At 55.5% G+C, this 57,671-nt stretch carries 50 protein-coding genes and 1 pseudogene (2 of these 51 only partly in view); 26 read left to right on the top strand and 25 right to left on the bottom strand.

Features of this window, described 5'->3' with window-relative positions; all coding sequences use genetic code 11:
* The 3 genes in view from B9K09_RS02275 to B9K09_RS02285 are tightly spaced (at most 38 nt apart) and all read right to left on the bottom strand, a layout consistent with a single transcriptional unit that may run on beyond the window.
* Positions 1–826, bottom strand: partial view of a choline ABC transporter substrate-binding protein gene (locus B9K09_RS02275; RefSeq protein WP_087515328.1) — the 5' portion only. Its footprint begins 119 nt before the window's first position; 826 of the gene's 945 nt are visible here — the first part of the coding sequence; it begins with the start codon at positions 824–826; its stop codon lies beyond the left edge, outside the window.
* Between the two features lie 38 nt (positions 827–864).
* Positions 865–1,749 carry a proline/glycine betaine ABC transporter permease gene (locus B9K09_RS02280; RefSeq protein ID WP_087515329.1) on the bottom strand — a complete coding sequence of 295 codons (885 nt, stop codon included), beginning with the start codon at positions 1,747–1,749 and terminating at the stop codon, positions 865–867.
* A 2-nt stretch (positions 1,750–1,751) separates the two neighbouring features.
* Positions 1,752–2,948, bottom strand: a complete 1,197-nt coding sequence (locus B9K09_RS02285; RefSeq protein WP_087515330.1) for a glycine betaine/L-proline ABC transporter ATP-binding protein — start codon at positions 2,946–2,948, stop codon at positions 1,752–1,754.
* Between the two features lie 1,044 nt (positions 2,949–3,992).
* On the opposite strand from B9K09_RS02285, the gene B9K09_RS02295 reads away from it, so the two are divergent.
* Both B9K09_RS02295 and B9K09_RS02300 read left to right on the top strand, forming a co-directional pair.
* Complete coding sequence (locus B9K09_RS02295) at positions 3,993–5,372, top strand: L-serine ammonia-lyase (protein ID WP_087515332.1); 1,380 nt, start codon at positions 3,993–3,995, stop codon at positions 5,370–5,372.
* 518 nt (positions 5,373–5,890) lie between these two features.
* The gene (locus B9K09_RS02300; protein WP_087515333.1) at positions 5,891–6,994 is read left to right on the top strand and encodes a GlxA family transcriptional regulator; all 1,104 of its coding nucleotides are present in this window, start codon (positions 5,891–5,893) and stop codon (positions 6,992–6,994) included.
* Positions 6,995–7,182: 188 nt separating this feature from the next.
* Here B9K09_RS02300 and B9K09_RS02305 read toward each other — a convergent pair whose 3' ends face one another.
* The 8 genes from B9K09_RS02305 to B9K09_RS02340 form a co-directional block, all read right to left on the bottom strand.
* On the bottom strand, positions 7,183–7,434 hold the full coding sequence (locus tag B9K09_RS02305; protein ID WP_087515334.1) for a hypothetical protein: 252 nt from the start codon (positions 7,432–7,434) through the stop codon (positions 7,183–7,185).
* 24 nt (positions 7,435–7,458) lie between these two features.
* Positions 7,459–8,253, bottom strand: coding sequence for an electron transfer flavoprotein subunit beta (locus B9K09_RS02310; RefSeq protein ID WP_087515335.1), 795 nt, complete (start codon positions 8,251–8,253; stop codon positions 7,459–7,461).
* Positions 8,243–9,466 (bottom strand): electron transfer flavoprotein subunit alpha/FixB family protein, encoded by a 1,224-nt coding sequence (locus B9K09_RS02315; protein WP_087515336.1) that lies wholly within the window; start codon positions 9,464–9,466, stop codon positions 8,243–8,245. The genes B9K09_RS02310 and B9K09_RS02315 overlap by 11 nt, the downstream gene beginning before the upstream one ends.
* Positions 9,463–11,412: a dimethylglycine demethylation protein DgcB gene (dgcB, locus tag B9K09_RS02320; RefSeq protein WP_087518950.1), complete on the bottom strand. Its 1,950-nt coding sequence runs from the start codon at positions 11,410–11,412 to the stop codon at positions 9,463–9,465. The genes B9K09_RS02315 and dgcB overlap by 4 nt, the downstream gene beginning before the upstream one ends.
* A gap of 233 nt (positions 11,413–11,645) precedes the next feature.
* Complete coding sequence (gene dgcA / locus B9K09_RS02325; RefSeq protein ID WP_087515337.1) at positions 11,646–13,706, bottom strand: dimethylglycine demethylation protein DgcA; 2,061 nt, start codon at positions 13,704–13,706, stop codon at positions 11,646–11,648.
* Positions 13,707–13,745: 39 nt separating this feature from the next.
* Positions 13,746–14,276: a 4-vinyl reductase gene (locus B9K09_RS02330; RefSeq protein WP_087515338.1), complete on the bottom strand. Its 531-nt coding sequence runs from the start codon at positions 14,274–14,276 to the stop codon at positions 13,746–13,748.
* 121 nt (positions 14,277–14,397) lie between these two features.
* Complete coding sequence (locus tag B9K09_RS02335) at positions 14,398–15,375, bottom strand: dipeptidase (RefSeq protein WP_087515339.1); 978 nt, start codon at positions 15,373–15,375, stop codon at positions 14,398–14,400.
* A gap of 245 nt (positions 15,376–15,620) precedes the next feature.
* Positions 15,621–16,562, bottom strand: coding sequence for a GlxA family transcriptional regulator (locus B9K09_RS02340; protein ID WP_087515340.1), 942 nt, complete (start codon positions 16,560–16,562; stop codon positions 15,621–15,623).
* 311 nt (positions 16,563–16,873) lie between these two features.
* Here B9K09_RS02340 and choX point away from each other — a divergent pair, with 311 nt between their 5' ends.
* The 6 genes and pseudogenes from choX to B9K09_RS22740 all read left to right on the top strand — a co-directional run bounded on the left by choX (position 16,874) and on the right by B9K09_RS22740 (position 21,137).
* Positions 16,874–17,809, top strand: a complete 936-nt coding sequence (gene choX / locus B9K09_RS02345; RefSeq protein ID WP_087515341.1) for a choline ABC transporter substrate-binding protein — start codon at positions 16,874–16,876, stop codon at positions 17,807–17,809.
* A 75-nt stretch (positions 17,810–17,884) separates the two neighbouring features.
* The gene (locus tag B9K09_RS02350; RefSeq protein WP_087515342.1) at positions 17,885–18,769 is read left to right on the top strand and encodes a 3-keto-5-aminohexanoate cleavage protein; all 885 of its coding nucleotides are present in this window, start codon (positions 17,885–17,887) and stop codon (positions 18,767–18,769) included.
* A gap of 50 nt (positions 18,770–18,819) precedes the next feature.
* On the top strand, positions 18,820–19,785 hold the full coding sequence (locus B9K09_RS02355) for an L-carnitine dehydrogenase (RefSeq protein WP_087515343.1): 966 nt from the start codon (positions 18,820–18,822) through the stop codon (positions 19,783–19,785).
* A gap of 52 nt (positions 19,786–19,837) precedes the next feature.
* A complete protein-coding gene (locus B9K09_RS02360; protein WP_087515344.1) occupies positions 19,838–20,311 on the top strand; it encodes a thioesterase family protein in 474 nt (157 codons plus the stop codon).
* Positions 20,312–20,370: 59 nt separating this feature from the next.
* Positions 20,371–20,811 (top strand): GNAT family acetyltransferase, encoded by a 441-nt coding sequence (locus B9K09_RS02365; protein ID WP_087515345.1) that lies wholly within the window; start codon positions 20,371–20,373, stop codon positions 20,809–20,811.
* Positions 20,812–20,935: 124 nt separating this feature from the next.
* A pseudogene (locus B9K09_RS22740) lies at positions 20,936–21,137 on the top strand (DUF3079 domain-containing protein).
* 121 nt (positions 21,138–21,258) lie between these two features.
* On the opposite strand, the gene gbcA reads toward B9K09_RS22740, so the two are convergent.
* Positions 21,259–22,551 carry a glycine-betaine demethylase subunit GbcA gene (gbcA, locus tag B9K09_RS02375; RefSeq protein WP_087515346.1) on the bottom strand — a complete coding sequence of 431 codons (1,293 nt, stop codon included), beginning with the start codon at positions 22,549–22,551 and terminating at the stop codon, positions 21,259–21,261.
* A gap of 364 nt (positions 22,552–22,915) precedes the next feature.
* Here gbcA and gbcB point away from each other — a divergent pair, with 364 nt between their 5' ends.
* A complete protein-coding gene (gbcB, locus tag B9K09_RS02385) occupies positions 22,916–24,019 on the top strand; it encodes a glycine-betaine demethylase subunit GbcB (RefSeq protein ID WP_087515347.1) in 1,104 nt (367 codons plus the stop codon).
* A gap of 94 nt (positions 24,020–24,113) precedes the next feature.
* Here gbcB and B9K09_RS02390 read toward each other — a convergent pair whose 3' ends face one another.
* The 3 genes from B9K09_RS02390 to B9K09_RS02400 form a co-directional block, all read right to left on the bottom strand.
* Complete coding sequence (locus B9K09_RS02390) at positions 24,114–24,515, bottom strand: GFA family protein (protein WP_087515348.1); 402 nt, start codon at positions 24,513–24,515, stop codon at positions 24,114–24,116.
* A gap of 28 nt (positions 24,516–24,543) precedes the next feature.
* Positions 24,544–25,587, bottom strand: a complete 1,044-nt coding sequence (locus B9K09_RS02395) for a low specificity L-threonine aldolase (RefSeq protein WP_087515349.1) — start codon at positions 25,585–25,587, stop codon at positions 24,544–24,546.
* Between the two features lie 170 nt (positions 25,588–25,757).
* On the bottom strand, positions 25,758–26,624 hold the full coding sequence (locus B9K09_RS02400; RefSeq protein ID WP_087515350.1) for a DMT family transporter: 867 nt from the start codon (positions 26,622–26,624) through the stop codon (positions 25,758–25,760).
* A 528-nt stretch (positions 26,625–27,152) separates the two neighbouring features.
* Here B9K09_RS02400 and glyA point away from each other — a divergent pair.
* The 7 genes from glyA (at position 27,153) to fdhA (ending at position 36,009) form a co-directional block, all read left to right on the top strand.
* Positions 27,153–28,406 (top strand): serine hydroxymethyltransferase, encoded by a 1,254-nt coding sequence (glyA, locus tag B9K09_RS02405; RefSeq protein ID WP_087515351.1) that lies wholly within the window; start codon positions 27,153–27,155, stop codon positions 28,404–28,406.
* A gap of 50 nt (positions 28,407–28,456) precedes the next feature.
* Complete coding sequence (locus B9K09_RS02410) at positions 28,457–29,707, top strand: sarcosine oxidase subunit beta (protein ID WP_087515352.1); 1,251 nt, start codon at positions 28,457–28,459, stop codon at positions 29,705–29,707.
* 14 nt (positions 29,708–29,721) lie between these two features.
* On the top strand, positions 29,722–30,048 hold the full coding sequence (locus tag B9K09_RS02415; RefSeq protein ID WP_087515353.1) for a sarcosine oxidase subunit delta: 327 nt from the start codon (positions 29,722–29,724) through the stop codon (positions 30,046–30,048).
* Entirely contained in the window at positions 30,045–33,062 is a 3,018-nt protein-coding gene (locus B9K09_RS02420) for a sarcosine oxidase subunit alpha (RefSeq protein WP_087515354.1), read from the top strand. Before B9K09_RS02415 ends, B9K09_RS02420 begins: the two co-directional genes overlap by 4 nt.
* Positions 33,055–33,684, top strand: coding sequence for a sarcosine oxidase subunit gamma (locus tag B9K09_RS02425; RefSeq protein ID WP_087515355.1), 630 nt, complete (start codon positions 33,055–33,057; stop codon positions 33,682–33,684). The genes B9K09_RS02420 and B9K09_RS02425 overlap by 8 nt, the downstream gene beginning before the upstream one ends.
* 80 nt (positions 33,685–33,764) lie before the next feature.
* On the top strand, positions 33,765–34,622 hold the full coding sequence (purU, locus tag B9K09_RS02430) for a formyltetrahydrofolate deformylase (RefSeq protein WP_087515356.1): 858 nt from the start codon (positions 33,765–33,767) through the stop codon (positions 34,620–34,622).
* A gap of 187 nt (positions 34,623–34,809) precedes the next feature.
* Positions 34,810–36,009, top strand: a complete 1,200-nt coding sequence (fdhA, locus tag B9K09_RS02435; RefSeq protein WP_087515357.1) for a formaldehyde dehydrogenase, glutathione-independent — start codon at positions 34,810–34,812, stop codon at positions 36,007–36,009.
* Between the two features lie 74 nt (positions 36,010–36,083).
* On the opposite strand, the gene B9K09_RS02440 is transcribed toward fdhA, so the two are convergent.
* Positions 36,084–36,980 carry an acyltransferase gene (locus B9K09_RS02440; RefSeq protein WP_087515358.1) on the bottom strand — a complete coding sequence of 299 codons (897 nt, stop codon included), beginning with the start codon at positions 36,978–36,980 and terminating at the stop codon, positions 36,084–36,086.
* A gap of 152 nt (positions 36,981–37,132) precedes the next feature.
* On the opposite strand from B9K09_RS02440, the gene B9K09_RS02445 reads away from it, so the two are divergent.
* From B9K09_RS02445 to B9K09_RS02480, 7 genes are all read left to right on the top strand, one after another.
* Positions 37,133–37,654, top strand: coding sequence for an ATP-dependent zinc protease (locus B9K09_RS02445; protein ID WP_087515359.1), 522 nt, complete (start codon positions 37,133–37,135; stop codon positions 37,652–37,654).
* A gap of 340 nt (positions 37,655–37,994) precedes the next feature.
* Positions 37,995–38,651 (top strand): hypothetical protein, encoded by a 657-nt coding sequence (locus B9K09_RS02450; protein ID WP_087515360.1) that lies wholly within the window; start codon positions 37,995–37,997, stop codon positions 38,649–38,651.
* Between the two features lie 295 nt (positions 38,652–38,946).
* On the top strand, positions 38,947–40,977 hold the full coding sequence (locus B9K09_RS02455) for a methyl-accepting chemotaxis protein (RefSeq protein ID WP_087515361.1): 2,031 nt from the start codon (positions 38,947–38,949) through the stop codon (positions 40,975–40,977).
* A 118-nt stretch (positions 40,978–41,095) separates the two neighbouring features.
* Entirely contained in the window at positions 41,096–41,785 is a 690-nt protein-coding gene (gene creB, locus B9K09_RS02460; protein ID WP_087515362.1) for a two-component system response regulator CreB, read from the top strand.
* Positions 41,786–41,807: 22 nt separating this feature from the next.
* Complete coding sequence (gene creC, locus B9K09_RS02465) at positions 41,808–43,235, top strand: two-component system sensor histidine kinase CreC (protein WP_087515363.1); 1,428 nt, start codon at positions 41,808–41,810, stop codon at positions 43,233–43,235.
* A gap of 101 nt (positions 43,236–43,336) precedes the next feature.
* A complete protein-coding gene (gene creD, locus B9K09_RS02470) occupies positions 43,337–44,689 on the top strand; it encodes a cell envelope integrity protein CreD (RefSeq protein WP_087515364.1) in 1,353 nt (450 codons plus the stop codon).
* 190 nt (positions 44,690–44,879) lie between these two features.
* A complete protein-coding gene (locus B9K09_RS02480; RefSeq protein WP_087515366.1) occupies positions 44,880–45,182 on the top strand; it encodes a hypothetical protein in 303 nt (100 codons plus the stop codon).
* Between the two features lie 150 nt (positions 45,183–45,332).
* On the opposite strand, the gene B9K09_RS02485 is transcribed toward B9K09_RS02480, so the two are convergent.
* Positions 45,333–45,962 carry a glutathione S-transferase family protein gene (locus B9K09_RS02485; protein ID WP_087515367.1) on the bottom strand — a complete coding sequence of 210 codons (630 nt, stop codon included), beginning with the start codon at positions 45,960–45,962 and terminating at the stop codon, positions 45,333–45,335.
* A gap of 244 nt (positions 45,963–46,206) precedes the next feature.
* Between B9K09_RS02485 and B9K09_RS02490 the strand changes: the two genes are divergently transcribed.
* A complete protein-coding gene (locus B9K09_RS02490; RefSeq protein ID WP_087515368.1) occupies positions 46,207–46,473 on the top strand; it encodes a DUF4212 domain-containing protein in 267 nt (88 codons plus the stop codon).
* A 10-nt stretch (positions 46,474–46,483) separates the two neighbouring features.
* Complete coding sequence (locus B9K09_RS02495; protein WP_087515369.1) at positions 46,484–48,250, top strand: sodium:solute symporter family protein; 1,767 nt, start codon at positions 46,484–46,486, stop codon at positions 48,248–48,250.
* Positions 48,251–48,357: 107 nt separating this feature from the next.
* On the opposite strand, the gene B9K09_RS22640 is transcribed toward B9K09_RS02495, so the two are convergent.
* The 5 genes from B9K09_RS22640 to B9K09_RS02515 form a co-directional block, all read right to left on the bottom strand.
* The gene (locus B9K09_RS22640) at positions 48,358–48,531 is read right to left on the bottom strand and encodes a hypothetical protein (protein WP_177408627.1); all 174 of its coding nucleotides are present in this window, start codon (positions 48,529–48,531) and stop codon (positions 48,358–48,360) included.
* On the bottom strand, positions 48,528–49,658 hold the full coding sequence (locus B9K09_RS02500; RefSeq protein WP_087515370.1) for a PepSY domain-containing protein: 1,131 nt from the start codon (positions 49,656–49,658) through the stop codon (positions 48,528–48,530). The genes B9K09_RS22640 and B9K09_RS02500 overlap by 4 nt, the downstream gene beginning before the upstream one ends.
* A 52-nt stretch (positions 49,659–49,710) precedes the next feature.
* Entirely contained in the window at positions 49,711–52,113 is a 2,403-nt protein-coding gene (locus B9K09_RS02505; protein WP_087515371.1) for a TonB-dependent receptor, read from the bottom strand.
* Positions 52,114–52,210: 97 nt separating this feature from the next.
* Positions 52,211–53,170 carry a FecR domain-containing protein gene (locus tag B9K09_RS02510; protein ID WP_087515372.1) on the bottom strand — a complete coding sequence of 320 codons (960 nt, stop codon included), beginning with the start codon at positions 53,168–53,170 and terminating at the stop codon, positions 52,211–52,213.
* Entirely contained in the window at positions 53,167–53,685 is a 519-nt protein-coding gene (locus B9K09_RS02515; RefSeq protein WP_087515373.1) for an RNA polymerase sigma factor, read from the bottom strand. Before B9K09_RS02515 ends, B9K09_RS02510 begins: the two co-directional genes overlap by 4 nt.
* A 266-nt stretch (positions 53,686–53,951) precedes the next feature.
* Between B9K09_RS02515 and B9K09_RS02520 the strand changes: the two genes are divergently transcribed.
* Positions 53,952–54,479 carry a U32 family peptidase gene (locus B9K09_RS02520; protein WP_087515374.1) on the top strand — a complete coding sequence of 176 codons (528 nt, stop codon included), beginning with the start codon at positions 53,952–53,954 and terminating at the stop codon, positions 54,477–54,479.
* Between the two features lie 113 nt (positions 54,480–54,592).
* On the opposite strand, the gene B9K09_RS02525 is transcribed toward B9K09_RS02520, so the two are convergent.
* The 3 genes from B9K09_RS02525 to pgaD all read right to left on the bottom strand — a co-directional run.
* The gene (locus tag B9K09_RS02525; protein WP_087515375.1) at positions 54,593–55,300 is read right to left on the bottom strand and encodes a PolC-type DNA polymerase III; all 708 of its coding nucleotides are present in this window, start codon (positions 55,298–55,300) and stop codon (positions 54,593–54,595) included.
* On the bottom strand, positions 55,297–57,225 hold the full coding sequence (locus B9K09_RS02530; protein ID WP_087518951.1) for a putative nucleotidyltransferase substrate binding domain-containing protein: 1,929 nt from the start codon (positions 57,223–57,225) through the stop codon (positions 55,297–55,299). The genes B9K09_RS02525 and B9K09_RS02530 overlap by 4 nt, the downstream gene beginning before the upstream one ends.
* Before the next feature lie 223 nt (positions 57,226–57,448).
* Positions 57,449–57,671: the final stretch of a poly-beta-1,6-N-acetyl-D-glucosamine biosynthesis protein PgaD gene (gene pgaD / locus B9K09_RS02535; RefSeq protein WP_087515376.1), read on the bottom strand. The gene runs 263 nt beyond the window's last position; only the last 223 of its 486 coding nucleotides appear in the window; its start codon lies beyond the right edge, outside the window; its stop codon occupies positions 57,449–57,451.

Here is a 57,671-nt window from a genome sequence, read left to right on the forward strand (position 1 = left end):
TGGTTGGGTTCTGCTTATCGAGAACTTTCTCCATCAACTGGCTTTCGATTTCGACTGTGAACTGCAGGTTATTGAGGAGCTTGCCAACGTTAGGGCACTGCTCTTCATAGCCTGGCGAAACCACGGTGTAGACCTTGGCTGCGCCGTAGTCTGGACCGAATACATCGTCACCGCCGGACAGGTAAGTCAGGTCAAACTGAGTGTTCATTGGGTGTGGTGCCCAACCGAGGAAAACTACCGGCTGCTTCTTTTTGACCGCCCGCTGAACCTGGACCAGCATGCCTGCTTCGCTGGACTCAACCATACGGAAGTCACCGAGGTCGTATTGGTCGCCTTTGATCATTTTTTCGATCAACAGGTTACCGTCGTTGCCTGGCTCAATACCGTAGATCTTGCCGCCTAGCTGGTCCTTGAACTTGGCGATGTCTTGAAAGCTTTTCAAGCCTGCTTCTGCGGCGTAGGTCGGTACAGCCAGTGTGTACTTGGCACCTTCGAGGTTGGCTTTAGGAAGAACCTTGACCCCGCCGTCCTTGAGGAACGGCTCAATCACCGCATCCATTGATGGCGCCCAGTAACCCAGGAATACATCAATTTGGTTCTTTTTCACGCCGGTGAACGCGATAGGCACTGATGCGAGGATTTTGCGGGGTTGATAGCCCAAACCTTCAGTCAAGGTCATGGCAACACCTGTGGTCGCAGCAATATCCGCCCAGCCAATCTCGGCAAATTTAACCTGCTTACAGCTCGCAGGTTCTGCAGCCCATGCGCCTTGCATCATCGTGCAAGTCAGCAGGCCTACCCCTGCAAGTGCTTTAATCGTGTTCATCGGCAACTCCCTAGTCTTTATTAAAATGAAAGGCTTATTTATTGACGTTGCAGTTTTGCGCTCAGCCAAGAGACAACGCTGCTGCGACTATTCTCTTGCTTAGGTGTGCCGAAGCTTTCTGTAATACGGTCAAGGATGATTGCCAGCAACACCACGGCCATGCCGCTTTCAAAGCCTAGACCGATATCCAGGCGTTGGATGCTCGCGAGTACGTCGTTACCCAAACCGCCAGCGCCGACCATCGAGGCAATAATCACCATCGACAGGGCCATCATGATGGTCTGGTTAACGCCCGCCATGATGGATGGCATCGCGTTGGGCAGCTGTACCTTGAACAGTAGTTGACGACCGTTACAGCCGAACGACTGGCCGGCCTCAACGATTTCCTTGTTGACCTGACGAATGCCCAGGCTGGTCAAACGCACGGCAGGTGGCATCGCGAAGATCACGGTTGCGATGATGCCGGGTACGCGACCGAGGCCGAAGAGCATGGCCGCCGGGATCAAGTAAACGAACGCTGGCATGGTCTGCATAAAGTCGAGGACGGGGCGGATAATCATTGCCACACGCTCGCTTTTAGCCGCCCATATGCCCAGCGGAATACCAAGGACCAGGCTGATAAGCGTTGCTGAGAAGGTCAGGCCGAGTGTGACCACCGTTTGTTCCCAGAAGCCGGTCATTACGATCAGCACGAAAGAAATGGCGGTGAAAATTGCGAAGCGTAAACCGATACGCCAAATACCGAGCGCAACAAAAATAGCGATCAAAAGCCACGCTGGCGGAAACATCAATATGGCTTCAATGGCTTCGGAAAAACCACTGACAACCTGACCAATGCTGTCGAATGCGCCGCTGTAGTTGTCCAGCAGATGTTGGACAACATCATTTACCCAGCTGCCGAGGTCGAGTTTTTTATCGCTCATGATTAGTCTCCCTGCATGCGGGTCAGAAGGCGGCCCTTGCTGATGGCACCGCTGTAACGGCCATTTTCATCCTTAACCGGAATCGGGCCCTCGTTATCAACCAAGCGCTCAATCACTTCGTTGAGCGGCATGTCTTCAGAGGCGCACTCAATTTTTTTGAGTACATCCGTATCCAATGCATGCGGTTGCCCGTCTTCGACCATCAGGGCAATTTTTTCGAGGCTGATAGAGCCCTGGAAAACGTTGTCCTGATCGACGATGAAGGCGTAGTGTTTGTCCATATCTTGCAACTGCTGGCAAACCGTTTGTGCATCTGGCGCCTTCCCGTTGTGGACGAAAAGCGGCACGCTGTCAGCCTTGAGTTGGCCAGCTGTCAGGTAGCGGTTGGTGTCAACGGTATCGAAGAAGTTACGCACATAATCATTGGCAGGGTTATCGACCAGCTCTTGCGGTGTACCGACCTGGATCAGTTTTCCGCCTTCCATGATGCCGATGCGATTACCGATGCGCATGGCTTCTTCAATATCGTGGGATACGAAGATAATGGTGCGTCGATGGGTTTTTTGCAGCTCTAGCAGCACGTCTTGCATTTCACGGCGCTTGAGTGGGTCGAGTGCCGAGAAGGCTTCATCCATGATGATCATCGACGGGTCTACTGCCAGTGCGCGGGCCAAGCCAACACGCTGCTGCATACCGCCGGATAACTCATGTGGATGCTTGTGTGCAAAGGTATCGAGGCCCACTTGGGTGAGGACCTTCATTGCTCGTTCTTCGCGTTCTTTACGGCTAATGCCGGCGACTTCAAGACCGAATGCTGCGTTATCCAGCACGGTGCGAGAAGGCATCAACGCGAAGGACTGAAAGACCATGCTCATGTCACGGCGACGCAGGTCAATCAACTGCGACTTAGGCAGCTTTGCAACGTTCTGTCCATCAATGAACACATCGCCAGCACTCGGTTCAACCAAACGATTGATCAGTCGAATAAGCGTTGATTTGCCCGAGCCAGACAGGCCCATCAACACAAATATTTCACCTTCTTCGACGCTAAACGATACATCGCTGACTCCGATTACGGAGCCTTTTTCAGCAAGGATTTTATCTTTGCTCCAACCTTCTTTAAGCAGGTCGATTGCTTCTTGTTCATTTTGGCCAAAAACCTTGTACAGGTTCTTTACGACGATTTTTCCAGACTGCATGGGATTTGTTCCCCTTCAGAAGACATCCAGATCAGTTACGCGGAGCTCTGCTTTAGGCAGAGTGATGCCGACTGTTCGTGTCTGTGTGGGTTTACGTGGTTCCAGGATATGGTTGGCCAATTGCTGCGCGGCGCTTCAGGTTTAATCGGGCACCACCAAAGCGTCGCCCCATGTGCCGTTAAGGCGGTGGACGATTGAGTATGGTGATTGTGATAAAACCTTGCTGTGCCGTGCTGCAAACTGCTTTCCAAACCCTCTGGCAGTGTTTTGAAGCCCAATCCATTGGGTGAACACATCTCAACCTGAGACGCGCGTACATCCGAATTTTCTTGTAGGGCTGGCGCCTGTTTGGTGGTTGGCCAGCACGTTTTTTTACTTCGGCCCAAGGCTATTTAAGCCTCGGTCTGTTTGCTTAGTTTCAAGCAACAGCGACGAAATCGGCTGACTCAACGATATAGGCTTCCAGTGGCGACAATTGTCGATTAGCGACCCTGACGTGTTGGGCGGCGACATTGCGCATACCTATTAAAACCATAACAGACTTTTTAGCCTCAAGGCCAAGGCTGGAAGCCGCGCCGTACGTGGTTTTCAGCGTTTCAGTCGGGTGCAGCCGCCGTAGGCCGGGGGCTGTGGCGGAATCAAAAAAAACTGAAAAAAAACTCATTTTTGCTGAAAAAACGCGCTCGAGTGTAGTTTTTATTGCACATTTTTAGCCGTGAAGATGCACCCTTTGTGTCGATTGTTTGTTGCGTTTTTAGCTTTAATGCAGCGAATTCAATAGCTGTTTTTCCAAGTATTTCATTGATTTGTATGGCTGTACGCGGGCTGCTTTTATTGCTTGGCGATGGATTAAATCGACGCTACCCATGTGCTTGATAAAAACAGCACCCAGTGGTGAGCGAGCATTCAGTTTTGAACCCGTGCCTCAGCCGTTACTCGTCAGCATTGACGGATTTGGATATGAGCAAGTCGGTGTTAGGCGTCAATCCTTCGTTGAAATCCTGATCATGGCCGCCATACAACAATTCCCTTGAGGAAACTGTCGTGGCTATTAGTGTATTTGACCTTTTTAAGATTGGTATTGGACCTTCCAGTTCGCATACGGTTGGCCCGATGCGCGCCGCCGGACTGTTTTTGGCTGCGCTACAAGAGCGGCAGTTGCTTGCGCGAACTGAACGTATAGAAGTGCGTCTTTATGGCTCGCTCTCGGCGACTGGGGTTGGTCATGGCAGTGACAATGCGGTGTTGATTGGTTTGATGGGCGAGTTGCCTGACAGTGTTGATCCACGCCAGGTACTTCCCCGGATCGAGACGCTTAAAGCTGATTCACAGCTGAAATTGGGCAGCGGTCCGATTATCCGTTTTGACTGGCAACGCGACATGTTGCTGCTCGAACAAAATCTGCCTTATCACCCCAACGCGCTGACCTTATGCGCCTTCGATGCTAAACACTGTGAGCTGTACAGCAATACCTACTATTCAGTGGGTGGCGGCTTTGTGGTTGATGAAGAGCAGGCCGCGACCGGTAAGTTGGATCAGGATCAAACCCTGTTGCCTTATGACTTTTCCAGTGCGGCACAGTTACTGGACCTGTGCCGGCAGCACAATTTGCGGGTCAGTGAGTTGATGATGGCCAACGAGCAAGCCTGGCGTACTGAAACGCAGATCCGCAGTGGTTTGCTGACGCTTTGGCAAGCCATGCGTGATTGCGTTGAGCACGGCTTGCGCCATGAAGGCGTTTTGCCTGGCGGCCTGCACGTGCAACGGCGCGCTGCCAAGTTGCATCGCAGCTTGCAAGAGCTGGGTAAACCGAATGTGATCGGCTCAACGCTTTCCGCAATGGAGTGGGTCAACCTGTTTGCGCTGGCGGTCAACGAGGAAAATGCAGCGGGAGGGCGCATGGTTACCGCTCCAACCAATGGGGCTGCCGGGATTATTCCTGCGGTGCTGCATTACTACATGAAGTTCAATCCAGACGCTTGCGACGATGACGTCGTTAATTACCTGCTTAGCGCTGCCGCTGTTGGCATTCTGTGCAAGAAGAACGCATCGATCTCTGGCGCCGAGGTCGGTTGCCAGGGCGAGGTCGGTTCAGCCTGCGCCATGGCCGCGGCTGGGCTGGCGGAAATTCTGGGGGCTACTCCTGAGCAACTTGAGAACGCCGCGGAAATTGGCCTGGAGCATAATCTCGGTCTTACCTGTGACCCCGTTGGCGGGCTGGTGCAGGTGCCATGTATCGAGCGCAACGCGATTGCTGCGGTCAAGGCCATCAATGCTGCGCAAATGGCCCTGCGTGGCGACGGTAAGCACTTTATCTCTCTGGATCGAGTGATCCGCACCATGCGTGATACCGGCGCTGATATGCAGGATAAATACAAAGAAACCTCACGGGGTGGTTTGGCCGTAAGTGCGATCGAGTGTTGAAAATTTGAGCGTTTGCAGGACAGGGAAAAACTTGCATGCCCTCTTTGGGTGCGCCATCAATAGGGTGCAGTGATTGGCACTCAAAGCATGCTCGATTTGATGGCTTACCGCTCGTCTGTTACTGCGTAGCTGACAAATTGAGGCCTGGTTACAAACGGCTGTTTGAATGTTGCTACTAAAATGCTCAAAGCCCCATCCCATCTATGTTTCAGGTCGTTTTCCGAATCGTTTTGTCGTGGCTGCGAATGTCGGTATGGCGTGGCTTGCAGCTGTGGTCTATTTTTTATTGAACGGCTAGTCAATTTAGGCATGACCTTTGCGTTGTGATTAAGGCCAGTCTGGGGTTGCAGTAGGCCAGACGTTTGCGTGTTTGATTACGATGCACAGTGTCGATGTTGAGTTATCAGCAGGGGCTGAAACTGTTGATAGCCGACTTGAGTTTTACGCTGACAATCGTAGATCTATTCCAAGAAAGAGCTGTTAAAGCTCAACTACGTGCTTGTGTGAGGGTTTGCTTAATGTCGCAGTCCACCAGCGGGGCGCAGCCTCCGAACCAGTTGCCTCAAACCATCGGCTTTTTGCTTCTGGACAACTTCACCCTGATTTCTCTGGCCTCGGCAATTGAACCGCTGCGCATGGCCAATCAGCTTTCTGGCAAAGAGCTGTATCGCTGGTACACGATCACACTCACAGGTGCCACCGTATCAGCCAGTGACGGGCTAAATATTAGCCCAGACACTTCGCTTAGCAGCGTCCCGAAACTGGACTCGGTTATTGTCTGCGGGGGTGTCGATATCCAGCGCAGCGTTACCCGCGAACATTTGCAGTGGTTGCAGCAACAGGCGCGTCAGGGACGTCATATAGGCGCTGTTTGCACCGGTAGCTGGGCCTTGGCCAAGGCTGGTCTTTTGGATGGATATGACTGCAGCGTGCATTGGGAATGCCTGGCCTCAATGCAGGAAGCCTTCCCGCGTGCGGCGATCACCACGCGCCTGTTTTCTATCGACCGCAACCGCAATACCTCGTCTGGCGGCACCGCGCCGATGGACATGATGCTGCACAAGATCGGCCGCGAACACGGGCGTGAGTTGGCGGCGGCAATTTCGGAAATGTTTATCTACGAGCGTATTCGTAACGAGCAGGATCACCAGCGCGTTCCGCTCAAGCACATGCTCGGTACCAACCAGCCAAAGTTGCAGGAAATCGTTGCCTTGATGGAGGCAAATCTTGAAGAGCCGATCGATCTCGACGAACTTGCTTGTTATGTCGATGTTTCGCGACGCCAACTGGAGCGGCTGTTTCAGAAGTATTTGCATTGTTCGCCATCGCGCTATTACCTGAAGCTGCGTTTGATTCGTGCACGGCAACTACTCAAACAAACGTCAATGTCGATTATTGAAGTGGCTTCGGTGTGTGGCTTTGTTTCGACGCCACATTTTTCCAAGTGCTACCGCGAGTATTTTGGTATTCCGCCGCGTGACGAACGCGCAGGCAATAGCCTGTCGAAGATCGTATCGCTGGTGCCTGTGACCGAAGACCTGATGCGGCCTTCATCATCCAGTGCCATGGCTGCACTGACCCGGGCGCAAGGGGAGTCGACCTTTGCCAGTGTGCGCATTTAAGTGACTGGCAGGGCTTGGTAGGAGTAGGGCGGGCAACGCGAAGCTTGCCCGCCATTGATGGTTTCAGATGGTTCGTAGGGCGCGACAATGCGAAGCTTGTCCGCCATGAAGATCGGACAGATTACCTGGACGTTAACAGCCACGGATGGTTGCTGAAAACACCTTGCTCCTTAGGCGTAAAAACCGGTTTATTTCGGCTTAGGCACCAGTGCCGGTAACAGCGTGCGTGAAACTGCTTCGCGTACCGCAGGTAATAACGTCGCGCTGCCACCTAATAGCTCTTCAACCAGGCGCCGTAACGCCACCGCCCGGTCTGGGCTCAAGCCGCTGACGGCTTGTGCGCAGGCTTGCTCAGCGGTTGCGCCTGATGGGATCGCCAAGCCGATTGCATTGAGGCGTTCGCGCAGGTCTTCCTGGTCGATCAAGTCAGCATGCATCATGGTGAACCTCCTGCGACTGGCGGCTTAACGCAGCACGCCTTCATCCATTAATAATTTGAAGATAGCCTCGGCGGCTTCCGTTGGCGAGCAGTCTTTGAGTACTTGGCCACCACCGCCAGACGCTTTAGCCGTAGCGGCTTTCATTCGCTCGGCGCCGGTTTTTGCCTTGATCACTTTAAGCCGTTTCGGCCGCGGCCGTGCGGGCTGCAATTGCCCCTCGCTAAACAACTGGTCGGGACAGACATTGGCTGCCTGGGTTTGCAGTTCTCCGCGACGTGCTGGGCCAAAAGCACTTTGCCGGGCAGGCGGAGCGGCATTATCGACGCTGGCGATAAAGGGCATTTGTACCTGCAGGCGTCGGCGTTGGCCGCGGGGCAATGCTTGCAATACGTGCGCAACACCCTGATCGATGCGCTCAACCTCGGCCAGCCCCACCACAATTGGCCAGCCGAGCTGCTCGGCCAGCAAATAGGGAAGCATGCCAGAGCCTTCGCCGGTTTCAGCCTGGCTACCGGTAAGGATTAGCTGGGCATCGCTATCGAGCAAGTAAGCGCCCAGCGCATGAATCACATCGGCCTGCGGCGGTTGTTCAAGCACTTGAAGCTGTTTGATGCCCATGCCCAAGTAACCGCGCAAGGCGTCTTGCTGCGCATCACCCGCGTGTACCACCTGTAAAGCTTCGCCCGCGAGGCGCAAGCCTAATTCGACGGCGCGTGCGTCCTGCTCAGCGCGACGTGGCCTGCCAGATGTCGGATGGGCGCCGATTGAAACCAAGGCTACAACGTTGAGTTCTGGGGTATTGGCGGGATTAGGCTGCATCACGGATGTCTCCCTGACGATGGGCGTCGATGCGTGCAATCAATGCATTGAGGATCGCAGCTGAGTCGCCGATGACCGACAAATCAGCGCGTTTAACCATGTCGCAATTGGCATCCATGTTCACCGCGACGACTTTGTCGCAAGCGCCAATCCCTTGCAGGTGCTGAATGGCGCCTGAAATGCCCACGGCCAGATAGACCCGCGCGGTGACCCAGGTGCCGGTTGCGCCAACTTGGCGATTGCGCGGCATAAAGCCGTCATCGACCGCGACCCGTGATGCCCCTTCGGTCGCGCCGAGTGTCTCGGCAGCCTGGTGGAATAGTGACCAGTCTTTAACGCCATTGCCGCCTGACAGGATAAATTCAGCCTCAGCCATTGGAATCAATGCCGGATCGACTGCAACCGCGCCAAGGTCTTTGATCAGTGAGTGACTTGGGCTGATAGCATCTTGCAGCTGCATGGGCTGTGCCTGATGCCGAGTTTCACTGATGGGCTCTGCACATTCTGCCGTGGCCAGAATCATGCGCGGAACTGAGCGTTGCAGATCCTCACGGCCAGCACCGGCGCGGCCGATACTTTGCTCATCCGCTACTTGCCAGACACGGGTTGCCGGGCGCTCGGATAACCTAGCGGCCAACCTGCGTCCCAGTTCACCGCCGCCATTACGGCTGTCAGGGAGCAGCCAGTGGCGCGGCTCAAGCTGGTTTTCAACCCGCATCAATGCAAGCACACGCTGTTCCGGCGAGTAGCCATCAAACACCGCATCGGTGAAATGCACGATACGGTCTACGCCTGCGGTGTCAAAGGCGCTTTCTTTGTGCTCGGCAAAGATCACTGCGACCACTGCTCCGTCTGTGCCTGCCAGTTTGTGGGCGAGACCCAGCAAGTCCTTGTCGTGACTGCTCAGGCGACCGCCGACCATGTCGGGTACGACGCAGATATAAAATTCCGGTTGCGCAACGATATGCAGGGGCAATTGCGCCACGGCAGGCGCGCTGCTGCGTTTGCCTGTACTGGCTTGCTGCGCCCCCGATCGATCGATACGCTTGATTCCGTTTGGCCCAATAAAACCAACGGCATGTGGATTCTTACGGGGTACGCCATCCGCGCTTAACCAACTGGCGACGCTGCTTTGCATGCTGGCGTGCAGCGGATGCAGACGGTTGCGTGCTATCCACTCGGCGCGTGGGTCGCGGCGAATAATCTCACTCATAGAGCCTCCATCGCTTCGCGTTGGGCAGGACGTACCGGTGCGGTTTCGATCAACACTTCAGCAACCAGTTCGGCGATGTCTTTGATGTGCGGGCGCGGCTCAACCACGCCTTCAAGCATGACCGTGCACTGCGGGCAGCCAACCGCGACAATTTCAGCACCGGTTTCCTTGATATCGACCATGCGCATATCGGGAATCCGCTGCTTGCCGGGGATGTCCGTAATCGGTGCGCCACCGCCGCCGCCACAGCAGCGTGAGCGAAAGCCTGAGCGCTGCATCTCCTTGACCTCAATACCAATCGCATTGAGTACGTTGCGTGGTGCCTCGTATTCACCGTTGTAACGGCCAAGGTAGCAGGGGTCGTGATAGGTCACCGACGCATTGCGATGCTTGCTCAGGTTGAGTTTTCCGCTGCTGATCAATTGGTCGATATAGGTGCTGTGGTGGAGCACGCTGTAGTCGCCACCGAAGGCGCCATATTCGTTTTTCAGCACATGAAAGCTGTGCGGGTCGGCGCTGACGATGGTGTTGAAGCGGTATTGTGCAAGCGTGCTGATATTGCGCTTGGCCAGCTGTTGAAAGGTTGCCTCATCGCCAAGTCGGCGTGCCACATCACCGCTGTCACGTTCTTCCAGACCGAGTACGGCGAAGTCCACGTTAGCGGCTTTAAGTACTTTGACCAGTGCGCGCAAGGTGCGTTGATTGCGCATGTCGAATGCGCCGTCACCGACCCAGAACAATACATCGGCCTGTTGTTTATTACTCATCAAGGGTAAATCGAGATCCGCTGCCCAGTTCAGGCGTCCGCCAGGTGCGAAGCCGCCGGGGTTATCGGTTGCAATCAGGTTTTCCAGTACTTCCGCGCCTTTATTCGGCGTGGCGCCTCGTTCCAGGGTCAGATGGCGGCGCATATCGACGATGGCATCGACGTGCTCAATCATCATCGGACACTCTTCAACGCAGGCGCGGCACGTGGTACACGACCAGAGCGTTTCTGCATCCACCAGTGCCTTGCCGTCCAGCGAGACAATTGGCAGGTGTGGTCCGCCGCTGTGTTCGCCAATGTTCTTGCCCGGGTAAGGCGAACCGGCAAACTTGGCATCAGTACCACCCGCCAGACCCACAACCATGTCTTGAATGAGTTTTTTCGGGTTAAGCGGCTGGCCGGCGGCAAAGGCTGGGCAAGCAGCTTCGCATTTGCCGCATTGCACGCACGCATCAAAACCGAGCAGCTGGTTCCAGGTGAAATCGCTCGGCTTCTCAACGCCAAGCGGGGCTTGTGGGTTATCCAAATCAAGCGCTTTCAGGCCAGTGGAACGGCCACCGCCGAAGCGCTCAGCACGGCGATGCCACGCCAGATGCAAGGCGCCGGCAAAGGCATGCTTCATCGGCCCGCCCCAGGTCATGCCGAAGAATAATTCGCTGACGCCCCAAGCAATACCTACCAGCAATACGACAGCCAGCAGCCAGCCGCCAAAAGCAGCAGGCAGAACCCCGGCAACTGGCAACGTGGCAATAAACAGGCTGGCGGAGAACATCAGCAGGCTTTTCGGCAGGCGCATCCACGGCCCTTTTGACAGCCGTGCAGGTGGATCGAGGCGCCGCTTGGCGACAAATACTGCACCGACAAACATCAACGCAGTCGCCGCCAAAAGGGTGAAGCCAAGAATCCGGTTATGCAGGCCAAAACCATGCACCAGAATTGCCAGCACAGCCGCCAACACAAAGCCGCCAGCCGTTGCGACGTGGGTATTGGCGATATATTTATCGCGGGCCACCACATGGTGCAGGTCAATCATGTAACGGCGCGGCATGGCTAATAGCCCGCCGAGCCAGTCAACTTGAGCAGGCCTGCCGCGGCGCCACATGGCAAAGCGTTTCAGCGCACCGATCACGGCCAGCGCCAGTGCGGCAAATAGCAGAATCGGCAAAACGGTATTCAACATCATCGGGTCTCCTTGGCGGGACCGCAAAACCTGAAGTGAGACGACCAAGCGCCAACTCACCCGCTTGTATTCTTCAGCAAAGGCTTGCTGTCTTTGCTCTTAGCCATCGGTCATCGGTCATCGGTCATGCACGTGATCGAGTCACTGAGTGCGCTGGGCAAGGCGTTCACCGAGGCCAATAGATGTGTCTATTGGTAAGATGAACAACCCAGCACAGCCCGCTCAGAGGCCGATCAGAAATCCTTGCACAAACGCAAGGCGTCGTAGATGGCCGCATGGGTATTACGCTGAGCCACGCAGTCGCCGATACGAAACAGCAAGTAGCCATCGCCGCTCTCGCTCAGGCAAGGCTGCGGTTGAATAGCAAATAATGCTTCGACGTCGATCTGGCCTTTGTTGCGTGAGCCATCTTTCAGCGCGTAGTACAGACGTTCGTCCGGGCGCACGCCGTTCTCGACAACCACTTGGTCGATCACCCGCTCCTCATGGGCGCCGGTGTATTCGTTCTCCAGTACCGCGACCAGTTTGTCGCCTTCGCGATAGACTTTTTCCAGCATCAGGTCGCCGGTCATGATCACTTCTTTCGGGTACATGCTGCGGTAGTAAGTGGGGAACGATGTGCCGCCAATCGCCACTCCGGGCTTGATATCGTCGGTGACGATCTCAACTTGCGCGCCCTTGTCTGCGAGGAAATCCGCCACCGACATACCGGTGAATTCACAGATGGTGTCGTAGACCAGCACGTTTTTACCCGGTGCAACGGTGCCATCGAGAATGTCCCAACTGCTGACAATCAAGCCTTCTTCCGCGCCCCATTGCGGGTTTTGTTCAACAAACGGATGGCCGCCGTTGGCCAGCACCACAATGTCTGGGCGTAAGTCGAGAATCGCGGCTTCATCGGCGCCAGTGCCGAGGCGCAGGTCCACGTTCAGGCGCGCCAGTTCGAGCTGGAACCAGCGGGTAATACCGGCAATCTGGTCACGCTGCGGCGCCTTCGACGCCGTAGTGATTTGTCCGCCGAGCTGGTCTTTCTTCTCGAACAAGGTCACGTCATGACCGCGCTCCGCAGCCACGCGGGCGGCTTCCATCCCGGCTGGGCCGCCGCCGACGACAACCACCTTGCGTTTAACCCCGCTGGTTTTCTCGATGATGTGCGGCACGCCCATGTATTCACGGGAGGTAGCGGCGTTCTGAATGCACAGCACATCCAGGCCTTGGTATTGACGGTCGATGCAGTAGTTGGCGCCGACGCACTGTTTGATCTGATCAATCTGGCCCATTTTGATCTTGGCGATCAGGTGCGGGTCAGCGATGTGCGCGCGGGTCATGCCGACCATGTCGACATAGCCGCCTTCAAGAATGCGCGTGGCTTGGTTCGGATCTTTAATGTTCTGTGCGTGAAGCACCGGAACCTTGACCACTTCCTTGATGCCCGCCGCCAAATGCAGGAACGGTTCTGGCGGGTAGCTCATGTTGGGAATAACGTTGGCCAGGGTGTTGTGTGTGTCGCACCCAGAGCCGACCACACCGATAAAGTCGAGCATGCCGGTGTCGTCGTAGTATTTTGCGATTTGCTTCATGTCTTCGTGGGTGAGGCCGTCCGGGTGAAATTCGTCACCGCACAGACGGATGCCCACGCAGAAGTCGTCGCCGACTTCAGCACGCACCGCTTTGAGCACTTCCAAGCCAAAGCGCATGCGCTTTTCAAAAGTGCCGCCCCATTCGTCTTCACGCTTGTTAACCCGAGGCGACCAGAACTGATCGATCATGTGCTGGTGCACGGCCGACAACTCAACGCCGTCCAGCCCGCCAGCCTTGGCGCGACGGGCCGCTTGAGCGTAGTTGTCGATAACCCGCCAGATTTCCTCTGGTTCGATAGTCTTGCAGGTGGCGCGGTGTACCGGCTCACGAATGCCAGACGGCGACATCAGGGTTGGCCAGTGGTAGCCATCCCAACGCGAGCGACGGCCCATGTGGGTAATCTGAATCATGATCTTGGCGCCGTGCTTGTGCATGGCGTCGGCAAGATTCTGAAAGTGCGGAATGATGCGGTCGGTCGACAGGTTGACCGAACTCCACCACTGCTGCGGGCTGTCGATGGCAACGACCGATGAACCACCGCAAATCGCCAGGCCGATCCCGCCCTTGGCCTTTTCTTCGTAATACTTGACGTAACGCTCGGTCGTCATGCCGCCATCAGTGGCGTACACCTCGGCGTGCGCGGTGCTGATTACACGGTTGCGGACTGTCAGTTTGCCGATTTGAATCGGCTGGAACATTGCCTCGAAAGCCATTTTTTACTCCTCAGCTGGCGTCGCTTTAAAACGGCTGGGTCAAATAGGTTTAACAATAAAAAGGCCGTGTTCGTGACCCTCTTCGGACGCGCCGAATTCTTGTTCCGCAACTGTGCGTATCGTGCTACCGCTGGCTTCGAGGATTTGATCCATGGCACCGGCAAACCAACCGGTAAACATGTAATCGACCTTGCGTCCGCATTTGCCGTACACGTAGACAAATGCAGAATGTTCAAGGCGCACTTCAGCAGTGCCTTTTTCAAGGTTGATATGCTCAATCTTGAACAGGCCCCACCCACGCTGTGACAGCCGCTTCATATAGTGCTCAAACACAGCGACGCCTTGCATACCGTGACATTCAGCTTCTTTCTCACACCAGTGCCAGGCAGATTTGTAGCCGGCTTTGTAGAGGATTTCGGCATAGGCATCTGCGCCCAGAACCTCTTCAATCCCCATGTGGTTATTGACGAAGAAGTGCCGCGGAACATAGAGCATCGGCAGGGCGTCAGTGGTCCAGACGCCAGTCTCGTCGTCTACTTGGATTGGCATTTCAGGTGCATGTGTGGACATGTTCAAACTCCAAAATTCGTTGGCTCTGCAAGGCTCGGCCTGGCTTTGAAAAGTCAGCTGCTTGAGCCGTCATTGAGCGCTTTGTTCTGTAAAGAGGACCTTTGCCACAAGGCTGTGGCGGCTATTCGCCCCAGACGTCGGCGAGTACGCGTACCCAGTTGTCACCCATAACCTTGCGCACTACGCGCTCGGGCATGCCGCGCTTGAGCAGGGTTTCGGTGAGGTTGGGGAATTCGCCAACGGTGCGAATGCCCAGCGGGTTAACGATCTTGCCGAAGCTGGTCAGGCGGCGTGCGTAACCTTTGTCGTGGGTGAGCCACTCAAAGAAGTCCTGACCGTGGCCTTGGGTAAAGTCGGTGCCGATACCAATGGCATCTTCACCGACGATATTCATCACGTATTCGATTGCTTCGGCGTAGTCGTCAATGGTTGAGTCGATGCCTTTGGCGAGGAACGGCGCAAACATGGTTACGCCGACAAAGCCGCCATGGTCGGCGATGAACTTCAGTTCTTCATCGGATTTGTTGCGCGGGTGATCTTTGAGTCCGCTCGGCAGGCAGTGCGAGTAACAGACTGGCTTTTTCGATTCGAGAATGACTTCTTCACTGGTCTTGGAACCCACGTGGGACAGGTCGCACATGATGCCGACGCGGTTCATCTCGGCAACAATTTCGCGGCCGAAACCGGAAAGGCCACCGTCGCGCTCGTAGCAACCGGTGCCAACCAGGTTTTGCGTGTTGTAGCACATCTGCACAATGCCAACGCCGAGCTGCTTGAACACCTCGACATAGGCAATCTGGTCTTCAAAGGCGTGGGCATTCTGGAAGCCAAAAATGATCCCGGTCTTGCCTTGCTCTTTCGCCGCGCGAATATCCGCAGTGGTGCGCACCGGGATAACCAGGTCGCTGTTCTCGCGAATGAGTTTCTGGCTGGCGCCGATGTTGTTCACTGTTGCCTGAAAGCCCTCCCAGACCGACACGGTGCAGTTGGCCGCAGTCAGGCCGCCTTTGCGCATGTCTTCAAACAGTTCGCGGTTCCATTTGGCGATGATCAGCCCGTCAATAACGATGCTGTCGGCGTGTAGTTCGGCTGGGCTCATCAGGCTGTCCCCTCAAGTTATTGCGTCACATCTATTGATGACGCTTTGAGGTGAGCATATCCCCGAGGGGTGAAGTAACCCGGTGCAAAAACGACTGAGGGATTGCCGAAAGCGTCAACCCCAGGTCGCAAACGGACAGGTCATCTGGCGGAAGGATCAAGCGTCTTCCTCCCACCCTACGCATCGATACCCTGTAGGGTGTGACAACGCGAAGCGTGTCCACCGTTAATCATCCGATCAACAGGCTATTGGTGCTCGTGGCGGTCTTGGCTGGGACTGGTCTGGAAGCGCTTGCGATAGCGCCGGGAGAAGTACGACGATGACTCGAAACCGCAGGCGAGGGCGACTTCGAGCACGCTCATATCACTTTGGCGCAGCAGTTGCCGGGCTTTATCCAGACGCAAATTGAGGTAGAAATTGGCCGGAGTGTCATTCAAGTGCTGGCGAAACAAGCGCTCCAGCTGACGCGGGGTGATCTGTACCAGGTCAGCCAGTTGTTGCGGTGTTAATGGGTTTTCACTGCGCCGTTCGATTTCTGCAATGACCAGGCTGAGTTTTTTATTATGCACACCGTAGCGGTTGGTGACCTGCATGCGCTGGTGATCCTGGCGTGAGCGAATGCGCCCGAGCACAAACTGCTCAGAGACCTTCACCGCCATTGGTTCACCGTGATCACGGGCAATCAACGTCAGCATCATGTCGATGGTTGATGTGCCGCCCGCAGTGGTGATGCGTTTGCCGTCGATCTCGAATAACTCTTGCGTCACCTTAAGGCTCGGATAACGCTCCTGGAATGCGTTAATCGCTTCCCAGTGCAGGGTAATGCGTTGTTTATCCAGCAACCTGGCCTCGGCCAGAATAAAGCTGCCGGTGTCGATAGCGCCAAGCACCACGCCTTCGCGATCCAGCCGGTGCAGCCATGCGGATAACGGTTGGCTGTAACCGCCAAGCGGTTCAAAGCCGCTGATCACAAACACCGTGTGTGGTCGTTGGTGATGATCCAGTGCGCTTTCAACGTTGAGCGACATGCCATTGCTGGCCTCAACCGGCCCGCCATCTACACTGATCAAGCGCCAATCGTATAGCTCGCTTTTAAAGCGATTGGTGACGCGCAGCGGTTCAATCGCAGACATCAAGCCCATCATCGAAAACCCCGGCAGCAGCAGGAACCAAAAGGTTGTGGGCATCGTGTTGGTTAACCTCTTAGTGTCTTGTTAAAGCGTCTGCCTCGCGCTTTACGCGTTGTCCGGTCATGTCTACCGCGCATGGAGTACCCGCCGTAAATCGAGCGAGCTGTAGTCGCTATAGTTCCATAAATAGTCGTTGAAGTGCGCTTTATCCAGCGCGCTGTTGGGTATTGTGGCTGCATCGGGCGCTATCAAGTCCGAACACGGAGGGGCTGCAAGGCCTCTACAGAACAAAATCCAGGCCCTTGCGCAGGCTGTTTTTCTGCGTGTTGAGACCTTGGATATAAACCGTAAAGTGAGGGAGCAAAACCATGAAACGTCTAAATTTAATCGCCGGTGGCTGTGTACTCGCCCTGTGCAGCTCGTCGTTGTTGGCTGCGGATCAAGCAAGCTGTAAGAACGTGCGTGTCGGTGCAGTCGGTTGGACGGATGTTGTTGCAACCACCGCTGTAGCATCCACCTTGCTTGAAGGTTTGGGGTATGAAACCAAGCAGACGCAGGCATCGCAGCAAATCATTTTCGCCGGTATTCAGAAAGATCAGATTGACGTGTTCCTCGGCTACTGGAAGCCGATCATGGATGACAACATCCAGCCGTTCCTTGAGAAAAAAGCAGTCAAGGTGATGGATACACCATCGCTCAGTGATGCCGTCGCTGCACCAGCAGTGCCGACGTACGCCGCAGAGAAAGGTCTGAAAACCATGGCGGATATCGTCAAGTTCAAAGACCAGCTCGACGGCAAAATCTACGGCATTGATGCAGGCTCAGGCGCTAACACGGCGATCCAGAAGATGATTGATACCAATCAGTTTGGTCTGGGCGAGTTCAAGCTGATCGAGTCCAGTGAAGCCGGCATGCTGGCTGCGGTAAACCGTGCCACGCGTAGCGACAAGCCAATTGTGTTCTTCGGCTGGAAGCCGCACCCAATGAACCTGCAACACCCAATCACTTATCTCACGGGTACTGAAGATGTGTTCGGGCCGAATGATGGCGCTGCTACGGTTTCAACCGTGACCGCACCGGATTACGCCGAGCGCTGCCCGAATGTGAACCAACTGCTGAGCAATATGCGCTTCACCAGCGAGCAGGAAAGCCAGTTGATGCAGCCGATTATGGACCGTAAAGATCCAGAAGATGTTGCGCGCGACTGGATCAAGGCTAATCCGCAAATCGTCAGCGGCTGGCTCAAAGGCGTCACTACCTTTGACGGTAAACCTGCTGACAGCGTTATCGCTTCTCTGAAGTAAACCAACTTTGATCAATTCCCATGCGCGGCGTATCCGCGTATGGGGTGTTGTTGCCTGAAATAAGGAGTCACACCCATGAACTATGAAGTAATTGTCACCTGCGCAGTCACCGGTGCTGGCGATACAGTCGGCCGGCACCCTGCAATTCCCGTGACTCCTAAGCAGATTGCCGATGCTGCAATCGAAGCGGCTAAAGCAGGCGCTACGGTTGCCCATTGTCACGTTCGTGATCCAAAAACCGGTAAACCGAGTCGCGATGTCGAGTTGTACCGGGAAGTGGTCGAGCGCATTCGCGAAAGCGATACCGACGTCATTATTAACCTGACCGCTGGCATGGGCGGTGATCTTGAGATTGGTCCGGGCGAGCAGCCACTGGAGTTTGGTGCAGGCACCGATTTGGTCGGCCCAATGGAGCGTCTCAAGCACATTGAAGAACTGCGTCCGGAAATCTGCACACTGGACTGCGGCACTCTGAATTTTGGTGATGGCGACTACATCTATGTCTCCACCCCTGCGCAGCTACGTGCTGGCGCCAAACGTATTACCGAGCTGGGCGTGAAGGCCGAGCTGGAAATTTTTGATACTGGCCACCTCTGGTTCGCCAAGCAAATGCTTAAAGAGGGTTTGCTTGAAGACCCGTTGTTCCAGCTGTGTTTGGGTATCCCTTGGGGTGCTCCGGCAGACACCGTGAGCATGAAAGCCATGGTCGATAACTTACCCGCAGGCGCTACCTGGGCGGGCTTTGGTATCGGTCGTACGCAAATGCCAATGGCGGCGCAAGCCATGTTGCTCGGCGGCCATGTACGGGTGGGTCTTGAGGACAACATCTGGTTGGATCGCGGCGTTCACGCCACTAACGGCCAGCTGGTCGAGCGTGTGATTGAGATCATTCAACGCCTGGGTGGCCGCGCACTGACGCCCGCTGAAGGCCGCGAAAAGATGAAGCTCAAGGCTATTTAAGATTTTGGCCGGTAGCCGGCCAGCACTGCTTGCGACTTGAAGGAACTGACATGAAATTTGTGACTGAAGTAAAAACCTTCGCGGCCATCTGCACTGGCGTTATCGGCAGTGGCTGGGTGGCGCGCGCACTGGCTCACGGCCTTGATGTCGTGGCCTGGGACCCCGCGCCGGGCGCGGAAGCAGTACTGCGTCAACGCGTAGCTAATGCCTGGCCTGCACTTGAGAAACAAGGCTTGGCACCGGGTGCCGCACAGGAGCGCCTGAGTTTTGCCGAGAGCATCGAAGCCTGTGTGCGTGACGCGGACTTTATTCAAGAAAGTGCCCCTGAAGTGCTGGCCCTGAAACTCGATCTGCACGCCAAGATCAGCGCAGCTGCACGGCCTGATGTCTTGATCGGTTCAAGCACTTCTGGGCTATTGCCCAGCGAGTTCTACGCTGACTCAGTGAGTCCGCAACGCTGTGTAGTTGGGCATCCGTTCAATCCGGTTTACCTGCTGCCATTGGTCGAAGTGGTTGGCGGTGAAAAAACTGCACCCGAGGCGGTGCAGGCGGCGATGCAGGTTTACACGGCCATCGGTATGCGTGCGCTGCATGTTCGCAAAGAAGTGCCCGGATTCATTGCCGACCGCCTGCTCGAAGCCTTGTGGCGTGAAGCGCTGCACCTGATCAACGATGGCGTCGCGACCACGGGCGAGATTGATGATGCGATTCGCTTTGGTGCGGGCTTGCGTTGGTCGTTCATGGGTACATTCCTGACCTATACTTTGGCCGGTGGCGATGCTGGCATGCGTCACTTCATGAATCAGTTTGGCCCGGCATTGAAACTGCCGTGGACATACCTCGAAGCGCCTGAATTGACTGAAGGCTTGATCGACAGCGTGGTTGAAGGTACTGCAGCCCAGCAGGGCGAGCGCAGTATTGCCGAGTTGGAACGCTACCGTGATGATTGCCTGATTGCGGTGCAAGAGGCGATCAGGCAAACCAAGGTCAAACACGGTTTTGATTTCGCTGAATAAGCTGGATATGCGCTGCCGGGCGTGGCTCGGCAGCGCATTGTAAGGAGCATGAATGACGCGGCTAACCACCTATCAAACCGAAGTATTGGCTGAGTGGGTCGATTACAATCAGCACCTGCGCGACGCCTTTTATCTGCTGATCTTCAGCTACGCGACTGACTCGCTGATGGACCACTTAGGTCTCGATGAGTCGGGCAGGGCCCGCACCGGCCACACGTTGTACACGCTTGAGTGCCATCTCAATTACCTCAACGAGGTGCGTTTGGGGGCACAGGTTGAAGTGCGCACGCAAATACTCGCCCATGACCAAAAGCGCCTGCATATTCATCACAGCTTGCACCTGGCGGGGGTTGAAGCCGCCTTGGCCGAGAGTGAGCAGATGCTGATGAATATCGATGTGAACAGCGGGCGCTCAGCGGCATTTGATGATGCGGTGCAAACTCGAGTGGATACCTTGGCCGCTGCGCACAAGGACTTGCCCGCGCCAGTGTATGTCGGTCGGGTAATGAGTTTGCCCAAGCGTTGAGCAGGGTCGAATTGCCTTGGTTAGAGCGTTATGCTCAGCGCTTTAGCTGAGGCACGGCAATGAATCTAATTAGCCAATACTCGAATCGCTTGCATCGTCAGGCTGTTATTGCGCTTTGGCAGGCCACGTTCGGTGATATGGCCGGGCACAATGAGCCGGGTTTGGCGATTGATAAGAAACTGCAGATGGCCGACGGTTTGTTCTTCGTCGCCTTGGCTGGAGATGCGGTCGTCGGCACGGTGCTTGCCGGGTACGATGGTCATCGTGGTTGGCTATATTCCGTCGCGGTTGATCCTCAACACCAGCGTCAGGGTATTGGTGTTCAATTGATTGAGCATGCAGAACACGCTCTGGCAGAACGTGGCTGTATGAAGATCAACCTGCAAATTATCAGCGCGAACGCACAGGTCAGCGCCTTCTATGAATCCCTTGGTTACAGCATTGAGCCACGCATTAGCATGGGCAAAAGAGTCGCTGCCAATATACCTGCGTCAGGCTGAGCCGGTTATCGCGCGAGCTTTTTAGACTCATAGCTTTTTAGACCCATAGTTTTGATGCAGGTCGGTCGTTGCTCAGGGGGCTGCGCGTAATGTGTGAGTATCCCAGCTCTTCGAACCGCATATTATGGCTAGGAAATTTCCACTGCATCCCGCGCGTATCTGCAGGGGCTGTGACCTGTATTGCCCAACCCATTCATTGGCCTGCGGTAATGGTGCAGAGCGCACCATGCACCCTGGGTGATGATTGGTATGCACATGGCGACTGGGGCTTCGATGCCGCTGAGATCAATGCGGCAAATGAGCAGTTGATCACTCGCCAGCGCTGACGGGTTCAGGCTCGTGGCTTGGCGCGGTGCCTGGGCAAATCCTTATGGCCCGGCACCATCGTCACAAGAGCGTAAACCAGCAGCGCAATCACCCCAAGCAAGCTCAATGACATATTCAGGATCACTCGGTCGCGACTTGGCGTAGCTGGGATGCTGGCTGCGCGCCAAGGTTGTTGAGCAAGCGTTCGCTATACCAGTCGATAAAGTTAACCACCGCGAACTCGTAGGTTTTTGAGTACGGGCCAGGTTGGTAAGCGGTGGAGTTGATGCCGCGCTGGTTTTCTTCCGCCAGGCGTCGATCCTGATTGTTGGTTGCATCCCATACCTGGGTCAGACGGGCGGGGTCATAATCAACGCCTTCGACCGCATCCTTGTGCACCAGCCATTTGGTGGTGACAATGGTTTCCTGGGCGCTGATTGGCCATACAGTGAAGACGATCAGGTGATCGCCCATGCAGTGGTTCCACGAGTGTGGCAGGTGCAGGATACGCATCGAGCCGAGCTCTGGGTTCTGAATGCGGCCCATAAGCTTCTGGCAACCACGTTTGCCATCCATGGTCATCGACTCGGTGCCCTTGAGTAGTGGCATACGCACGATACGGTTACGCAAGCCAAAGCTGGCGTGGGCAAAGGGGATTTTCTCGGCCTCCCATTTGGCGGCCGACTCGGCAACGTGATCCTTGAATGCCTGATCGGCGCGCGGGTCGGTGACGTCATCCCATTCCAGCAGGCTTTTCAGCAGTTCCGGGTGTGCGCCATTGCAGTGATAGCACTCGCGATTGTTCTCTAATACAAGTTTCCAGTTGGCCTTTTCAACCAAGGTGGTTTGCGCCGCCACCTTGGTATTTTCCATGTCGTAGGGCTCCATGTAATGAGCCAGTGTTTCAAGGAAATCGTCGATGGCAGGTGGGTTCTCCGCCAGCGAGATAAAGATGTAGCCACCCGCGGTTTTGCAATTGACCGGCTTGAGGCCGTACTGCTTCATGTCGAAGTCAGCGCCCATTTCCGTGCCTGCGAAAATCAATCGACCGTCCAGTTCGTAGGTCCACTGATGGTAGTGACAGACCAGCTTGGCAACTTTGCCTTTGTCGCTGGTGCATAAGCGTGAACCACGGTGGCGACACACGTTGTGAAAGGCGTGAACCACACCGTCAGCACCGCGAATCACGATGATCGGGTTGTCACCAATTTGCAGGGTCAGGTAGTTGCCCTTGGTTGGGATTTCACAGGTCATGCCGGCAATCAACCACTCCTTGTGGAAGATCTCCTGCATATCGATCTGGAACAGCCGCTCATCGTTGTAAAAAGGCTGCGGCAAGGAGAAGGTCCGCTCACGGCTGTGCAGCATCTCGGCTGTGGCCTTGCGTGCCGGCTCAAGAGGATCGCCCAGGCTCAGGGTCGAAGTGACGTCCATCATTAGCTCCTCAATGGCGGTTTGTGCCGCCGTAAAAGTGGTTTTAACTGCAATCGCAAGGCGAACTGACAGATCTGTTTTCGCCAGCCGAATGGCGGATTGGCTGAATCAAAAAAACCTGTTTGAGCACAGACCGTCAGTGCGGGTAATTGTGTTTCGGCTGAGGGCGAGTGTGGCTGGGCGCGCTTTGTGATCCATATCCATGGGCGACACGGCCGAATCAGTTTCCGACGCGCTATCGCCCGCACCATCGGGCAGGTCGCGATAAGCATGTGAGTGTCGCTGACAGGTAAATGGCGACAATGCACGTTAAGCACAATCCGCCCATCTAGGCCGATATCCGGCCGCGCGCGGAGACACGTGCATGACCACTAATGACTTTTTAAACCCGGTTACTACCCAGACCTGGAGCAACGGCCGGCACTTGGTGCGTTGCGTCAAGGTTATTCAGGAAACCTGGGATGTGCGCACCTTCTGCTTTATGGCGGATCAACCGGTGCTGTTCTTCTTCAAACCGGGGCAGTTCGTCACCCTCGAGCTTGAGATAGACGGTGTGCCGATCATGCGCTCCTACACCATTTCCAGTGCGCCGTCGGTGCCGTACAGCTTCTCGATCACGATTAAGCGTGTGCCGGGCGGAAAGGTGTCCAATTGGCTGCATGACAATTTGCAAGAAGGGCAGGATCTGGCAGTGCACGGCCCTGTGGGAAATTTCAACGCGATTGATTTCCCGACCGAAAAAGTGCTGTTCCTAAGTGGCGGTGTCGGTATTACCCCGGTGATGTCGATGGCCCGTTGGTTTTACGACACCAATGCCAATGTCGATATGGTGTTTGTGCACAGTGCACGTTCGCCCAAGGACATCATTTACCACCGTGAGCTTGAGCACATGGCCGCGCGGATTAATAACTTCAGCCTGCACGTTATCTGCGAAAAGCATGGTCTGGGCGAGGCGTGGGCCGGTTATCGCGGTTATCTCAACCAGCCGATGCTGGAGTTGATTGCCCCTGATTATCTTGATCGGGAAATCTTCTGCTGCGGGCCGACGCCTTATATGGCGGCGGTCAAGCGACTGTTGCAAGCCAATGGTTACGATATGCAGCGTTACCACGAAGAGGCCTTTGGGCCGACACCACCTGAAGTGCGCGCCGAGGTTAAAGAGTTGGCCGCCGAGGCCGCAGATGCAGCAGAAGTTCCGGTCGCTGATCTGCGTCAGGTTGAGTTTGTCCAGACCGGTAAAAGCATTCGTGTGGCGCCGGGGGAAACGGTGCACTCTGCGGCGGCGCAGTTGGGCCTGCATATCCCCAAAGCCTGCGGCATGGGTATTTGCGGCACCTGTAAGGTGCTCAAGACCTCAGGCGAGGTGGTGATGGAGCACAACGGCGGCATCACCGACGAAGACGTTGCCGAAGGCTATATCTTGTCGTGCTGCAGCGTGCCGCAAGGTGATGTGGCGATTGAGTTCTAAGGCGCAATCGGCAGGTGTATACAGCGCATTGACCGCTAGCGTAGTCAGACTTATTCCATGCCCCAGCCGTGGCTGATGCCCAGGGATTAGCCGGTTAGCGGCCGGGTTGCCACTCTGGGTAGCGCGGGATATCGCTGGCGTCAGGTGCCAGCCAGGGTTTGTCATGCGCGCACCAGATGTGGTGCGCAGGTCTGCTGCCCGGGTCTTCATCCAGCGTTGCGACGCGCACAATTACATGTGCCTGAGCGGGGCGTTGGGCTATTAATTGCGAGCCACAAACCGAGCAAAAGTGTCTGAGCTTGCCCGGCGATGACTCGTATTCCGCAAGCTTGTCTTCACCTTTAACCCAGCGGAAATGCTCGCGTTTAACTCCCGCCGTCGAGGCGAATGCTGCGGAATGTGCCTTGCGGCATGTGTCGCAATGGCAATGGCTGATAGGCATGTCGAGTTGTTCGACATGGTATTCAATCGCACCGCACAAACAACTTCCACGCATAGTTCCGCCTCGGTATTGATGCCGTAAGTTAGACGCTGCCCATGGCCGAACGAATATCAGCGGCCAATTCGCGCACGCGTTCTTTGTCGGTATCCCACGAGCACATGAAGCGTGCGCCGCCAGCACCGATAAAGGTGTAGAAACGCCAGCCCTTGCTGCGCAGAGTTTCCAGAGCCGGTTCAGACATCTGCAGGAACACGCCGTTGGCCTGTACCGGGAACATCAGGCTGACGCCGGGAACGTCGCTGACCAACTCGGCTAGCAGGCGTGCGCAGCTATTGGCATGCTGGGCGTAATGCAGCCAGGCACCGTTTTGCAAAATACCGACCCATGGCGCTGACAGGTAACGCATCTTCGACGCCAGTTGGCCTGCTTGTTTGCAGCGGTAGTCGAAGTCTTCAGCCAGGTCCTTGTTGAAGAACAGGATCGCTTCACCGACCGCCATGCCGTTTTTGGTGCCGCCAAAGCACAGCACATCAACCCCGGCTTTCCAGGTCAGTTCGGCGGGTGTGCAGCCGAGAAATGCGCAGGCGTTGGAGAAGCGGGCGCCGTCCATATGCAGGTTCAGACCTAGCTCGTGGCAGGTGTCGCTAATCGCGCGGATTTCTTCCGGGGTATAGACGGTGCCGACTTCCGTGGCTTGGGTCAGGGTCACTACGCGGGGTTTTGGGTAGTGAATATCCTGGCGCTTGAGCGCGACTTCGCGGATTGACTGTGGCGTCATCTTGCCGCTTTCGCTGCTTGCGACCAACAGCTTTGAGCCATTGGAGAAGAACTCCGGCGCACCACATTCGTCGGTTTCGACGTGGGCGGTCTCGGAACAGATAACGCTGTGGTAACTCTGGCAAAGTGCAGCGAGTGCCAGTGAGTTGGCGGCAGTCCCGTTAAAGGCAAAGAATACTTCGCAGTCAGTCTCAAACAGCTTGCGGAAGTGGTCGGCCGCGCGAGCGGTCCACTGGTCATCTCCATAAGCCCGGTCGTGGCCGTGGTTGGCTTCAGCCATTGCGGCCCATGCTTCAGGGCAAATACCGGAATAGTTGTCACTGGCGAATTGTTGCGTTTGATCGGTCATCTTGGGTCCTTCTGGCCGGTGCCTGAATGCCCCTCGTGAGGGCAGGCGGGTATGGCTGCATTTTACGCGAGGTTGAGCCTCCTGCGGGTACATTACTGCGAATTTCACCAAGGCCTGCATCGATAAAGACCGGTGCCTTTATCGATGCGTGGCAATTAGCTGCTCAGGGGTTATAGCTGCGCCGCTTTGGGTTGGCGAAATACCAACGCCAGACCCAACAGAATAGCCAGCATCCCGAGCAGGCTTAGATGTGATAGCAGATTACCGAGAAACAGGTAATCCATGACCGCGGTGACCACCGGAACCAGATAGAACAAGCTGGTGACGTTGACCAAATTACCGGCGCGGATTAATCGATACAGCAACAGCTGCGCGACCACCGAAATCACTAAACCAAGCCACAGTAGGGGAATCAAAAAGCTGATGGACTGCTCAAAGTGAAATGGCTGCGTGGGCGCTACCGCCAAGCACAATAACAGGCTGATCGCATACTGCTGCGGCAGCACTTGGGCAGGCTCTTGCTGAATACTTTTTTGCAGAATTGCGCCGCTGGTGACGCAAAGCAACGCGCCAAGCGCAAAGGCAATACCAACGAAGGAAAAGTCAGCTTTAAGCAGGCTTTGCAGCACCACCAGAACCAGGCCGGTCAGTGCCAGTCCCAGTCCGAGCAAACGGCTTGCCGGAAAACGTCGCTCCAGGATCAGAAGAGTCAGGATTGGCTGCACGCCCAGCAAGGTGGCCAATACGCCGGGGGTGATGCCGTTATCCAGCGCCAATAAGTAGCACACCGAATAGCTGCCAATCATCAATAAGCCGGTCGCGGCAACGTGCTTACGCGTGCCGCTGTCCGGCAGTAGGCGTTTGCGATAAATACCAATCGCCAGTAATGCGCCAAGCGCGAGGGCAAAGCGCAGCAGTAGGAAAGCGAATGCCGATGAGTGCTCAAGCCCCCATTTGGCGAAAATAGCACCGCTGCTCCAGAGCAGCACAAATACTGTGGTGGTGGCGTAAGCCCCCAGTGCATGACTCGGTTTCATTGAGTTGTTCCTGTCGTAAAACCATAGGCCCCAGACACGGCTGATTAACAGCAGGCGCGTTTTAGGTTGAGGCCAGAAAAAGTGTCGGTGTCAGGCGAGCTTTTATGGCGCCGGCGGCGGGCAAACGCCGCTAGGGCTTGTTGCGACAGGAGGTGGTGCGATGGCGAAAGGCAGCGGTCGCGCGAACTCAGCGGTCAGGATAACCGTGGAAGCTTGAGTAAAAGCATGCGCGAAAGTCATCAGTGCTTCAGCCATTTTGATTGAAAGGCAGCGGGGTATTTCCCGAGGGTCATAAACCGCTGTGCAGCGACTATAGCACGGGTTTTTCCGACGGGGCAGCGTGAGTAGGTGATCTTTTCGGACGCATGGTCATGCTGACAACGCGCAGTTACTGATTTGCGACATCAGCATGTCGTAAACGAATTTCCTCATGACGTACATAGGCATCTGGCCGCCTGAGCCGAGTCATACCATCGCTGCAAACGGCAACACACCGTGCCTAACAAAATGTGCCGCAGGAGATCAGCGATGTTCAGTAAAGATGACCAAATTCAGGGTTACGACGACGCCTTGCTCAATGCCATAAATGAAGAGGAGCAGCGTCAGGAAGACCACATTGAACTGATCGCCTCGGAGAACTACACCAGCCAGCGAGTGATGGAAGCCCAAGGCAGCGGGCTGACCAATAAATACGCTGAAGGCTATCCGGGAAAGCGCTATTACGGCGGCTGTGAATTTGTCGATAAGGTCGAGCAACTGGCGATTGATCGCGCCAAGCAATTGTTTGGCGCTGATTACGCCAATGTGCAGCCGCACTCGGGTTCTTCAGCCAACTCGGCGGTGTACCTGGCATTGCTGCAGGCTGGCGACACCATTCTGGGCATGAGCCTGGCACATGGTGGCCACCTGACCCACGGCGCCAAAGTCAGCTCGTCCGGCAAGCTGTATAACGCGGTGCAGTATGGTATCGATACCCGCACCGGCTTGATCGATTATGACGAAATCGAGCGCCTTGCCCTTGAGCACAAACCCAAGATGATTGTTGCCGGGTTCTCGGCCTACTCGAAAACCCTAGATTTTCCGCGCTTTCGTGAGATAGCCGACAAGGTGGGCGCCTATCTGTTTGTTGATATGGCTCACGTTGCCGGTTTGGTTGCGGCAGGTTTGTACCCGAATCCGCTGCCCTTTGCCGATGTGGTCACGACCACTACCCACAAGACGCTGCGTGGGCCGCGTGGTGGTCTGATTCTGGCTAAAAGCAACGAAGAGATTGAGAAAAAGCTCAACGCCGCAGTTTTCCCCGGCGCTCAAGGCGGGCCGCTGATGCATGTCATCGCTGGTAAAGCGGTGTGCTTCAAGGAAGCGCTGGAGCCGAGCTTTGTGGCATATCAGGCACAAGTCATCAAAAACGCTCAAGCCATGGCTCAGGTATTTATCGAGCGTGGTTTTGATGTGGTCTCCGGCGGCACCGATAACCACTTGTTCCTGGTCAGCCTGATCAAGCAAGGCATCACCGGCAAAGACGCCGACGCCGCCTTGGGCCGTGCTGGTATCACGGTGAATAAAAACGCTGTGCCTAACGATCCACAATCACCATTCGTGACTTCGGGCCTGCGTATCGGCACGCCAGCGGTGACCACGCGTGGCTTCAAAGAAGCTCAGTGCATTGCGTTGGCGGGCTGGATTTGCGACATCCTCGATCACCTCGGGGACGCCGATGTTGAGGCGCAAGTTGCGAAACTGGCTGCCGGTCTTTGTGCGGATTACCCCGTTTACCGTTGATCAGATAGCGAGCGGCTGCGTCATAGCGGGTTCAAATTTAGGAGCATCACATGCAACGATATTCTGGCTTTGGCCTGTTCAAACATGCCTTCAGTCATCACGAAAACTGGCAGCGCATGTGGCGCAACCCGACCCCGAAACCGGTCTATGACGTGATTATCGTCGGCGGCGGCGGTCATGGTTTGGCAACCGCGTATTACCTCGCCAAAGAGTTCGGCGTGAAAAACGTCGCCGTGGTCGAGAAGGGCTGGCTGGGCGGCGGTAATACCGCACGTAACACCACCATTGTGCGCTCCAACTACCTGTGGGATGAGTCGGCGCAGCTCTATGAGCATGCGATGAAATTGTGGGAAGGGCTGTCGCAAGACCTTAACTACAACGTCATGTTCTCGCAGCGCGGGGTCTACAACCTGTGCCACACCCTGCAAGACATGCGCGACTCGGAGCGCCGTGTCAGCGCCAACCGCCTCAACGGGGTCGATGGTGAGCTGCTCGATGCGCGTCAGGTTGCTGAAGAAATTCCGTACCTTGATTGCAGCAAAAACACCCGTTACCCAATCATGGGTTCGACCGTGCAGCGTCGCGGCGGCGTGGCGCGTCACGACGCAGTCGCCTGGGGTTATGCGCGTGCTGCCGATGCCTTGGGCGTTGACCTGCTACAGCAGACTGAAGTTACTGGTTTTCGCAAAGAAAACGGCGTGGTGATTGGTGTCGAAACCAATCGCGGTTTTATTGGCGGTAAGCGTGTTGGCGTGGTGACCGCGGGTAACTCCGGACACATGGCCAAGCTCGCCGGTTTCCGTCTGCCGTTGGAGTCACACCCGTTACAGGCATTGGTTTCTGAACCGATCAAACCGGTGATCGACAGCGTGATCATGTCCAATGCTGTGCATGGCTACATCAGCCAGTCGGACAAGGGTGACTTGGTGATCGGCGCCGGGATTGACGGCTGGAACGGCTACGGTCAGCGCGGTTCTTACCCAACCATCGAGCACACCCTGCAAGCCATTGTTGAGATGTTCCCGGTGCTGTCGCGGGTGCGCATGAACCGCCAATGGGGCGGCATCGTCGACACCAGTCCAGACGCTTGCCCGATTATTTCAAAAACACCGGTGCCTAATTTGTTCTTCAACTGCGGTTGGGGCACCGGCGGTTTTAAGGCGACGCCTGGCTCTGGCCATGTGTTTGCAGCGAGCCTGGCCAAGGGTGAAATGCACCCGCTGGCTAAACCGTTTGCGATGGACCGTTTCCACACCGGCGCATTGATCGACGAGCACGGCGCTGCTGCCGTGGCTCACTAACAGGGGCTCAAGACATGCTCAATATTTATTGCCCTCATTGCGGCGAGATGCGCTCTGAAGAAGAGTTTCACGCGCACGGCCAGGCCCATATCGTCCGTCCCGAAGATCCAGGCGCATGCAGCGATGTGGAATGGGGCGACTACATTTTTTTCCGCGACAACCCACGCGGTATCCATCACGAGTTGTGGGTGCATTCAGCCGGTTGCCGGAAGTTTTTTAATGCCACGCGCCATACCGTGACTTACGAAATTCTTGAAACCTACAAGATCGGCGAGAAGCCGAGCGTTACCGAAGCCAGCATCGCTAGCGCCAAAGCGAATGTTGAAGGAGTCACGGCATGAGCCAGATCAATCGTCTTGCAAGTGGTGGCCGGGTTGACCGTAGCCAGCCGCTCAGCTTTAGCTTTAACGGCGAGTCCTATCAGGGGTTCGCTGGCGACTCATTGGCCGCTGCATTGCTGGCCAATGGTGTGGATATCGTCGGGCGCAGCTTTAAATACTCACGGCCTCGCGGGATTGTCGCTGCCGGCAGTGAGGAGCCAAACGCCGTTCTGCAAATCGGTTCGACCGAAGCGGCGCAAATTCCTAACGTACGCGCCACTCAGCAGGCCTTGTATGCGGGCTTGGTTGCCAACAGCACCAATGGCTGGCCGAGCGTTAACACCGATATGATGGGAATTCTCGGTAAAGTCGGCGGCAAAATGATGCCGCCCGGCTTCTACTACAAAACCTTTATGTACCCACAAAACCTGTGGCTGACTTACGAGAAATACATCCGTAAGGCCGCAGGTCTTGGGCGCGCGCCGACAGAGGTTGATCCCGACAGCTACGACTATCTCAACCAGCATTGTGATGTGCTGGTCGTTGGCGCAGGCCCAGCAGGTTTAGCGGCTGCACTGGCCGCTGGGCGCAGCGGTGCGCGGGTGATTCTGGCGGATGAACAGGAAGAGTTTGGCGGTAGCCTGCTCGACACCCGTGAGCAACTTGACGGCAAGCCAGCCGTTGAGTGGGTGGCTAAAGCCATGGCTGAACTGCAGGGCATGGCAGAAGTCACCTTGTTGCCGCGTTCCACAGTCAACGGTTACCACGACCACAATTTCCTGACCATTCACCAGCGCATGACCGATCATCTGGGTGAGTTGGCGCCAATGGGCAGCGTGCGTCAGCGTATGCATCGAGTGCGGGCCAAACGCGTGGTGCTGGCAACCGGTGCGCACGAGCGGCCGCTGGTTTACGCCAATAATGATGTGCCGGGCAATATGCTCGCTGGCGCGGTTTCGACCTATGTGCGTCGTTATGCGGTGTTGCCTGGGCGCAAGCTGGTGCTGTCTACCAACAACGATTATGCCTACCGCGTAGTGCTCGACTGGCTTGATGCCGGTCAGCAGGTGGTGGCAGTTGCCGATGTGCGGACCAATCCACGCGGTGCTTGGGTCGACGAAGCGCGGGCGCGTGGCGTACGAATTATGACTGGCAGCGCGGTGGTCGAAGCCCGTGGCAGCAAGCGTGTTAATGCAGCGCGAATCTGTGCGATTGATGCTGACGCCTTCAAAATCACCAGCCCAGGTGAGGTGCTTGATTGCGACCTGATCGTCAGCTCTGGGGGTTACAGCCCTGTGGTGCACCTTGCTTCACATCTGGGTGGGCGGCCAACCTGGCAAGAAGACCTGCTGGCATTTGTGCCGGGCGAAGGCTTGCAAAAACGCGTTTGCGCCGGTGCGGTAAAAGGTGTGTTTGCTTTGGGTGATACCTTGGCCGACGGTTTTGAAGCGGGCGCTTTGGCTGCTTCTGAATCCGGCTTCAAAGCGATTGTCGGCACCCTGCCAAGCGCTGATGCACGCAAAGAAGAAGCCAGCGTTGCCCTGTTCCAGGTGCCGCATGACAAACCAACAGCGCGTGCGCCGAAACAGTTTGTCGACTTCCAGAACGACGTCACAGCAGCCGGTATCGAACTGGCAACCCGTGAAGGTTTTGAGTCGGTTGAGCACGTTAAACGCTACACCGCGCTGGGTTTTGGTACTGACCAAGGCAAGCTCGGCAATATCAATGGGCTGGCCATTGCTGCGCGTTCGCTGGGCATCAGCATCGAGCAAATGGGCACCACCATGTTTCGTCCAAACTACACGCCGGTTACCTTCGGTGCGGTGGCTGGGCGTCACTGTGGCGCGCTGTTCGAGCCTAATCGCTATACCGCCATGCATGCTTGGCATGTCGCCAACGGCGCCGAGTTTGAAGATGTCGGCCAGTGGAAGCGTCCTTGGTACTTCCCGAAAAACGGTGAGGATCTTCACGCCGCAGTGGCTCGTGAGTGTCTGGCCGTGCGTAACGCGGTCGGTATTCTGGATGCTTCGACGCTGGGCAAGATTGATATTCAGGGTCCGGATGCGCGTGAGTTTCTCAACCGTGTCTACACCAACGCCTGGACCAAGCTGGATGTTGGCAAGGCGCGTTATGGCCTGATGTGCAAAGAAGACGGCATGGTTTTCGATGATGGTGTGACGGCCTGCCTGGCGGACAATCATTTCCTGATGACCACCACCACCGGCGGCGCTGCACGCGTACTGGACTGGCTGGAGATTTATCACCAGACCGAGTGGCCAGAACTGAAAGTGTATTTCACTTCGGTCACTGACCATTGGGCGACCATGACGCTTTCTGGCCCGAACAGCCGCAAGCTGTTGGCTGAAGTGACGGATATCGACCTCGATAAAGAGGCGTTCCCGTTTATGACCTGGAAAGAAGGCGACGTCGGTGGTGTACCGGCGCGCGTATTCCGGATCTCCTTCACCGGAGAGCTGAGTTACGAAGTCAACGTGCAGGCCGACTACGCCATGGGCGTGTGGCAGAAAATCATCGAAGCCGGCAAGAAGCATGGTTTGACGCCTTACGGCACTGAAACCATGCACGTTCTGCGCGCGGAGAAGGGGTTCATTATCGTCGGGCAGGACACCGATGGCTCGGTCACGCCAGACGACCTCAATATGGGCTGGTGTGTCGGGCGAACCAAGCCATTCTCGTGGATAGGCTGGCGCGGCATGAACCGTGAAGATTGTGTGCGTGAGCAACGCAAACAACTGGTGGGCCTGAAACCGCTGAACCCTGATCAGGTGTTGCCGGAAGGTGCGCAGTTGGTGTTCGACCCGAACCAGTCGATACCGATGACCATGGTCGGGCACGTCACCTCAAGCTACATGAGCGCCGCCTTGGGTTATTCGTTTGCGATGGCGGTGGTCAAGGGTGGTCTGCAGCGCATCGGCGAGCGAGTGTTTGCGCCGTTGGTCGATGGCAGCGTGATTGAAGCCGAAATCGTCAGCTCCGTGTTTTATGACCCGAAAGGGGATCGCCAGAATGTCTAACGTCAATGTTTATAAGCAGCGCCCAGATGCGGCTCAGGCCGAGTCGCCGTTGTTTCACGCCAGCCTGCATGAGCTGGTTGGCAAAGGGGCAAAAAGTGCCGGTGTAAACCTGTGCGAGAAAAAATTGCTGGGTCATTTGACCCTGCGCGGCGATGCCAAGGATCCGGTTTTTGCCGGTGGTGTGCACAGCGTATTGGGTTTGGAGTTACCGGTCGCGCTGACCCTGACGAGTAACGGCGGCACCTCATTGCAATGGATGTCACCTGGCGAGTGGTTGCTGATCGTGCCCAGCGGCGAAGAGCTTGCGGTTGAGCAGAAGCTGCGCGAGGCATTGGCGGGCCAGCATATCTCGGTGGTCAATGTCAGTGGCGGGCAAACACTGCTGGAACTCAGCGGCAGCAAGGTGCGTGAGGTGTTGATGAAGTCAACCTCTTACGATGTACACCCGAGCAACTTTCCCGTCGGTAAGGCGGTGGCGACGCATTTTGCCAAGGCGCAATTGGTGATTCGGCGCACGGGCGAAGAAACCTGGGAGTTGGTTGTCCGCCGTAGTTTTTCAGACTACTTCTGGCTTTGGTTGCAGGATGCAAGCGCCGAGTTCGGGTTGAACATCACTGAGTAGCCATGTTTGTCGATGGTCTGCGCGGCGCTGCCTTCGGGTAGTGCTGCGCTGGCGTCGCTTGTGATTGCAGGGAGATTGCAATGAGCCGTACCCCGGATACCTGGATTCTGACAGCACAATGCCCGAGCGTACTGGGCACGGTGGATGCACTGACACGGTTCTTGTTTGAGCAGCGCTGCTATGTCACCGAGCATCATTCGTTTGATGATCGGTTGTCGTCGCGGTTTTTTATTCGCATCGAGTTCCGCCAGCCAGACGGCTTCGATGAACAGGCTTTTCGTGAGGAATTAGAGCAACGCAGCGCGGTGTTCGAGATGCAAACCGAGCTGACACCGCCGGGCTATCGGGCCAAGGTGGTGCTGATGGTGTCCAAGTCAGATCACTGCCTGAATGATTTGCTCTATCGCCAGCGCATTGGGCATTTGCCAATGGATGTGGTCGCGGTGATTTCCAACCACCCTGATTTGGAACCGTTGGCTCGCTGGCACGATATACCCTATTACCACTTCGCCCTCGATCCAAATGACAAACCGGCGCAAGAGAGCAAAGTGCTGCAAATCATCGAAGACACCGGTGCCGAGTTAGTCGTGCTCGCTCGCTATATGCAAGTGTTGTCGCCAGAACTGTGTCGCAAGCTAGACGGCTGGGCGATCAATATTCACCACTCGTTGTTACCCGGTTTCAAAGGCGCAAAGCCCTATCACCAAGCCTACCAAAAGGGTGTGAAATTGGTCGGTGCGACGGCGCATTACATCAATAACGACCTCGATGAAGGGCCGATTATTGCCCAGGCGGTTGAGCCGGTTGATCACACTCATTATCCCGAAGACTTGATCGCCAAAGGCCGAGATATCGAGTGCCTGACGCTGGCCAAAGCCATTGGCTACCACCTCGAACGTCGGGTCTTTCTGAACGCTAACCGCACGGTTGTGCTGTAACTCAACCGGTGCGTGCATTACCCCGTTGAAGCCGTTGTTTCACACTGCCTTAAGGGCTCGGTAAATGACTGTCCTGGTCGCGTATCGAAACTCTTTGTGAAGGCTTCAGCTGTTTCAAATGCTCCAGTGCAAAGCCGCGTGGCCGTTGGCTGCGCTTTTGTTTCGACAACAAGAAGGAGAGCAAACGATGTCTGATAATCGTGGTGTGGTGTATCTCGGTGCTGGCAAGGTCGAGGTGCAAAATATCGACTATCCGAAAATGCAGGATCCGCGCGGCAAGAAGATCGAGCACGGCGTCATCCTCAAAGTCATTTCAACCAATATTTGCGGCTCCGACCAGCACATGGTGCGTGGCCGTACGACTGCGCAAGTTGGCCTGGTGCTGGGCCATGAGATTACCGGTGAAGTTATCGAGAAAGGTCGCGATGTTGAGCACCTGAAAATCGGTGACCTGGTTTCGGTGCCTTTCAACGTAGCCTGCGGCCGCTGCCGCAGTTGTAAAGAACAACACACCGGCGTTTGCCTGACCGTCAACCCGGCGCGTGCCGGTGGCGCTTATGGCTATGTCGACATGGGTGACTGGACCGGTGGCCAGGCTGATTACGTGCTGGTGCCTTACGCTGATTTCAACCTGCTGAAATTGCCTGACCGCGATAAGGCAATGGAGAAAATTCGCGACCTGACTTGTCTTTCCGACATCCTGCCGACCGGTTATCACGGCGCCGTGACTGCCGGTGTGGGTCCCGGTAGCACGGTTTATGTCGCGGGTGCTGGGCCTGTGGGTTTGGCTGCGGCGGCCTCTGCGCGGCTGTTGGGCGCTGCGGTAGTGATTGTTGGCGATGTTAATCCGGTGCGTTTGGCGCATGCCAAGGCTCAGGGTTTTGAGATTGCCGACCTGTCGAAAGACACACCGCTGCACGAGCAAATTGCTGATCTGCTCGGCGAGCCGGAAGTCGATTGTGCAGTCGATGCGGTCGGTTTCGAGGCGCGCGGCCACGGTCATGCCGGTGCGCAACATGAAGCGCCCGCTACAGTGCTTAACTCGCTGATGGGCGTGGTGCGGGTGGCCGGTAAAATTGGTATTCCCGGCTTGTATGTAACTGAAGATCCGGGCGCGGTGGACGCTGCAGCGAAGATTGGTAGCCTGAGCATTCGCTTTGGTTTGGGCTGGGCTAAATCGCACAGCTTCCATACTGGGCAAACGCCGGTAATGAAGTACAACCGCCAGTTGATGCAGGCCATCATGTGGGATCGCATCAATATTGCTGAAGTGGTGGGCGTGCAGGTGATTACCCTTGATCAGGCGCCGCAGGGTTACGGTGAGTTCGATGCGGGTGTGCCGAAGAAATTCGTCATCGACCCGCACCGCTCGTTTAGCGCTGGTTAATCATTCAGCAATTGCTTGACCCAAGCTCGCCGTTCAAATCAACGGCGAGCTTTTTAGGTTCTGGGGGGTGGTATTTAGCGCTGCTGCAGCTCGCAGCGAATCTGCGCAATTCGCTCATCCTTGCGTTGCCACATCTCAGTTACCCAAGCCTGTACCAACTGACGAAACTGCTCATCGTTCTGGTAGTCGCCTTGATACAGCGCAGGGTCGAGATCAAGGGTTTGAATATCGATGATGACCTTCGGCACCTGGCCACTAAGCAAGGCCCAGAAGCCCGGAATCTGCTCACTTGGGTAAACCACGGTGACATCCAGCACCGCATCGAGTTGTTCGCCTAACGCGGCCAAAACGAATGCCACACCGCCCGCCTTGGGTTTTAGCAAATAGCGATAGGGCGATTGTTGTTGGGCCTGCTTCGCCGGGGTGCAGCGGGTGCCTTCGAGGTAGTTGACCACGGTAACTGGCAGGTCTTTAAATTTTTCACAGGCGCGCTTGGTGATCTCCAGGTCTTCGCCGCGGCGCTCCGGATGCTTGGCCAGATACGCCTTGGAGTAGCGGCGCATAAACGGGTAGTCCAGCGCCCAAAACGCCAGCCCAAGAAACGGCACCCAAATAAGCTGTTGCTTGAGGAAGAACTTGAAATACGGCGTTTTGCGGTTGAACGCTTGCACCAATGCCGGAATATCGACCCAAGACTGGTGGTTGCTGATGACCAAGTACGAGGTGGTCTTGTGCAACTGAGCATTGCCGCGAATATCCCACACGGTCGGCAGCAGGCTGGCGAAGATCAACTTGTTGATTTCAGCCCAGGTTTCAGCAACCCACATCACCCCACGCGAGCAACGTGCCTTAAGCGATGCGCCAGGCAGGATAAATTTGCCCAAGGCAATCAATAGCAGCGGGCCGATCAAAATCAGGGTGTTAAGCAGCAACAACAGGGTAACGCTCAGGCCAGTGAGCAAGCGGCGCATGGCAGCTCCTTGATATTCACAGTCGCCCATATCATAGGGTTGGCGCTGGCGCAGTCCAAGTAGTAGTGCGACATCTAGTCTCACAAATTGAGCAGAACCTCTATGGGTGGTCAGAGTCTGAGACAGCAGACATTTCATGGAGAACTAATGTTGTGAAGATTGTGATTGCGCTAACTGCACTATTGGCTTTGCCCGTTATGGCTGCAGATAAACCAGCTGCCGAGCTGAACACTTATGGTCGCTACGAGTTGGTAACGCTGCCGCAAATTGGTCAAACCCTGAAAGCCAAGATGGACACTGGTGCGATGACGGCGTCCTTGTCAGCCAAGGATATTGAGCGCTTCAAGCGTGATGGCGGTGAGTGGGTTCGCTTTCGTCTAGCCACTAAAGATGCTGACGATACTCTGTATGAACAGCCTTTGGCGCGCATTACCGAAATCAAAAATCGTGCTGAAGAGGGCGCTGATGTGACAGCCAGCAGCCCTTCGACCACAGAGCGGCCGGTGGTCAATCTTGAGGTTTGCGTGGGTCATCAATCACGCACCGTCGAAGTCAACCTGACAGACCGGACGCACTTTGATTATCCATTGCTGATCGGTGCCAGCGCGATTCGTAAGCTCGACGCGGCAATCAACCCAGCCGAGCGCTACACCGTCGAACGCCCAGAGTGCTGAGTGCGTAGGGTGTGACAACGCGAAGCTTGTCCACCAAGTGTGGTACATCGATGAGCCACCAACTCAGACGCATGTAGCCAGCAGTGGCGGATGAAAAAGCGTGATCCGCCCTGCGGCTCTTACGATTGGTGTTATTAGGGGTTTGAGACTTGCAGGCGAGTGTTCTATGTTGTCGGTATAACAATACTGACAGCTCATCCGAACTGAGTTGTTGACCGTATACAAGGATGACTCAGGTGCAACAGCAACGCGTACAAAACCTCTCTCCGGGCGGGCTCTTGTTCTAGTGTCGGCAGCATCGGGTATCAGGGCCAGGGGGGCTGCCCTTTGGCGTATTGCTGTGCTTGCCGTGCTGAGCCTGAACCTGCTCGCTTGCAGCGGTAAGCCGCTTCAACTGCGCAGTGTCGCCAAGACCGATATCGACATGGTTGTCGATATGCACTGGCGCACCATCGACCAAAGCCTGATTGTGTTGATGGGTAAACTCTACGAACGCAATCCTGACGAACTCTACAAGACCCCTAACGCAACCATTCTTTCCCGTCAGCAGCAGTTGTGGGCGACACCGCTCAATCAACAAACCGCCTACCTCGGTAAAGATGAGTTGTCGACGATGGATGTTGCCCTCGATGTGCGCTTTCAGGGCGATCGCGTTTACGCAGTAATGGCCGGTCTGCGCGGCATGCTTAGCCGGTCCTACGGTTATATCGATGACTTTTATTTGTTCGATACCCCTGACCAGCAGGCGCTTTACAACAGCGCACGCAATGTTGAAATTCTGGTCTGGCGGTTAAAGCATCGGTTGGATTCCAGCGGCACGCGTCTGCTCTTCACCAATGGTTTTGACAAACCACCTTATAACCTCAGTTTCGAGCGTTTATTCGGCAAGATCATCGCATATCAAGACATGATGGCGAGCATCACCTCTGAGCGTTCCCAGCGCAGCATAAATTATGCGACGCACAGCATATTGAGACTGGCTTTCCTGCCGATATAGCTATTAGGATCCTCTGAAAAACTACTGCGCTAGATATTACTGGGGCAGCCCTTGCTGCGTTAAAAAGCTGCTCAAAATGCTCATTTACAGCACGTAAAGTCGTGCGCGACCCCGGTCGTTTTTCGCATTTTTTGCCTTGTACTATCGTCGCTCGCTACCTTTTTCAGGTGCTCCTTCGCCGAGTGTTACGACCAACAGCCCTGTAGTGGCACGTTGGCATCGGCGTATTTCTTGCTTGAACATTACCTTGTTGCGCTTGCCACTGAGCGTGCATTAAGTGTTTTGAGGTGTCGTCATGACTGCAGTACTCAAGCCGGGCGTAAGTTTGCTCGAGCGTTTTAGCTTTGCCCGAAAATTCCTGATCCTCGCTGTCTTGTTTATATTGCCGCTGACCTATGCCTTGTGGGCTATATGGTCTGAGCATGTGGCAGGCCAGCGCCTGATTGAACACCAGATCAAAGGTCTCCACGATATCCAAACGCTGGCGCAGGTTCAGCGCGAGGTGCTTGAGCAGCGCACTTTATTGGCGCGCTGGAAAGGCACCGATGATGCTGCACAAGCATTGTTGCGCAACCGCGAAGGCAAGCTTGATGAGGCGCTGAAACAAGCTGCTGAGCAATTGTCGGGCTCGAAAATGTCCAGCCAGGCAACTGAGCTGTTGCAGACCTTGCAGGCCGACCGCAGCCGTTTGGCCGTGGCCGAGCTGGGTAATATTGCGTTACCTGATGCGTTGGAACGTTACCAAATGAATCTCCAGCACCTCACCGCGCTTCGGGAGCAGATCGCTACTGACAGCGGGATGATTCTGGACCCTAATCTCGACACCTACTTGATGATGGAGCAGCTGACATACACGCTGCCGCGCTTGCTTGAGAATCTTGCCAGCTTTGCCAGTCGTGGTTATGGCGCGGTAGTTTCTGAGCATTTCACCTTGCAAAGCCGCGTGGGTATTCGTGATTTGCGGCGCAGCATTGATGAGTCGAGTGCGCAGTTGCTCAAAGCGCATAACACCTTGCAGCGTACAGCTCCTGAATCGATGAGTAACTTACAGGAACCTTTCGAGACTGCTGAGCAAGGCATCGGTTTGTTCTTGAAAGAGATTGACCGCGATATGTTCGACGCCAATCCGATGACGTTGACGCCCGCGCAATTTATTCAGCGAATCGAAGTGTTGCAGCAGCACTTGCTCAATCTTCAGCAAGCGCAGACTCAGCAGTTTGAGCGGAGCCAACAGGCCTACCAGCAGGTTGCAAGGATGCGCATGCTCAACGTTGTCTTGATTTTTGCTCTGCTAACCTTCGCCGCCCTTTATGGCTTGGTGTGCCTGAACTGGTCAATTCGGCGCAGTGCCAGCGAGATTATCGATGCCGCACAGGGGCTGCGTGACGGTGATTTGTGTGTGCAGATGCAGGTTTACGGTAAAGATGAGCTGGCACAAATAGCATTAGCGCTGAATACCGCAGTGGTTCAACTGCGGGGTTCGCTGCAGGGTGTTAATCATGAAAGTCAGGGGGTGGGCGGCACTGTCCAGGTGCTGAGTCATCAAGCGCAAAACTCCTTGCAGGCCGTTGAACGTCAGCAAGGCCAGATGAGCCAAATCGCTGCTGCCGCTACGCAAATGGCGGCTACCGCGCAAAGTGTTGCGCAGAGCTGCGAGGAGGCTGCAGTCGAGGCCGTGCAAACTCAGGAAGTGGCTAATCAAAGTAACCAGCGCAGTGAGCGCACCAGTTCCAGCATGCGTCAGCTCAGTGCGCGCTTAGGGGATAGCTCGACAACTCTAAAGCAGTTGCAGCAGCAAACGGAGCAAATCACCCGCGTGGTTGATGTGATCAAGGGTATCGCTGAGCAGACCAATTTGCTGGCGCTCAATGCGGCAATTGAAGCGGCGCGGGCGGGTGAGCAAGGCCGCGGCTTTGCGGTAGTCGCCGATGAAGTTCGCAGCCTGTCGCAGCGCACCCAGAACTCCACCGCGGAAATTGCACAGACCGTTGCCGATTTACATAAGGTCGTCGGTGAGTCTGTTGAAATGATGGAGCAGGCCGTGGCTCAGGCTGAGGGTGATGTCAGCAGTGTGCTGGCGATGAGTGATGACCTCAGCGGGATTGTCGAGTCGGTACAACGCGTGAGTGATCGCCTGGCGCAAATTGCCACGGCAGCCGAGGAGCAAGCTGCTACAGCGGATGAGGTCAGCGCTAATATCCAGCAGGTTGATCAGGACACCAGTACCTTGCTCGACGGTGCGCAAGCGGTGAGTCAGGCCTCGGAGCAATTGCGCTTGGGCAGCCAGGAACTGGCGCAGAATACCGGGCGCTTTCGTTTGGGTTAAAGCGTAATCAGTGCGCATGCTCGGGGGGCAAAAATAGCATCTCGAACATGTGCCAGCTTGACGCTGTTGAGCGCCTGTCGCAGTCTTCCTGCCGAGACCGCCAATACGCAGGACGCCAATGCCGCACATTCTGATTGTCGAAGACGAAGTCGCGATTGCTGATACGCTGATCTATGCCCTGCAATCTGAAGGCTTTACCACCACTTGGCTGGCATTGGGACAGGCGGCTCTTGAGGCGGTGCAACAGGCTGAGCCTGACCTGTTGATCCTGGATGTCGGCTTGCCTGACATGAGCGGTTTTGAGGTGTGTAAAAAACTGCGCAGGATGTCTGAGGTGCCGGTGATCTTTCTCACCGCGCGTAACGCTGAGATAGACCGCGTGGTGGGGTTGGAAATTGGTGCTGACGATTATGTAGTCAAGCCCTTTAGTCCGCGTGAGGTTGCCGCGCGGGTCAAGGCGATTCTGAAACGGGTCGCGCCCCGTAACGTTGCCAGCAGCGCATCGGTACTGCGCTATCACAGCTTTGAGCTAGATACCCAGCGGGTACAAGTACATTACTTTGGGCAACTATTGAGCCTGACCCGGCACGAGTTCAAGTTGCTGAATGTGCTGCTTGAATACCCGGAACGGGTGTTCTCGCGCGAGCAATTACTCGATGGGCTTGGCGTCGCAGTTGACTCGGGCTATGAGCGCAATATCGACAGCCACATCAAAAGCCTGCGCGCAAAACTGAGGCAGGTGAATGCCAGTTATGATCCGATCCAGACCCATCGCGGCTTAGGCTACAGCCTCAGGTGTGAGGTTTGATGATGGGCAAAGGTAAAGACTGATGCCCATCGCGATTCGCATATTCCTGGTGTATTTCTTGTTTGTCGGGTTGTCCGGCTGGTTCGTGCTGAGCACGGTCATGGACGAAATTCGGCCCGGTGTGCGCCAGTCCACCGAGGAAACCCTGGTCGATACTGCCAATCTGCTGGCAGAAGTACTGCGCGAAGATGTGCAGGCTGGCAGGCTCAGTCAGAGCCGCTGGCCACAGTTGCTTAAAGCTTATGGAATACGCTCGCCTAGCGCCGAGATCTGGGGCGTGCAGAAAACCCAGGTTAACCACCGTATCTATGTCACCGATGACAAAGGCATTGTCTTGCTCGATTCCACGGGGCAAGCGGTGGGTCAGGATTACTCGCGTTGGAATGATGTCTACCGAACTTTGCGCGGCCAATACGGCGCACGCTCAACCCGTGAAGACCCAAATGATCCTGAAAGTTCGGTGATGTATGTCGCGGCGCCGATCAAGGAGGGGCAACGGATTATCGGCGTCGTCACGGTGGCCAAGCCCAATCAGACCTTGCAGCCGTACATCGAGCGCTCACAGCGGCGTCTTTCCTGGCTTGGCTACGGCTTGATTGCCCTCGGTTTGCTGGTCGGAGGCTTACTCAGTTGGTGGTTGAGTTCATCGCTGCGCCAACTGACGCGCTATGCGCAGGCGGTGAGTGAGGGGCGGCGTGCCGAGTTGCCGCGCATGCCGGGCGGTGAAATGACCCAACTGGCCCTGGCAGTTGAACGCATGCGCACCGAACTTGAGGGCAAAGCCTATGTTGAGCGTTATGTGCATACCTTGACCCACGAACTGAAAAGCCCGCTGGCGGCGATTCGCGGTGCGGCTGAGCTATTGGATGAAGACCCGCCGAGCGATTCGCGCAAACGCTTTATCAGCAATATCAGTCAGGAAAGCACGCGCTTGCAGCAGTTGATCGAACGGCTGCTGCACTTGGCTCAGGTTGAGCAAATGCAAGCCTTGGAGGAGCGCGTCAAGGTGCCATTGGCCGAGTTGCTGGAATCACTGCTGCAAGCGCAGGCGCCTGCGATTGAGCAGGCCAAGATACGCGTTGATTTGGTAGCGGCTCCAGACCTTGTATTGCTGGGTGAGCGTTTTTTGCTGCGCCAAGCCTTGGCTAATATTCTCGATAATGCGCTGGCGTTCAGTCCTGCTCATGGTTCGATTTCTATCAAGGCTGAGCGTTGTCAACAGGGCGTGCAGATCCGCTTTTTCAATCAAGGTGAGGCGATTCCTGAGTACGCGCTTGAGCGGCTGACCGAGCGTTTCTACTCACTGCCACGGCCGCAAACCGGGCGTAAAAGTACCGGGCTGGGTTTGAATTTCGTTGAGGAAGTCATCGAGTTGCATGACGGCCAACTGCATATCGCCAATGTTGAGGATGGCGTTGAGGTCAGGGTATTGCTACCGCTCGCCCGGTAAGCCAGCACGCAAACTCCACAGGCTCTCCACATTGGCTCCATAAAGCCACCACATCCATCGCGCAGAGTTCCTCCATCAACCCACGCATGGAGAGCTGCACCATGAATCGTCCCCTGTTGTTCAAGCTGGGCACCATCGCCCTGTTAGTTGTGCTGTTGTTTATACCGTTATTGATGATCGACAATCTGGTCAGTGACCGGCAATACCAGCGTGATCGGGTGGTAGATGACATCGCCCGCAGTTCCAGCTTTGCTCAGCAACTGACCGGGCCGGTTCTGGTCGTGCCTTATACCCAAGCCAAGCGCGGCTGGAAAACCAACAAAAAAACCGGCGAGCGTTATTGGGAAGAATGGCAAGTGCGCGGGCGCCTGTATTTTCTACCTGAGCAGTTCAGTCTCAATGGTTCGATGCGCACTGAATTGCGTAGCCGCGGGATCTACCAAGCTCGCCTATACCACAGCGATAACCGCATCAGTGGCGCGTTCAACCTGCCCGCCAACTATGACGTGAGCGAAAAGCTCGAAGACTACAGCTTCGAGCAGCCATTTCTTTCGGTGGGTATCAGTGATATCCGCGGTATCAACAACGACCTCAAGCTAGAGCTTAATAATCAGCGACTGAGTTTTCAGCCCGGCAGTGGTGAGCCGATACTTGGCAGCGGTGTGCATGTGCCTTTGCCCGCATTGAATGTGGCTGAGCAGCAAACGCTTAACTTTGCCTTTGATCTCAAGTTGCAAGGTACCGGTAGTCTGCATGTCACACCGATTGGTCGTGACAGCCTGGTTGAGCTGTCATCGGATTGGCCGCACCCAAGTTTTAGCGGGCTCTATCTGCCGACTGAGCGCTCGGTGAGTGCCCAAGGGTTCAAGGCCAAGTGGCACACCAGTTTCTTTGCCACCAATATGCAAGAAACCTTGGCGGGCTGCCGTTCGGGTGGCGAGTGCCGAGCCCTGATGTCACGCAGCATGGGCGTGAGCTTTGTCGATCCGGTTGATCATTACCTCAAGGCTGAGCGCTCGGTTAAATACGCCTTGCTGTTTATCACCCTGACCTTCGCTGTGTTCTTTCTCTTTGAAGTGCTCAAGCGCATGGCTGTCCACCCGATGCAGTACGCCTTGGTTGGCCTGTCGCTGGCGTTGTTTTACTTGCTCCTGATCTCGCTCTCGGAGCACATCGGCTTTGCCTTGGCCTACTCAATCTCAGCCACTGCCTGTGTGGCGTTGATTAGTTTCTATGTCAGCTACGTATTGCGCAGCGTCACGCGGGGCATTGGTTTTGGCCTGCTGCTTGGCATGCTCTACGCCATGCTTTATGGCCTGCTCAGCGCCGAGGACTACGCATTGCTGATGGGCTCGATACTGGTTTTCGCGGTACTCGGCTGCTTTATGGTGCTGACCCGTAACCTCGACTGGTACGGCGTCGGTAAGAGTTCTGTAGCAAGCCCCGCCAAATAGGGAACCTCTGAAAAACTACTGCGCTCGATATTACTGCGTTAAAAAACTGCTCAAAATGCTCATTTACAATACGTAAACTCCGCTTTTTCGCAGTTTTTTGCCTTGTACTCTCGTCGCTCGCTACCTTTTTCAGCAGGTCCCTAATCAAGCTGCGGCGCGGGCATCCCGCGCCGCTTACGGAGTGTCGAGCATGCGAATCTTTATGCGTTTTTCTCTGTGTTGTTTTCTGGGGGCGGTTCTCAGCCTCTTTTTGCTGATTGGCCTGATGTTCTTGAGGCGCTTTGACCTGATTGGTGGCCTGACATTGACCGGTACACCACTGAGTTGGCTGGTCTTGAGCACATTGCCGGCTGATTTCCTGAGTAACCTGACGGGTGTCGCCAATGCACCGAACAACCCTTCGGTGCAGTCTTTTACCCAACTTTGCGCCGCGCTTGGGCAGTTGGCATTGTTGTTAGGTAGCGGTTTTTATTATTTCTGGTATCACCGGTGAGCGGGCATGTCGGCTTGCGCGAGGATGCACGTTACGGGGCCCGGCTGGCTCGGCAGATTGCCCTGTTGTTTGCACCTTCGGTCAAGTGCTTGTTGCAGGCCAAAGCGGCCCAGCGCACGGGTGAATACCACGGAGTCAAGCGGGCTTGTCTCAGGCCGGCGGCTGAGTGCTGAGCATCGATTCGCGCTGGCTGATTTCGGCGTACCAACTGGCTAAGCGAGGAAAACGCTCGCGCCATCCGAGTTGCGGTTGGCGAAAGTCCAGATAGCCCAGCGCGCAGGCAATACTGATTGAGGCGATATCAAAGCGTTGCAATTGACCGGTATCGGCTTGGGTTTCCAGCTCAGTTAATACCCGCTCAATTTTCTCTTGCTGGGCGTCCAGCCATGTCGGCCAGTGCAGCTCTGGTGGACGCAGAAACGTTTCATAGCGGATCAAAATGGCTGCGTCGAGCAGTGCATCAGCCAGCGAGGCCAGAGCCAGGCGCTGCCAGCGCTTCGGGCCTTCACGGGGAATCAGCGGCTCGCCACTGTGCTGGTGGTCGAGATAGTCAAGAATCACCCGGCTGTCATGCAAGGTATCGCCATTGGCCAGTTCGAGCGCTGGAATCTTGCCGGAAGGGTTGCGCGCAATGACTTCACCGCTGGGTGTTACCGGGCTGAGCTGAACATCGAAAAGTTCGACTGTTGGCAGTTGCCGAGTCTCTTGCAGGAGCACGATTACCTTGCGCGCGAAGGGTGAGGCTGGCGAGTAAAACAGGGTCATGTTCTTGCCGGGCATGGGCCTAACTCCAGGACTTTGAGTGATACGTCACGGTAACTGCTTATTTTGATAAGCGGCGCAGTATACGACCTTGGTCTTGGGTGCACAGAACAACTGCGTGGTGGATGTGCTGTATGCCCTATAAACAGTGAGGTGTGGTATGCAGCCTGACTGCACTCGACCAAAGTCTCACTGGCGCTTACGCCCTGTACTGCTAAGTTGCAGGTGTCAAAACAACAAAAACAATTGAGGAGAACCTCACATGTCTGCTTCTAAGCAAGAGGCTGCGAAAGCCTACTGGAAGGACAACCTACGGCTGATGTTGACGCTGTTGGTTATCTGGTTTGTGGTGTCATTCGGCTGCGGTATTTTGTTCGTTGATGAGCTTAATGCCATTCAGTTCTTCGGATTCCCTCTGGGTTTCTGGTTTGCCCAGCAAGGGTCCATCTATGTATTTGTGGCGATGATTTTCTTCTACGTCTGGAAGATGAATCAGTACGACCGCAAACACGACGTCCACGAAGACTGAGGCGCCGACAATGGATACCCAAACTCTGATTTATCTGTTTGTCGGTGCAACCTTTGCACTGTACATCGGTATCGCCATCTGGACCCGTGCCGGGTCTACCAGCGAATACTACGTTGCCAGTAAAGGCGTTCACCCAGTTCTCAACGGTATGGCCACAGGCGCCGACTGGATGTCTGCGGCTTCGTTTATCTCGATGGCGGGGATTATTTCCTTCACCGGCTTCGACGGCAGTGTTTACTTGATGGGCTGGACCGGTGGTTACGTGCTCTTGGCTATGTGCCTGGCGCCGTACCTGCGTAAGTTCGGCAAATTCACCGTGCCTGAGTTTATCGGCGAGCGTTACTACTCGCAGACCGCTCGTGTGGTCGCGGTAATCTGCGTGATCTTCATCTCCTTCACCTACGTAGCCGGCCAAATGCGCGGCGTGGGTATCGTCTTCTCGCGTTACCTGGAAGTCGATATCAATACCGGTGTAATCATCGGCATGTGCATCGTGTTCTTCTACTCCGTGCTCGGCGGTATGAAGGGCATCACCTACACGCAGGTGGCGCAATATTGCGTGATGATCTTCGCCTACATGGTGCCAGCGATCTACATTTCGATGCTGATCACCGGCAATCCAATCCCGCAGCTGGGCTTTGGTAGCGAAGTAATCGGCACAGGCCAATCGGTCCTTGAGCGTCTTAACGGTCTGGGTACTGAGTTGGGCTTTGGCGTCTACACCGATGGCAGCAAGTCGACTATCGACGTGTTCTTCATCACCATGGCGCTGATGGTGGGTACTGCGGGTCTGCCGCACGTAATTGTGCGCTTCTTCACCACCCCAACTGTACGTGCAGCGCGTCAATCTGCTGGTTACGCACTGCTGTTTATCGCCATCCTGTACACCACTGCTCCAGCTGTTGCTGCGTTTGCTCGCACCAACTTGCTGACTACCATTCCAGGCATTGAATACAGTAATGCGCCTGAGTGGGTGAAAAATTGGGAGAAGTCCGGTCTGATCGCTTGGCTCGACAAGAATGGCGACGGCAAGATTCAGTACGGTCCAGGTGCTCCGTTTGCTGGCGCACCAAGCTTCTCGGCTGAAACCGGTGCTCATGGCGAGCGTCAGGTCACCAATGCACCGACTGATGCGGCCACCGAGTTTTACGTTGACCGCGACATCATGGTTCTGGCTAACCCAGAAATCGCTAACCTGCCAGGCTGGGTAATCGCGTTGATTGCTGCGGGTGGTTTGGCGGCTGCGTTGTCGACTGCTGCTGGTTTGCTGTTGGTTATCTCGACGTCTATTTCGCATGACTTGCTGAAGAGCAACATCATGCCGAATATTAGCGAGAAGAAAGAACTGTTGGCCGCACGTATCGCCGCAGGTGTTGCGGTAATTGTGGCAGGCCTGTTCGGGATTTACCCGCCCGCGTTTGTGGCGCAGGTGGTGGCATTTGCCTTCGGGCTTGCCGCAGCATCGTTCTTCCCAGCCATCGTCATGGGGATTTTCTCCAAGAAGATGAACAAGGAAGGTGCGATCGCCGGCATGATTGTGGGCTTGACGTTCACCTTCAGCTACATCGTTTACTACAAGTTCATTGACCCGACTGCTGGTGCTGCTGACTGGTGGTTTGGTATCTCGCCGGAAGGCATTGGTACCTTGGGCATGCTCTTCAACTTCGTAGTTGCGGTGGCTGTAGCCTCTGTTACCAGTGCGCCACCAGAGCGTATCCAACACTTGATCGAAGACATCCGTGTCCCACGTGGTGCGGGCGCAGCAATCGATCACTAAGTTGTAAGCGCGGTACTGCACGCTGGCCTGGTGCTAGCGTGCAGCAAATAAAAAATCCGACACCCTCACAGGTGTCGGATTTTTTTATGGCGTCTGTTTAGCGGGTGTCACTGTCGTTGGCGAAATACTAGTGGCCAACACCCAAGGATCGAGGGAATACCCAGCCCCAGCCACGCGACCCAGTCCCACATGCCGTCACCAAGCAGGGCGCAGAACAAGCCGAGGATGCTGAGTAAGCCAATGACGAGGGGCAGGGCAAAGGTTGATTGCTTCCACCTCATGCGGTGACCTCAGTGCTATTTGTGCGATTGGCAACGCCATAGCGTCGCACCCACCACAGATACAAGCCGCTGATCAGTACGATAATGGTCAGTACATCAAGTACCGCCCATAAAATCTGCATGGGCCGCCCGCCGTAATCACCAAAGTGCAGTGGTTGCGACATCGACAGTGCATCCATGTACCACGGGCGCTCAGCGACTGCGGTGACTTCAAGCGTGCGCGCATCGATCAATACAGGTGTCCACAGGTGTGCAGTGAGGTGCGTTGAACCCTTCATAAACACGCTGTAATGGTGCTCGCTGGAAAAGCGTGTACCGGGAAACGCGATGAAATCAGGTTGCATGCCCGGTGTGGCTTGCTGGGCGATACTTATCACGTTATTGGCTGATGCGCGCTCGGTCAGCGGCGGTGCATCACGATAAGGCTCGACTAATGCGGTGAGTGCATCATTGCGCCAGGCGCTGATCAATATATCGGCGCAAGCGCTGATCACCCCTGTGGTGCCAACCACGATGGCCCACGTCAGTGTGACAATACCAATCAGGTTATGCAGATCAAGCCAGCGCGCCCGTGTGGACCGCTGATGGCGCACAGTGGCGAACTCAAGCCGGCGCATAAATGGTGCATACAACACCGTTCCCGAGACGAGCGCGACAATAAATAGCAGCCCCATAAACGCCAGTAGCAGTTTGCCGGGCAAGCCTGCAAACATATCCACATGCAAGCGCAGGATAAACATCAGCACGCCGCCATTAGCCGCGGGCATTGCTACGGCTTCTCCGGTGCGCGCATCGAGCATAAAGGTGTGTGAGGAGTTGGGTTCGGTGCCCGCGGTGGCAGCAGTAATGGCGATCACGCCATTGCTGTCATCTTCGTCGTAGCCGATGTACTGGATGACTTCACCTGGGCGGTTGCTTTCAGCTTTATCGACCAACTGTTGCAGGCTTAGGTGCGGTGTATCCGCCGGCATTTCACGCAGTTGCGGCGCCTCGCCGAGTAGATGCTCCAGCTCATGGTGAAAAATCAGCGGCAGGCCGGTAAGGGCCAGCATGAGTAAGAATGCGGTGCAAATCAGGCTGGTCCAGGTGTGTATTTGTGACCAGCGTTTAATGGTGGTGCTGCGCATAACAGGGGTCCATCAAAATGAGCGGCCAGTGGAGTGCTGGCCGCCACTCGATTTAGAATTCGAGTTGAGCTGAGAAGGTAAAGGTACGTGGCGCCCCGAGGTAATAGCTGCTCAGCCAGTATTCTTTGTTTGCCAGGTTACTGACATTGGCGCGCAGGGTCAGGTTGCTATCGCTCGACACTGCCGTGCGATAGCGCATGCCTGCATCGAAGGTGGTCACTGACGGTAAGCTGTGATTGTTGGCTTCGTCGGTGTAAATCTTGCCCGTGTAATAGGCGCCACCTGTCAATGCCACGCCCGGCAGGGCATTGAGCTCGTATTCATTGTAGAACTTGGCGAATTGGCTGGCGACGTTGGTCGGCTTCTGGCCTTCGCTGGCAGCATCGCTAGAGTCTTTGACTTTTGGATCGAGCAATGTCAGCCCACCAACAACGGTCCACTGCGGAATAACCTTACCGGTAATGCCGAATTCAACACCACGGTTTTCCTGCTGGCCGTCGTCACTGTAGATACCCTGGCTATTGGTGTAGCTGTTGGGTTTCTCGATATTGAACAACGCCATGGTCAGCAAGGTTTCGCCAACGGTCGCCTTTACACCCAGTTCGTATTGTTCGCTGACTTGTGGGGCTAACGCCTGTCCGGCGTTTAGCGCAGTGTTGGGTGCGATTCCGCCTGCTTCGAGCCCCTCAATGTAGCTGGCATACGTGGTTAACCACGGCAGAGGTTTGTAGATAAGCGAGATGTTCGGCGTTGTCTCGCTTTCTTTGTAGGTGGTGGCGGTCTCTGGGTAACCAAAAGGGCCCGCAAAGACGAAGTCGTTACTGTAGGTCTCGATAGTGCTGTGGGTGAGGCCGAGAATGGTCGACCACTGTTCGTTGAAGGTGATGATGTCGCCGATGAGAAAGTTGTCGCTCTGGGTCCGGCTCGACAAGCGCTGGTCGCCATTACCGATGCTGTAGTCAGGTTTGTCTACCTGAGGGTGCTGGCTGAATGGCAGGTCTGGAGTCACAGATTCATACTGCGGGCCAGGATAGGGAATGTAGTCTTCATAGTCGCGCACGCGTGACACATTGCCTTGATAGCCCATTGTCACTTTGTGGCCAATGCCGCCGGTGTTGAAGGCTGAGTCGAGGAACAAGTAGCCCGAGGTTTCCTCGGTCTCAACCGGGGCAAAAGCATACAGCGGCTGGCTGTAAACATTGGCGTTGTTAACGGTTGGACCGGTGTAGGTGTACTCGTTTTCATACTGGGTGTAACCCAGTGCGCCGCGCAATGTAAACGTATCACTGAGTCGCCAGTTGAAGCGGCTGCCAACCCGGTCGTGGCTACTGTCAGAGAACGCCCAGCGCTGGCTGTAGAGTTTGTCATTGTCCAGTTTGTCGGCATCTGGACGCAGGGCTTGGTCGGCGAAATACCAATAACTGGTGAGGCCACGCGTTTCGCTTTTCTTGTGCGAGGCGTCGAACTGGATCAGCAGATCGTCGCTGACATTCCAGTCAAGCGCCAAGGAAATCATTTCACGACGGTTTTTTTGCAGGTCTATCGCAGTCTCGCCATCTTGGGTCAATACATTGAGGCGGTAAGCAAATACGCCTGCGTCATCGATAGTGCCGCCGAAGTCGCCGTGTAAATAATAGTTTTCGCCGCCAGCGTTGCCGAGAGTGACGCTGTTATAGCGCTGATAAGTAGGGCGCTTGAGCACGTAGTTGACCAGGCCGCCGGGGCTTGCAGGGCCATAGAGGAAGCCGCTCAGTCCGGTGAGGATTTCCAGCTGTTCCATTTCTTCAACATAGTTGCCGCTGTCATAGCCGTTGCTGAAGCGCAGGCCATCGCTGGCGAGGCTCAGGTTACCGGAGCTACTAAAACCACGCATGCTTACCGAGCTGGCGTAACCCGCTGAGTCGGGTGATGTGAACTGCGTCGATGGGTTGAGCTTGTAGACGTCATCCATCGATGTCGCTTGGATATTCTTCAGCAGATCACTGCCGATCACGCTGATGGAGTAGGGCGCATCACGCAGAGGTATACCGCCAAGCGCACCGACGTTTTGCACGGACTCATTACGGTAGCCGTCGGCTTCGCTGCCTGTCGTGAGTTGGGTGCCGATAATTGTCGCGTCGGGTAATGCCGCAGCAGATGAGTCGCTAACCACTGATTTAAGGCTGTAACTGCCAACGCTGTTGCGCTCCAACTGCAAACCACTGCCTTGCAAGGCGGCTTCAAGCGCTTGGGTTGCGTCGTACTCACCTTGAACCGGTTGCGACATTTTATTTGCAGTCAACTTCGGGTCAATGCTCAGGGCGATTCCGGCCTGCGCAGCAATGCTGTTGAGCGTGCTGGCTAGCGGTGCTGCAGGCAACTGGTAGGTTTCAGCTTTAGCGACTGTGGCGGCGCTGCTCAAGGTGATCGCAGCTAGCAACAGGCTTGGGCGGAAACGTGCAGGGAAAAGTGGCATTGTAAATCGCTCCCAAAGGATAATATGTCTCATTACCTTATTACCGAAGCAGATTTGAAAAGTGTCAGGGGGTAGGTGAATTATTTTTTCCAGCGGATTATTCAGTCTCTGCTGGTGCTGGCACGACGCGTACCCACCACTTGCTGTGTTGTTCGATACGCACCGGCAAACTCGGCGGTAAGGTGGCCAGCGCGAGGTCGCTATTGTTCAGCGGGAAGCTGCCGCTGATACGCAAGTTCGCGACTTCAGGGGCGACGCTCAAATAGCCGCTGCGGTATTGCGCGAGCGTCGAAACCAGGTCCGCCAACCGCTGGTTTTCAACCACTAGCATGCCATGCACCCATGCATCAGCGGCCATGGGCGCGGTGTCTGTCTGGCTTAAACCCTGTTCGGTGATCAGCACCTGTTGACCGGCGTTGATGATGCGCCGATCCGTCCCTTCTACGGGCTGAGCCGCAACTGCTGACTTTAATACGATCAGGCGGGTGGTCTGGTTTGATTCGCGCACCAGAAAGCGTGTGCCGAGCGCTTGCAGGCGACCTTGCGCGGTTTCAACAATAAACGGGCGTTTGTCGTGCGCGGTTTCAACCAAAATTTCGCCGTTGCGTAAAACCAAACGGCGTTCATCAGCACTGAACTCGATATCGACTGCCGTGCGGCTGTTGAGGCGTAGCACGCTGTTGTCGTCCAACTGGACTTGCAACTGCTCGCCGCTCGCCGTCACTTGATCAGCAAGCCAATCGCTTAGTGGCCGTTGATGATTACTCCAACCCGCAGCCAATACAGCGAGCAGGGCAATGCTGAGGAGTGATTTCTTGATTTTTCCGGTATTAGCGGGCGGCGTGTCTTTAATCAGCGCTGCCCGTACCAGCGGTGACGCATTACGGCTGATGTCCTGCTCTATCAGATCCAGACGCGACCACGCCTCTGCATGCTCAGGCGCTGCGTTTAGCCATGCCTGGAATGCTCTGTGTTGAGCGGGGTCGTGATCATCCGAGTTTAGTTTAAGGCGCCAATGGATCGCTCTGTCCAGTATGGCGCGGCTGATATCACTCACTGCGGAGCGCCGTAGCGGGCGATGTAGCACTGGCGCAAGGCTTGAGCCAGGTATTGACGTACCCGGGAAACAGAAACGTTGAGTTTCTGTGCAATCTCATGCTGCTTTAGGCCGTCAACCTGGCTGTAGAGGAACGCTGCGCGGGCGTTGGCCGAGAGCTCGCCAAGCAATTGATCGATCCTAAGCAGAGCTTCGAGGGCTATTTGCTGCTGTTCAGGATTTGGCTGCAGCGGTTCAGGCAGTTGCGCCAGTTCGGCCAGATAGGCTTGTTCGAGACAATTGCGCCGGTGCTGATCAATTAACAGGCCTTTGGCGATGGTCGTCAGCAGTGCGCGTGGTTCATTAGGCGCAAGCAGGTCTGAGCGACCGAGCAGGCGCACAAAAGTGTCTTGGCTGATGTCTTCAGCGCGTTGCGTACAGTTGAGGCTTTTGCGTAACCAGCCGAATAACCAGTCGCGGTGGTCACGATAAAGCACGCCCACCTGGTGATGGTTAATAGAGTTTCCGGAGGTCACGCGAATTGCTCTGTTATCTAAATAGAAAATACATCGAGAACTATTCTCATATATTCGCAGGAATACTGTGCTCACCGCAATCTGCTTTGCGCAAATGGCAGATCAGTGGTCATGTTGCGGCGTTTACAAGAAATGAGTCTGAAGCTGACTGGGTGCAAAGTCTTGCCTGGCCTGAATACCGCTTCAGCAAAACATTGATGCAGATCAATACTGCTCAGCTGTGCATTCTTTATGATTAAGGGTTCCCTTTTGTTGTGTGTAGAACTATGAATTTACTACGCAAGACTGACCGACTTTCACCTGCACGCAGCCTTACAAATATGCGTTACTCGTTTGTTTCGCGTGACTCATCGCTGCAGGGGCTCGCTGACGCTCGTCATCTGCCTCCAAACGTGGCGCTTGAGCCAGTTGTGCAGGGTGTCTCCGGGCGTTATCTACACTCGGGCCACATGAGTAAGCAGGCAGCTAATCAAGGTGCCTGCACCTACGCCTGCCGCTGGCAATACAAAGCGTTGGAGGGGCGTGCGAATGAGTTAGGCAAAAGTGTCGGCCCTGCGAGCAGGCCCAATTGTGATGATTGCTCCAGCGGCCATAAGGTCGAACCTTCTTTGGGCTGGATGCGCCGTCTGATAAGTTTTATCTGTTCGAAGAAAATACGCGACCGGGCAAGGCCATCTCGAGGTTTGGAGACGAGCACTGCACGTAGTACTTATATTACCAACGCCAAAGATTTACGTGCGATCAAGCACGTCGAGCAACGGGCGATGGTGGGCGTGTGCTCGCAGGGGGATTGAAGGCCGTACGACATCGTCCTTTGATTGTGCTCGAGCCGCCCAAGCGCAGCTTCTGGCACGTGATATTAAGTTCAATTACGCCTTATTGCGGTGCGATCCATCGTCAATCGTTATCAAAACGAGTGCTTACGCGGGCGGCGGCTCCACTGGTTGAGGCGTTGTTGCAGAGCTAACAGGCTGTCGAGTTGCTGCTGGCGGGCTTTGCTGAGCATGATCAAACCCAGCTCTGCGGTGACCAGTGCGTCGGCGCTGGCGTTATGCCGTTGTTGCACCTGTAGGCCAAAGTGCCTTATCCAGTCATCCAGTCCCGCGCGTTCCAGCGAGGCGTCTGGGCACAGCAGCGGGGCCAGATCCGCGACGTCGAAAAAGCTGTGCTGCAGCCGATAACCGAGGCTTTGCTTGAGTGCTCGACTGAGCATGCGTTGGTCAAATCTGGCATGAAACGCCAGTAGTGGGCTGCTACCGAGAAACTCCATAAAATCCAGTAGCGCATCCGCGGGCTCTGTCCCGGCGGCGATTGCGCTGGGCGCCAAGCCGTGGATCAACACGCTGGCGCTGACTTTATGGTTTTCGCGCAATAAGGTGCACTCAAACTGCTGAGCGAGATCGATAGCGCCGTTTTCGATGACCACGGCACCAATTGATAGTAGTTCGTCGCGTTTGACATCCAGACCGCTGGTTTCCAAATCTACAACCACCATTCGCTGTTGGTTGAGCGCGGTTGTGTCGAGCGACGCGGCTACAGGTAATTGTTCCAGCCGTTGCTGTTGTGCGGAACTTAGTTGTGCTGTGCGGCTGGTAAGCCAAGTCAGTGCATTCATAATTGATAACGTAGTGCCAGGCTGGCTTGCAAGCGCTTAGCTTGGCGAAATGACTCGCGCAAGATACGCTGATCGAGATGGTTGAGGGTGTCTGGGTCAATCCGGTTGGAGTATGGCAAACCTTGCTTGGCCTGTTGCTGATGGTGTTGCATGCGGGTTTGCTGAATAAAATGGTAGGCCTCTTCGTAAGCGGCGCCGTCTTGCGCCTCAATCACGCCTTTGTCGATCAAGCCTTGCAGCCGCTCAAGGGTATTGCTGCTTTCAATGCCATTGGCCAAGGCCAGAACCCGAGCACCCTCGACAAAGGGGTTTAAGCCCTGGACTTTAAGATCCAAGGTGTTTTTCTCGGCGCCTTTGCGGGCCACCACAAAGTCGCGGAAGTGCCCAACTGGTGGGCGCTGGCGCAGGGCGTTCTCTGCGAGCATGCGCTGGCTCAAGGTGTTCTTGGCAAATTTATCCAGCAACTCGCTGCGTAATGCTGCGCAGCCATGCGGCTCTCCCCAGACGACTCGTAAATCAAAGTAGATAGATGAGTTGAGCAGGTTCTCTGGCGTTGCCTCGCTGATTAAACTGTCGAAACGCTGTGACCACTCGTGTTGTGACAAGCACAGCTCAGGATTGCCGGCCATTATGTTGCCTTTACACAAGGTAAAACCGCACTGCGCAAGGTGCAGGTTGATTGCATGGGCCAGTGGTAACAGTAATTGACGTTTCTCAGAGGCATCGGTCGGGGTATCCGCCGTAAACATGATGCCGTTGTCCTGATCAGTCAGCAGCGTTTGTTCGCGCCGTCCCTCGCTGCCGAAGCACAGCCAGGTAAACGCTACGCCGGGGTCACCGAGCTGCTCAATCGTTAGCTCAATCACGCGGCATACGGTGTGGTCATTGAGCTGGGTGATCAGTTGAGTGATCTGCGTTGAGCTCGCACCGTGCGCGAGCATACGGTCAACCAACTGCAAGATGTTGTCACGCAAACTAATCAGCGTTGCCAGCTTGCTAGCATTGCGAATACTGCGCGCCAAGTACACCAGATCAACCCGTTGCAGCGAGAACAGATCCCGCTCCGAGACCACACCACTAAGCTGGCCGTGCTCAACCACGCAGACGTGAGCGATGTTGTGCTCGGTCATCGTGATGGCTGCATCGAATGTGCTGGCGCTGGCGGGTAAGTGGAGTGGCTTAGGGGTCATGAGTTGTTCAATCGGCAACTCTAGAGAGGTGCCGTCTGCGATGACTCGCCGCAAGTCGCGCAGGGTAAATATCCCCAGTGGTTGCAGGCGTGGATTCACAATAACGATGCTGCCGACATGTTGCTCATGCATCTGTTTAACGGCTTCACGCACAGTTGTATCCGGCGCGCAGCTGACGGGTTTACGCAGCAGTCGTTCACTCAGTTTGCTATCCAGCGAGTATTGCGCGCCAAGGTTCTCCGTCGCGCGCAATTGCACCTGTTGGTTGACCTGATCAAGCAAGCTGCTAACGCCACGTAAGGCAAAGTCGCGCAGCGGCGCGGAGAGCTTAAACAATTGAACGAAGGCCGCCTTGCGTAACAGCAAGCAAAAGCTGTCTTGTGCGGCGATGTGTTCGGTACGCGTTGCGCGCTCCCCAATCAAAGCCGACAGTGGAAAGCATTCACCGGTGGTGATCTCAAAGGTGGTTTCGTCATTGGCTTTTGTTGACTGCGGGCGAGCGCCGCGGATACGCCCTTGTTTGACGATATAAAAAAATTCGACTGGACCGTCGCTGGGTTTGAGGATGCTTTCGCCCTGGCTGTAAAAGCGTAGTTGGCAGTGTTCAACCAGATAGGTTAAGTGCGCCAGATCCATTTGCTTGAAGGGCGGGAATTTTTGCAGGAACTCAACAGTGCCGTGGATGTTCTGCGACACCGCGGTTTTACCTGCTTGTTCGAATGCGTCCTCAGCCATATCAGCACGTCCTGTTTTTTGCATGGTGCGGTGCTTGTTGCAATGCGGCCATTGGACGTAAGTCTAGCTGCTGCGAGAGCGAGCTGATCAAGCTTAGCGTAGTGGGTTACTTGCGTTGGAGCACAGGAGAGGAGAGGGTTACGGCAGGGGCATAGATTGGATGTTTTATGCATCGCGCAGCTGTGGCCAGCGAGCTGGCCGATCAACCAGCTCGCTGATGGTGTTAAACCAAACTGAGTCTCGCACCACTTTTCAGGCTACGTACTTTCGGTTGTAGCATCATTGGGTCTTCAATCCAGCTCAGGTCACCCTGTTCGGTGTTGTGCAGGATAAGCACTTGCTTGCGGCGCAAAATATTCAGGTCTTCCAGGGTCACAAAAAAACTCGCTGACAGGGCGCTGTCGCAGAGATCAGGGCTACGCTCGCGGCGAGTGTAGCGCGCAGCG

Source organism: Pseudomonas sp. M30-35 (assembly GCF_002163625.1).
Classification (GTDB): Bacteria; Pseudomonadota; Gammaproteobacteria; order Pseudomonadales; family Pseudomonadaceae; genus Aquipseudomonas.

Bases quoted from the DNA above. Each gene is read 5' to 3' on its own strand.
- B9K09_RS02280 (WP_087515329.1), bottom strand. From the start codon at position 1,749: ATGAGCGATAAAAAACTCGACCTCGGCAGCTGGGTAAATGATGTTGTC.
- B9K09_RS02285 (WP_087515330.1), bottom strand. From the start codon at position 2,948: ATGCAGTCTGGAAAAATCGTCGTAAAGAACCTGTACAAGGTTTTTGGC.
- B9K09_RS02300 (WP_087515333.1), top strand. From the start codon at position 5,891: ATGTCGCAGTCCACCAGCGGGGCGCAGCCTCCGAACCAGTTGCCTCAA.
- B9K09_RS02305 (WP_087515334.1), bottom strand. From the start codon at position 7,434: ATGATGCATGCTGACTTGATCGACCAGGAAGACCTGCGCGAACGCCTC.
- B9K09_RS02310 (WP_087515335.1), bottom strand. From the start codon at position 8,253: ATGCAGCCTAATCCCGCCAATACCCCAGAACTCAACGTTGTAGCCTTG.
- B9K09_RS02315 (WP_087515336.1), bottom strand. From the start codon at position 9,466: ATGAGTGAGATTATTCGCCGCGACCCACGCGCCGAGTGGATAGCACGC.
- dgcB (WP_087518950.1), bottom strand. From the start codon at position 11,412: ATGTTGAATACCGTTTTGCCGATTCTGCTATTTGCCGCACTGGCGCTG.
- dgcA (WP_087515337.1), bottom strand. From the start codon at position 13,706: ATGGCTTTCGAGGCAATGTTCCAGCCGATTCAAATCGGCAAACTGACA.
- B9K09_RS02330 (WP_087515338.1), bottom strand. From the start codon at position 14,276: ATGTCCACACATGCACCTGAAATGCCAATCCAAGTAGACGACGAGACT.
- B9K09_RS02335 (WP_087515339.1), bottom strand. From the start codon at position 15,375: ATGAGCCCAGCCGAACTACACGCCGACAGCATCGTTATTGACGGGCTG.
- B9K09_RS02340 (WP_087515340.1), bottom strand. From the start codon at position 16,562: ATGCCCACAACCTTTTGGTTCCTGCTGCTGCCGGGGTTTTCGATGATG.
- choX (WP_087515341.1), top strand. From the start codon at position 16,874: ATGAAACGTCTAAATTTAATCGCCGGTGGCTGTGTACTCGCCCTGTGC.
- B9K09_RS02350 (WP_087515342.1), top strand. From the start codon at position 17,885: ATGAACTATGAAGTAATTGTCACCTGCGCAGTCACCGGTGCTGGCGAT.
- B9K09_RS02355 (WP_087515343.1), top strand. From the start codon at position 18,820: ATGAAATTTGTGACTGAAGTAAAAACCTTCGCGGCCATCTGCACTGGC.
- B9K09_RS02360 (WP_087515344.1), top strand. From the start codon at position 19,838: ATGACGCGGCTAACCACCTATCAAACCGAAGTATTGGCTGAGTGGGTC.
- B9K09_RS02365 (WP_087515345.1), top strand. From the start codon at position 20,371: ATGAATCTAATTAGCCAATACTCGAATCGCTTGCATCGTCAGGCTGTT.
- gbcA (WP_087515346.1), bottom strand. From the start codon at position 22,551: ATGGACGTCACTTCGACCCTGAGCCTGGGCGATCCTCTTGAGCCGGCA.
- gbcB (WP_087515347.1), top strand. From the start codon at position 22,916: ATGACCACTAATGACTTTTTAAACCCGGTTACTACCCAGACCTGGAGC.
- B9K09_RS02390 (WP_087515348.1), bottom strand. From the start codon at position 24,515: ATGCGTGGAAGTTGTTTGTGCGGTGCGATTGAATACCATGTCGAACAA.
- B9K09_RS02395 (WP_087515349.1), bottom strand. From the start codon at position 25,587: ATGACCGATCAAACGCAACAATTCGCCAGTGACAACTATTCCGGTATT.
- B9K09_RS02400 (WP_087515350.1), bottom strand. From the start codon at position 26,624: ATGAAACCGAGTCATGCACTGGGGGCTTACGCCACCACCACAGTATTT.
- glyA (WP_087515351.1), top strand. From the start codon at position 27,153: ATGTTCAGTAAAGATGACCAAATTCAGGGTTACGACGACGCCTTGCTC.
- B9K09_RS02410 (WP_087515352.1), top strand. From the start codon at position 28,457: ATGCAACGATATTCTGGCTTTGGCCTGTTCAAACATGCCTTCAGTCAT.
- B9K09_RS02415 (WP_087515353.1), top strand. From the start codon at position 29,722: ATGCTCAATATTTATTGCCCTCATTGCGGCGAGATGCGCTCTGAAGAA.
- B9K09_RS02420 (WP_087515354.1), top strand. From the start codon at position 30,045: ATGAGCCAGATCAATCGTCTTGCAAGTGGTGGCCGGGTTGACCGTAGC.
- B9K09_RS02425 (WP_087515355.1), top strand. From the start codon at position 33,055: ATGTCTAACGTCAATGTTTATAAGCAGCGCCCAGATGCGGCTCAGGCC.
- purU (WP_087515356.1), top strand. From the start codon at position 33,765: ATGAGCCGTACCCCGGATACCTGGATTCTGACAGCACAATGCCCGAGC.
- fdhA (WP_087515357.1), top strand. From the start codon at position 34,810: ATGTCTGATAATCGTGGTGTGGTGTATCTCGGTGCTGGCAAGGTCGAG.
- B9K09_RS02440 (WP_087515358.1), bottom strand. From the start codon at position 36,980: ATGCGCCGCTTGCTCACTGGCCTGAGCGTTACCCTGTTGTTGCTGCTT.
- B9K09_RS02455 (WP_087515361.1), top strand. From the start codon at position 38,947: ATGACTGCAGTACTCAAGCCGGGCGTAAGTTTGCTCGAGCGTTTTAGC.
- creB (WP_087515362.1), top strand. From the start codon at position 41,096: ATGCCGCACATTCTGATTGTCGAAGACGAAGTCGCGATTGCTGATACG.
- creC (WP_087515363.1), top strand. From the start codon at position 41,808: ATGCCCATCGCGATTCGCATATTCCTGGTGTATTTCTTGTTTGTCGGG.
- creD (WP_087515364.1), top strand. From the start codon at position 43,337: ATGAATCGTCCCCTGTTGTTCAAGCTGGGCACCATCGCCCTGTTAGTT.
- B9K09_RS02480 (WP_087515366.1), top strand. From the start codon at position 44,880: ATGCGAATCTTTATGCGTTTTTCTCTGTGTTGTTTTCTGGGGGCGGTT.
- B9K09_RS02485 (WP_087515367.1), bottom strand. From the start codon at position 45,962: ATGCCCGGCAAGAACATGACCCTGTTTTACTCGCCAGCCTCACCCTTC.
- B9K09_RS02490 (WP_087515368.1), top strand. From the start codon at position 46,207: ATGTCTGCTTCTAAGCAAGAGGCTGCGAAAGCCTACTGGAAGGACAAC.
- B9K09_RS02495 (WP_087515369.1), top strand. From the start codon at position 46,484: ATGGATACCCAAACTCTGATTTATCTGTTTGTCGGTGCAACCTTTGCA.
- B9K09_RS22640 (WP_177408627.1), bottom strand. From the start codon at position 48,531: ATGAGGTGGAAGCAATCAACCTTTGCCCTGCCCCTCGTCATTGGCTTA.
- B9K09_RS02500 (WP_087515370.1), bottom strand. From the start codon at position 49,658: ATGCGCAGCACCACCATTAAACGCTGGTCACAAATACACACCTGGACC.
- B9K09_RS02505 (WP_087515371.1), bottom strand. From the start codon at position 52,113: ATGCCACTTTTCCCTGCACGTTTCCGCCCAAGCCTGTTGCTAGCTGCG.
- B9K09_RS02520 (WP_087515374.1), top strand. From the start codon at position 53,952: ATGAATTTACTACGCAAGACTGACCGACTTTCACCTGCACGCAGCCTT.
- B9K09_RS02525 (WP_087515375.1), bottom strand. From the start codon at position 55,300: ATGAATGCACTGACTTGGCTTACCAGCCGCACAGCACAACTAAGTTCC.
- B9K09_RS02530 (WP_087518951.1), bottom strand. From the start codon at position 57,225: ATGGCTGAGGACGCATTCGAACAAGCAGGTAAAACCGCGGTGTCGCAG.